General features: G+C 57.2%; 38 protein-coding genes (1 of these 38 running past the window's edge). 20 read left to right on the top strand and 18 right to left on the bottom strand.

Annotation, left to right across the window (positions count from 1 at the left end; genetic code table 11):
• The 18 genes from asnB (FJ398_01630) to FJ398_01545 form a co-directional block, all read left to right on the top strand.
• On the top strand, positions 1–905 hold the final stretch of the coding sequence (asnB, locus tag FJ398_01630; protein ID MBM3836656.1) for an asparagine synthase (glutamine-hydrolyzing). It extends 928 nt beyond the left edge of the window; 905 of the gene's 1,833 nt are visible here — the last part of the coding sequence; its start codon lies beyond the left edge, outside the window; its stop codon occupies positions 903–905.
• Positions 902–2,020 (top strand): N-acetyl sugar amidotransferase, encoded by a 1,119-nt coding sequence (locus FJ398_01625; GenBank protein MBM3836655.1) that lies wholly within the window; start codon positions 902–904, stop codon positions 2,018–2,020. The genes asnB (FJ398_01630) and FJ398_01625 overlap by 4 nt, the downstream gene beginning before the upstream one ends.
• Positions 2,017–2,364, top strand: coding sequence for a hypothetical protein (locus FJ398_01620; GenBank protein MBM3836654.1), 348 nt, complete (start codon positions 2,017–2,019; stop codon positions 2,362–2,364). Before FJ398_01625 ends, FJ398_01620 begins: the two co-directional genes overlap by 4 nt.
• 143 nt (positions 2,365–2,507) lie before the next feature.
• Positions 2,508–4,253 carry an asparagine synthase (glutamine-hydrolyzing) gene (asnB, locus tag FJ398_01615; protein MBM3836653.1) on the top strand — a complete coding sequence of 582 codons (1,746 nt, stop codon included), beginning with the start codon at positions 2,508–2,510 and terminating at the stop codon, positions 4,251–4,253.
• Between the two features lie 6 nt (positions 4,254–4,259).
• Entirely contained in the window at positions 4,260–6,107 is a 1,848-nt protein-coding gene (locus FJ398_01610; GenBank protein ID MBM3836652.1) for a hypothetical protein, read from the top strand.
• A complete protein-coding gene (locus tag FJ398_01605; protein MBM3836651.1) occupies positions 6,086–8,770 on the top strand; it encodes an AMP-binding protein in 2,685 nt (894 codons plus the stop codon). The genes FJ398_01610 and FJ398_01605 overlap by 22 nt, the downstream gene beginning before the upstream one ends.
• A complete protein-coding gene (locus FJ398_01600) occupies positions 8,767–9,471 on the top strand; it encodes an acyltransferase (GenBank protein MBM3836650.1) in 705 nt (234 codons plus the stop codon). Before FJ398_01605 ends, FJ398_01600 begins: the two co-directional genes overlap by 4 nt.
• A gap of 273 nt (positions 9,472–9,744) precedes the next feature.
• On the top strand, positions 9,745–10,851 hold the full coding sequence (locus FJ398_01595; GenBank protein ID MBM3836649.1) for a radical SAM protein: 1,107 nt from the start codon (positions 9,745–9,747) through the stop codon (positions 10,849–10,851).
• 797 nt (positions 10,852–11,648) lie between these two features.
• Positions 11,649–13,013, top strand: a complete 1,365-nt coding sequence (locus FJ398_01590) for a hypothetical protein (protein ID MBM3836648.1) — start codon at positions 11,649–11,651, stop codon at positions 13,011–13,013.
• Positions 12,979–14,232 carry a radical SAM protein gene (locus FJ398_01585; protein MBM3836647.1) on the top strand — a complete coding sequence of 418 codons (1,254 nt, stop codon included), beginning with the start codon at positions 12,979–12,981 and terminating at the stop codon, positions 14,230–14,232. Before FJ398_01590 ends, FJ398_01585 begins: the two co-directional genes overlap by 35 nt.
• A 12-nt stretch (positions 14,233–14,244) precedes the next feature.
• The gene (locus FJ398_01580; GenBank protein MBM3836646.1) at positions 14,245–15,336 is read left to right on the top strand and encodes a histidinol-phosphate aminotransferase family protein; all 1,092 of its coding nucleotides are present in this window, start codon (positions 14,245–14,247) and stop codon (positions 15,334–15,336) included.
• 6 nt (positions 15,337–15,342) lie between these two features.
• Positions 15,343–16,125, top strand: coding sequence for an FkbM family methyltransferase (locus tag FJ398_01575; GenBank protein MBM3836645.1), 783 nt, complete (start codon positions 15,343–15,345; stop codon positions 16,123–16,125).
• Between the two features lie 198 nt (positions 16,126–16,323).
• On the top strand, positions 16,324–17,997 hold the full coding sequence (locus tag FJ398_01570) for a B12-binding domain-containing radical SAM protein (protein MBM3836644.1): 1,674 nt from the start codon (positions 16,324–16,326) through the stop codon (positions 17,995–17,997).
• An 11-nt stretch (positions 17,998–18,008) separates the two neighbouring features.
• A complete protein-coding gene (locus FJ398_01565) occupies positions 18,009–19,580 on the top strand; it encodes a B12-binding domain-containing radical SAM protein (GenBank protein ID MBM3836643.1) in 1,572 nt (523 codons plus the stop codon).
• A gap of 21 nt (positions 19,581–19,601) precedes the next feature.
• On the top strand, positions 19,602–19,874 hold the full coding sequence (locus FJ398_01560) for a hypothetical protein (protein ID MBM3836642.1): 273 nt from the start codon (positions 19,602–19,604) through the stop codon (positions 19,872–19,874).
• A 26-nt stretch (positions 19,875–19,900) separates the two neighbouring features.
• A complete protein-coding gene (locus tag FJ398_01555; GenBank protein ID MBM3836641.1) occupies positions 19,901–20,668 on the top strand; it encodes a cytidylyltransferase in 768 nt (255 codons plus the stop codon).
• A gap of 119 nt (positions 20,669–20,787) precedes the next feature.
• The gene (locus tag FJ398_01550) at positions 20,788–34,080 is read left to right on the top strand and encodes a glycosyltransferase (GenBank protein MBM3836640.1); all 13,293 of its coding nucleotides are present in this window, start codon (positions 20,788–20,790) and stop codon (positions 34,078–34,080) included.
• 38 nt (positions 34,081–34,118) lie between these two features.
• Positions 34,119–37,610, top strand: coding sequence for a glycosyltransferase (locus tag FJ398_01545; protein MBM3836639.1), 3,492 nt, complete (start codon positions 34,119–34,121; stop codon positions 37,608–37,610).
• A 36-nt stretch (positions 37,611–37,646) separates the two neighbouring features.
• Here FJ398_01545 and FJ398_01540 read toward each other — a convergent pair whose 3' ends face one another.
• From FJ398_01540 to FJ398_01455, 18 genes are all read right to left on the bottom strand, one after another.
• On the bottom strand, positions 37,647–38,582 hold the full coding sequence (locus FJ398_01540) for a hypothetical protein (protein ID MBM3836638.1): 936 nt from the start codon (positions 38,580–38,582) through the stop codon (positions 37,647–37,649).
• A gap of 23 nt (positions 38,583–38,605) precedes the next feature.
• The gene (flgK, locus tag FJ398_01535) at positions 38,606–40,051 is read right to left on the bottom strand and encodes a flagellar hook-associated protein FlgK (GenBank protein ID MBM3836637.1); all 1,446 of its coding nucleotides are present in this window, start codon (positions 40,049–40,051) and stop codon (positions 38,606–38,608) included.
• A 19-nt stretch (positions 40,052–40,070) separates the two neighbouring features.
• Complete coding sequence (locus FJ398_01530) at positions 40,071–40,568, bottom strand: flagellar protein FlgN (GenBank protein MBM3836636.1); 498 nt, start codon at positions 40,566–40,568, stop codon at positions 40,071–40,073.
• On the bottom strand, positions 40,565–40,915 hold the full coding sequence (locus FJ398_01525; GenBank protein ID MBM3836635.1) for a hypothetical protein: 351 nt from the start codon (positions 40,913–40,915) through the stop codon (positions 40,565–40,567). The genes FJ398_01530 and FJ398_01525 overlap by 4 nt, the downstream gene beginning before the upstream one ends.
• A gap of 9 nt (positions 40,916–40,924) precedes the next feature.
• Positions 40,925–42,034, bottom strand: coding sequence for a flagellar basal body P-ring protein FlgI (locus FJ398_01520; protein ID MBM3836634.1), 1,110 nt, complete (start codon positions 42,032–42,034; stop codon positions 40,925–40,927).
• A gap of 5 nt (positions 42,035–42,039) precedes the next feature.
• Positions 42,040–42,669, bottom strand: coding sequence for a flagellar basal body L-ring protein FlgH (locus FJ398_01515; GenBank protein ID MBM3836633.1), 630 nt, complete (start codon positions 42,667–42,669; stop codon positions 42,040–42,042).
• The gene (flgA, locus tag FJ398_01510) at positions 42,666–43,505 is read right to left on the bottom strand and encodes a flagellar basal body P-ring formation protein FlgA (GenBank protein ID MBM3836632.1); all 840 of its coding nucleotides are present in this window, start codon (positions 43,503–43,505) and stop codon (positions 42,666–42,668) included. The genes FJ398_01515 and flgA overlap by 4 nt, the downstream gene beginning before the upstream one ends.
• Entirely contained in the window at positions 43,506–44,291 is a 786-nt protein-coding gene (gene flgG / locus FJ398_01505) for a flagellar basal-body rod protein FlgG (GenBank protein MBM3836631.1), read from the bottom strand.
• Between the two features lie 15 nt (positions 44,292–44,306).
• The gene (locus FJ398_01500; GenBank protein ID MBM3836630.1) at positions 44,307–45,065 is read right to left on the bottom strand and encodes a flagellar hook-basal body protein; all 759 of its coding nucleotides are present in this window, start codon (positions 45,063–45,065) and stop codon (positions 44,307–44,309) included.
• Between the two features lie 247 nt (positions 45,066–45,312).
• Positions 45,313–45,726: a flagellar protein FliT gene (locus FJ398_01495; GenBank protein ID MBM3836629.1), complete on the bottom strand. Its 414-nt coding sequence runs from the start codon at positions 45,724–45,726 to the stop codon at positions 45,313–45,315.
• A gap of 6 nt (positions 45,727–45,732) precedes the next feature.
• Complete coding sequence (fliS, locus tag FJ398_01490) at positions 45,733–46,182, bottom strand: flagellar export chaperone FliS (GenBank protein MBM3836628.1); 450 nt, start codon at positions 46,180–46,182, stop codon at positions 45,733–45,735.
• Positions 46,183–46,698: 516 nt separating this feature from the next.
• Positions 46,699–47,418 carry a hypothetical protein gene (locus tag FJ398_01485; protein MBM3836627.1) on the bottom strand — a complete coding sequence of 240 codons (720 nt, stop codon included), beginning with the start codon at positions 47,416–47,418 and terminating at the stop codon, positions 46,699–46,701.
• A 39-nt stretch (positions 47,419–47,457) separates the two neighbouring features.
• Positions 47,458–49,194, bottom strand: coding sequence for a hypothetical protein (locus FJ398_01480; GenBank protein ID MBM3836626.1), 1,737 nt, complete (start codon positions 49,192–49,194; stop codon positions 47,458–47,460).
• A 241-nt stretch (positions 49,195–49,435) separates the two neighbouring features.
• Positions 49,436–50,902, bottom strand: a complete 1,467-nt coding sequence (locus tag FJ398_01475) for a sigma-54-dependent Fis family transcriptional regulator (protein ID MBM3836625.1) — start codon at positions 50,900–50,902, stop codon at positions 49,436–49,438.
• Between the two features lie 15 nt (positions 50,903–50,917).
• The gene (locus FJ398_01470) at positions 50,918–51,355 is read right to left on the bottom strand and encodes a hypothetical protein (GenBank protein MBM3836624.1); all 438 of its coding nucleotides are present in this window, start codon (positions 51,353–51,355) and stop codon (positions 50,918–50,920) included.
• A gap of 24 nt (positions 51,356–51,379) precedes the next feature.
• Complete coding sequence (locus FJ398_01465; GenBank protein MBM3836623.1) at positions 51,380–52,729, bottom strand: hypothetical protein; 1,350 nt, start codon at positions 52,727–52,729, stop codon at positions 51,380–51,382.
• Between the two features lie 804 nt (positions 52,730–53,533).
• Entirely contained in the window at positions 53,534–54,934 is a 1,401-nt protein-coding gene (locus tag FJ398_01460; protein ID MBM3836622.1) for a TonB-dependent receptor, read from the bottom strand.
• A 243-nt stretch (positions 54,935–55,177) separates the two neighbouring features.
• Entirely contained in the window at positions 55,178–56,041 is an 864-nt protein-coding gene (locus FJ398_01455) for a hypothetical protein (GenBank protein ID MBM3836621.1), read from the bottom strand.
• Between the two features lie 117 nt (positions 56,042–56,158).
• On the opposite strand from FJ398_01455, the gene FJ398_01450 reads away from it, so the two are divergent.
• Together FJ398_01450 and FJ398_01445 are read left to right on the top strand one after the other, a co-directional pair.
• Positions 56,159–56,791, top strand: coding sequence for a ParA family protein (locus FJ398_01450; GenBank protein ID MBM3836620.1), 633 nt, complete (start codon positions 56,159–56,161; stop codon positions 56,789–56,791).
• Positions 56,788–57,534, top strand: coding sequence for a hypothetical protein (locus FJ398_01445; protein MBM3836619.1), 747 nt, complete (start codon positions 56,788–56,790; stop codon positions 57,532–57,534). The genes FJ398_01450 and FJ398_01445 overlap by 4 nt, the downstream gene beginning before the upstream one ends.
• The last annotated feature ends 137 nt before the right edge of the window (positions 57,535–57,671 follow it).

Below are 57,671 nucleotides of genomic sequence, written 5' to 3'. Positions count from 1 at the left end.
TCCGCGAACTCGGTATCCGACACACGTATGTCCCGATCAGCACGGCTGAATTTCTTCCCAAACTGCGGACGCTGGTGCGGCATCATGACGCGCCGGTTTACACGATCACTTACTTCGCTCACTGGCAGTTGATGGAGAATGTGGCCCGGCATGGTTACCACATTTCAATCAGTGGAACCGCCGCGGATGAGCTATTCTCCGGCTACTATGACCACCATCTGGCCTATCTCTACGAAGTCCGAAACGATACCGGGCTTTGCCGGGCCGCAAGGCAGGCCTGGTTAGAGCACGTGAAACCCGTCGTTCGGAATCCGTTTTTGGGAAACCCTGACTTGTTTGTCGAGAGGCCGGATTTCCGCGAGCACATCTTCCTTAATGCCGATGAGTTTGCGGAGTACCTGACGCGGGACTGGTCCGAACCGTTTTTCGAGGAAACGTTCACGGGGAGTCTGCTCCGGAATCGGATGCTCAACGAACTTTTTCACGAAGCCGTGCCTGTTATCCTGCACGAGGACGACCTGAATGCGATGTATTACTCCATCGAAAACCGATCGCCGTTTTTGGACCGCGAACTTTTCGAGTTTTGTCAGAGCGTTCCAACACGACATCTGGTTCGAGAGGGGCGGGCCAAGGCGGTGCTGCGGGATGCGATGAGAGGCATTGCCCCGGATGGGGTGTTGGACAACCGCCGAAAAGTCGGCTTCAACGCTCCGATTCTCTCCTGCTTGAACGTGCGGAGTTCAGACGTGCGTGAAAGTCTGCTCGACCGAAGCCCGGTCTTTGATTTGGTTAAGCGCGAGCGCATCGAGCAATTGCTCCGCAAAGAGCATCTCCCGAACAGCGAAAGCAAATTCCTTTTCTATTTTCTCAACAGTAAAATCTTTTTGGAGGAATTCGCCGCGTGAAATATTGCGTCAAATGCATCATCCCAGACACGCGTCCGAACATCGTCCTTGATGCCGACGGTGTCTGTAACGCCTGCCGTGCGCATGCCCGCAAGCGCGACATCGATTGTGCCGAGCGCGAACACGCGTTTCGCGGCGTCGTGGAATTCGCGAAGAGCCGCAGCAAGGGATATGACTGCCTCATCCCTGTAAGCGGAGGGAAAGACAGCACCTGGCAGGTCATCCGGTGTCTGGAGTGCGGACTGAATCCCCTGGCCGTGACTTGGAAGACGCCCGCCCGAACTAAGATCGGAGCGCAGAATCTGGCCAACCTCGTGAGCCTTGGCGTCGATCACGTGGACTATCAAGTCAATCCCAGGGTGGAACGCAAATTCATGCTGCGGACGTTCGAGCGGTACGGTTCGACGGCCATCCCGATGCACCTGGCGATCTTCAATATTCCCCTCAAGCTCGCCATTCGCCTGGAGATTCCCCTGGTGGTGTGGGGAGAGAACTCCGCCTTTGAATACGGCACCACAGACGAAGCGCTCACTGGCTTTCGCCTGGATCGGCGCTGGCTCCGCACCTATGGCGTCACGCATGGAACGACCGCTGCAGACTGGGCAGCCGTGGATTTGACCGTCAGGGAGCTCACACCTTATTTCGGTCCCGAAGATGAAGAAGTCGAACAAGCCGGAGTGCGAGCGGTTTTCCTAGGGTACTATTTTGCCTGGGATGCCGCCACCAGCCTGGCTGTTGCCCAGGCGCATGGTTTTCGGGCCAGCCCCAGCGGTCCAAAGACGGGCTTTTACGATTTCGCGGACATCGACGACGATTTCATCTCCATCCACCATCATTTGAAGTGGTACAAGTTTGGATTCACGCGTCTCTTCGACAACTTGTCGCTCGAGATTCGGAACGGCCGATTGACTCGCGAGCAGGCGGTTGAAATCGTGCTTGAGAAAGGGGACCAAACACCCGAAGCGGACATCGAGAAGTTTTGCGCCTTCGTCGGGATCACTCGGGAACGGTTCTTTGAAATCGCGGAGAGATTCCGCAATCCGGACATCTGGGTGAAGCGAAACGCCAAGTGGATCATCCCGGGTTTCCTGGTGGAGAATTGGAACTGGAAATGAAGATCGACCGCAAAGAGCCGCCGCGCCGCTATCAAGTGGGACGGGTTCAGATTTCAGACTGCGCGACCATTCGTCTCGAACCGGATGAACAGGTCACGTTTGTGACTTCTTCGGGCAAGGAGCACGATTTCACCGCTAAGAGCTGGGGTTTCTACGCGACGCCATCGGTCAATGCGCGCTTGGTGAAACAAGGTTTCAAGACTGCCCTCGTGAACAACCCTCAAGACAAGATGTTTGTGGTGATAGTCGATCCAGAGCGAATGGACGAGTTCGAGGCTTATCTCCGCCAGGAGCAAGGACAGGTGATCGAGTGGCTCGACCAGAGATTTCGCCTCCCAACCTAAAACCTGAAGAGCCGTGGCCGATACGCAAGAGCCGACCGCCGAGAGAATGACAATCGCAACTCAAATCGAAGCTGGTTGCATCGAATGCGTGCAAGACCGTTCGTGATCCTTCCACGATCTCTCGAATAAAAAGAACCTCCGATATGTGCGCCATTGTCTGTCGCTACCTGTTCAATCGCTCGGTGCCAAGCGATGACGGCGTACTGGCACGGGCGATGGCCTCGCTTCGGCATCGCGGTCCGGATGGCACGGGGACTTGGTCGAAAAACCGGATTGAGATCGGACACTGCCGTCTTGCCATTATCAGTCCGGAAGACGGACAAGAGCCAGTCGTGGACAAGTCGGCAGGCGTGGCGCTGACATTTAACGGCGAAATCTACAATTACAGAGAGATCCGCCAGCGGCTCATCGGGTGCGGCCACGTCTTCCGCACGAACTGCGATGCCGAGGCTTTGCTGCGCGGTTACATCGAATTTGGCATGGATGTGCTCCAGCACTTGAACGGGATTTTTGCTTTCGTCATCTACGACGAGAAAAGGCACCTCGTGTTTGGGGCGCGCGATCATCTCGGCGTCAAACCGCTCTATTACTATCGGGACGAGCAGCAGTTCATTTGCGCTTCTGAAATCAAGGGGCTGTTTTGCGATGCCCGCGTTCCGCGAAAGCTTCGTCAGGACACCCTGTTCGAGTATCTCGTTTTTGGGTTTGTGGCTGGCCCGAACACGCTTTACGAAGGGATCTATCAGCTTGAACCGGCCCATTGGTTCACAATCCTGGACCGCGAATTCACGATCGGCCGATTCTGGAAAGCAAAGGGACACGCCGATCTGATCCAAGAAACCGGCGAGGCATTGGACTGTCTGGAGGCCAAGATTCGGCGCGCGGTGCGCTATCAATTGATCTCGGATGTTCCACTGGCGGCGCTCCTGAGCGGCGGCGTAGACTCCAGTCTCATGACGTTATTCGCTAACCAGGAGCAACCCGGAATCCAGGCGTTCACGTTGCGCCATCCGAGCGAGGGTTATGATGAAACCCAATACGCGACGATGGTGTCGGAAGCAAATGGGATTCCGCTTCATACTATCGACATCGACAGTGCCGACGCGCTCGAACTGCTCCGCAAAGTGACGTGGTTCTACGATGAACCAATCATCCAGACCAACACCATCGGTCTCTACAAGCTGTGTCGTGAGATCTCACGGTTCGGCGTCAAGGTGCTTCTGTCAGGTGAAGGAGCGGACGAAACCTTTGGAGGCTACGATCGATATCGGGAATCGTTGCGCGCTTACCGGAGCGGCAAGGAAGACGTGGTCGTTTACGGGCGCAATGAGGTTGCGTTTCCCCGGATCGAACGCTTCTGGCCCAATCGTCAGCGGCGGTTCGACTTTCGAGAACGCCTCGCGACAGATCTCAAGGGAGAAGCTGACGGCAATCAGTTGCTCCTCTATGACCAATCCACTTACCTCCCGCATCTTTTGCAGCGGCAGGATCGAATGGGGATGGCTTGCGGGATCGAAGTGCGTGTCCCATTCCTGGATTGGCCGCTGGTCGAATATGCCAATCGGCTGGCGCCGGAGTTGAAGATTCACCCCACGGAAGGCAAATTCATTTTGAAGAGACTTGCCGAGCGTTATCTGCCTCACGAACTGGTTCACCGTCCCAAACAGGCTTTCGATACCCCGATTGCCGAGTCGCTCGCTCGCGGAGAGTTCAATACTTTCTTCAAGGACAGTGTAAGCCCGAACGCTCGGATTGCGACGCTGTTCGACCTCCGCGGAATCGAGGGACTGATGACACAATTCGAGCGAGGGAACACCGCGCTCTGGCGGATCCTTTGGCAGGTGCTTTGCGTTGAGGTTTGGATGTCCACCTTCGAAGTGGAGACATAATCGCGTATGGCTCGATTGTTCGGTTACCTGGCGTCACATGCGCGTCCCGACCTCGTGGTTCGGCACAAGCCCTGGCTGGAGCGACTCGAGGCCCTGAGCGCGAATTGCCTCGCTCTGGAACGAGGGAAATGGGAATCCAGTTCGGGGACTGCCGCGGTTCTTTACGTCGCCTCTGCAAGGAGCCCGTATCGAGCCTTCCAGAGGGACGATGGCCCGCTCTTCTTGGTCGAAGGAACGGTCCACTTTGGAGACAAACTCCTTGGCGCACTGGACGTGGCGGAATTGCACCGCGTTAGCGGCGACGATTTCGTGAATCAATTGCAGGGAGCGTTCTGCATCCTCGCGCTTGATGCGGCCAAGAACCTCGTGAAGATGTTCAGGGACCGTTGGGGGCTCAAGCCGATGTTCTATTTGCTACATGACGGCGTCTTTTATTTTTCGTCCTACGCCAGTTTGCTGGCAGACATACCGTCGGGCAAACGCGAGCCAAATCCCGAAATCATTGCGCTCTATGCCACGAGCCATTACTCGACGGTCTATGGGCGAAAGAACACCTTTTTTAGAAATGTGTCTCAGATCTTACCGGCAGCAGCTCTGAGTTGGCACGACGGCCAGCTCAGTGAGCGCGTCTATTGGCGGTTTGATGCGAGCCAGCCGTTTTTCGAGGACAAGTCCGAGCGGCAGCTTCATCAGGAAATGGCCGCGTTGTTAGAAAAGGCGATTACTCAGCGGGTCGCTCCCATGCCTTCGAAAAAGGGCTTTTCGCTCAGTGGCGGAATGGATTCGAACACGGTCCTGGGCTACGTTTGCAAGCTGACAGGAGAAAAACAGGTTGGCGTCTCCGTCACCTATCCGATGGATGACCGGGCGAACGAACTCGACCTGATCGAGCCGGTGGCAAGACGGTATCTCAGGGAATGGCACAACATTCAGCCTACGGTTGAAAAGTTCAAGAACGAGATCGCCAACCTCTACGCTCACTATGACCAACCGTGGACGACGGCCACCGTGTACGCGCAAGAGCGGCTCAATCGCGGGGCGGCTGAAGCAGGACTCCAGTGTCTGATCAGCGGATCGGGAGGAGACCACCACATGGCCGGAGCGTACCCGAATTTTCTCCACTTCTTTGCGTATCTGAAGAACTCCGGTCAGGAAGAGTTGCTTCGGCACGAAGTTCGAAAGTGGATTGAGCATCATTCCGTGCCGCGGTGGCCCAAGTCGTACCAGACCGTCGAGAATTTCTTCCGCAATTCCGTCGATATCCGACGGGCTGGCGTTCTTGTTCAGGGCGAAGCCAGGTTATGCCCGTCGCTGGAAATGCTATCCGATGAATATGCGGCAGCATACCGGCTTCCGCCGCCGGTCGAGTCGTATGGCGATTATGTGAGAAGCTACACCGTTCAGGAAATCACGAAGGATGCCTTGCCACCCGCGATTTGGGCCGAAGACATCATGGGATGGCGGTACGGGATCACCGGGTGCGATCCATTTTGGGATTTGGACCTGTTCGAGTACACCTGGTGCATTCCGCACCGCTACAAAATCCGCGACGGCGTCAACAAGTATCTGATCCGGAGAATTACAGACAGCATTGTCCCGGACCACATTCGGCTGCGGGTTGCCAAGACGGGTTTCAACCTGCCGTTTGATCAATGGCTCCGATCGGGCCTGGGCGACTTGGTCCAGGATACGGTTGGATCGCGGCGGTTTCGGGAGCGAGGTGTCCTTCGGGCGCAGGCAGCGGACAGAGTTCTGCGCGAGCACTTGGCTGGCGAGGTCCAGCATGGCATGCTCATTTGGCAAATCCTGAACCTCGAGCTGTGGTTTCAGCAATGGATCGAGACTGCTCCTTGAAGGCTGTTCCCGTGCGCATGGCTGCCCTGACTTTCTTCAAGTTTCTCAAGCGAGCGCCACTGCGTCTGAATTCGATGCGGTGGGGAATTTTTTTGCGGCTGCTGGGAGTGAAAGTTGGAAAGCGAGTGGTCTTTGGTGGGCGAGTTCGCTGGAAATTCAACGGCGATCCGAGACGAATCTGCATCGAAGATGAGGTCACCTTCACGGGGGATATTGATCTGCGTAACCGCGAGAACGGGTCGATCGTCATCGAGCGCGGCTGCTATTTCGACCAGGATCTGAGGCTCGTAGCGGCGCGGGAATCGACGATCCGGATTGGCCGCAAGACCCAGGTTGGCCTCGACCTGGTGATCAACGCCGGGGCCAATGTCACTCTCAGTGAGAATTGTCTGATCTCCAGCCATGTTCACATCAATGGCTCGGGACACCCGACATTTCGGGATCAACCGATTTGTGAACAGGGCTACGTGCAAGAGCCGGTCGTGATCGGGCGCGACGTCTGGCTGGCCAATAGCGTCAATGTCTTGATGGGTACGACGATTGAAGAGGGTGTGATTGTCGGGGCTAATTCAGTTATTTCCGGGCACTTTCCTGCGTATTCCATCGTGATGGGGAATCCGGGCCGGGTCGTCGGTCAAAGACTCTACAAGGATCCGAGGCGCAACCGGGCGCTCGCGCCGCAGAAAGCTGCACCCGCGAAATCGCCTGTTCAGAGGCGTCAATTTTCGAGCCTTCAAGCTGCCGTCGCCGAAATCCAGGCGCTACTGCTGGACCTGAAGATCGTCCGTGAAACGCCGACGCCGACGGCGCGGCTGCGGCGCGACGGATTGATCGACAGTTTGAATTGGGCTTTGCTTGCCGAAGAAATTTCCAGGCGCTTTGGTCCGGTCATTGCGGAGAGCGCTTTTCTTTCACCGGAGTTCGACAGCATCCTCGATATTGCCGGCCATCTGGTGGGCCACGACGAAGTTCACAAGACAGGTGGTGGAACTCCGCTGCGCATCGAAGAGGAGCCAGCCCATTTGTTCGAGAGGCTCCGCAGGAGAGGGAGCGCGGAACCCGACAAAGTAATCCTTCGCTTCAAACCTGAGCAGGGCGAGTTCTTGGCGCTGACCTATGGCGATCTCCTGCAGCGGGCTCAAAGATTCGCCGCCTATCTTCGAGCAAACCGGCTGGAAGCCGGTGACAGGCTCGGTCTGGTGCTTCCGCTCTCCGAAGACTTGTTTGTCGCCTTCGCGGGTTGTCTCCAGGCGGGAGTTGTTCCCTCCATTCTCTCTTATCCGAGCGCCAAAGTTCCCTTCGAGATTTATGCCCGCAACCACGCCGATATTTTCTCGCGTGTTGGATTCAAGGGAATCTTTTGCTCCAAGGATCTCGCGGTCCACCTCGGACCGATGGTGCCGCCGGCCACAAGCATTCTCAGCGGCGATGGATGGCGCAGCCAATCGCGGTTGGAGGAGTTTGTTCCGGTGTCATTGGATGAAACAGTGGTCGTCCAACATTCTTCCGGCACGACCGGCATTCAGAAGGGTGTAGCCATGAGCCATCGCGCGATCTGCCACCAGGTGAGCCAGTATGGCCGCGCGCTCGAATTGCGGACAGACGATTTGATTGTGAGCTGGTTGCCGCTCTATCATGACATGGGATTCATCGCGTGCTTTCTCATGCCGTTGCTGGTGGGTGTGCCGGTCGTGATGGTTTCTCCCTTCGAGTGGATCACGAATCCGAAACTCCTCTTCGAGTTGTGCAGCCGCTACCGGGGGACCCTCGCGTGGATGCCCAACTTCGCTTTCGAATTGCTCGCCGAGAGAGTCCGGCCAAGTCAGTTCACAGAGATAGACCTGACCTCGATTCGCGCCTTGGTCAGTTGTTCCGAGCCCGTCTCTGCCAGCACCTGGGAACGATTTCATCAAGCATTCCGGGAACTGGGTTTGACTCTGGACAAACTGTGGAGCTGTTACGCGATGGCGGAGAATGTGTTCGCTGCGACCCAGGCTGCCTACCATAGAGTCATCCACATTGATGCCGCTTTCCTCGCGCAGGAGGGCCGGGTCAAACTCGCGAAAGCCGGACGCGGAATCGTGTCCCAAGGCAAGCCGATCGCACAGACAAGAATTCGCATTATGGATGAGGCGGGCAGGGAACGGCCCGAAGGCGTTGTCGGCGAGATCAGCATCCAGAGCGATTGCCTGCTCAAGGAGTACTGTCGCAATCCGGAAGCAACGCGGACCGCCTTCAGGGACGGCTGGTACTTGACCGGCGATTTGGGTTTTTTGTGGGAAGAGGAATTGTACGTCACGGGGCGCAAGAAGGACCTGATCATCATCGCCGGGCGGAATTTCTATCCGCAGGACATCGAGGAAATCGTCGGCGCACTGGCAGAAGTAAAATCCGGACGGGTTGTGGCTTTCGGCAGTGAGAACTCCAGAACCGGGACTGAAGATCTGGTCGTCGTGGCCGAGCGCGATAGCGACGGTTCCGTGTTGTCCGAGGCCGTAGAGGCCGAGGTCAAACAGGCAGTTTTTCAGAAACTGGAATGCGTCGTGAACCATTTCGTCTTGAAAGAACCCGGCTGGGTGATGAAGACAAGCAGCGGGAAAATAAGCCGCAATGAATGCCGATCTAAATATCTCAGCGAGCATCCAGGCGCGGAGGCGGCATGAGCGTCTTGCTGCGCGTCTTCAATGGGGCTCGGAACGGACGCACGATTGCAAGGTCCATCTTTTGGTCCACCGTCCTGCGGTCATTCGGCGTTGACGTGGGACGGAATGTGCGGTTCGGCGGTCAGGTTCGGTGGAAGTTCCAGGGTGATCCGAAGCGAATACGAATCGGAAACAACGTGACCTTCGCGGGCCTGGTCGATCTCCGCAACCGCGAGAACGGAGCCATCCAGGTCGAGGATGATTGTCTTTTTGACAACGACGCACGGATCGTAGCCGCGCGCGAGGCCACGATCCGAGTTGGAACCCGAACCGCCGTGGGAAAGGATCTGGTGATCAACGCTGGTGCCGATGTTTTCATTGGCCCGAATTGCTTATTCTCCAGCTATATCCACATCAACGCCGGCACGCATCGAGTCGCACCGGGAAGAACCATTCTGGCGCAAGGTTACCATCATGAACCCGTGATCATCGGCGCGGATGTCTGGTTGGCCAGCAATGTGAATGTCTTGATGAGTTCAGTGCTGGGAGATGGCGTGGTCGTGGGTCCCAACTCGGTGGTCTGCGGCGAATTCCCCTACAACTCCATGCTTCTTGGCGTCCCGGCGACAATTGTGGGGAGACGGGGTGAGGACTGTTCCGAATTGCGACTTATGACCCAGACTCTGGAGCGCTTGCAGACAAGACAGTCCGGGCTAGTCTAGGTCGCCGCAGTAAAGTCTTCTCTAGAATCTGAGGAAGACATTGAACCTCAAAAATGCGGCTTTGATTTCGTAAAAGCCAAGAAAACGGTGTGATTGCGGCCAAAAATCGCTTAGCAGAGCTGGTGTCACAAAGTTCACAAGTTTTGCTGCTGAATTCCTTGGACACACGACCCGCGAGGCAGCCAACTGGTCTATTCAGGAACTGGTTACCGCACTTTGAAGTTATCAATCACCTAAGTATGGCCAACAGCCCGCCCCCATAGGAGGTTTCCAATGACCGATCCAATAGAGCGAGTCGAATCGTACCGCGCTAACGTAAGTGCTCACCTGGTCAAGCTGAGCGACGTTCTTCCACTCCGCACGCCCTTCAGTATTATGATTGATCCAGCTAATGCGTGCAATTTCCGTTGCAGTTTTTGCCCAACGGGGGACTTCGATTTGTTGCGTTCAGTGCAAAGACCGAAGGGCGTGATGAGTTGGGATCTCTTCTGCAAGATCATCGACGATGTTTCAGGTTTCGATGACAAGGTCAAGGTTTTGTGGCTTCACAAAGATGGCGAGCCATTTTTGAACAAATCACTCGGCAAAATGATTGCCTACGCGAAAGACAAAGGCATCGCCGAATCCATCCGCACCGTCACAAACGGATCATTACTTACTACGGATCGGGCGGTCGAAGTCATTGAAGCAGGCCTGGACTATATCAAGATCTCCATCGAACACGTGAGTGACACAGGGTACAAGGAAGTTACGCAAACTGCTACGAAGTATGAGTCGATTCTGCAAAACGTGAGATCTCTTTACTTGGAGAAGATTCGAAAGTCGGTGAAGCTACGAGTTTACGTTAAGATTCTGGACATTGGGTTGTCGCAGGAGGAAAAGCAGAAGTTTCTAAACGACTTTTCCGAGTATTGCGATGAAATCAACATCGAGGAGATGATGGGATGGAGCAAATCGAACGTCAAAGACTTTACGCTGGGTCAAGAGCCCAAAACCGGGATGTGTGGCGCAAGTCCGCTCAAGAAGAACCGGATTGCCTGTCCAGAACCGTTCAAAGGAATCGCCATCAATTTTGATGGGAGCGTTTCGGTCTGCTGCGTTGACTGGAGCCATGGCACGGTCGTCGGTAACGCCTCCAAGGAATCCGTTGTGGATATCTGGCAAGGAGAACACCTTCTCAATTTTCGCCTGAAACACCTCACTGGCAAACGACACGACATTGATGCGTGCCGCAACTGCCAGTTCATGCTCGGCCTTCCTGAGCAGTCAGACATTGATGACGCGTTGGACACTCTGAGGGCCCGGTACCAGCTTGCCGCTATTCAAGCCTCCAGTTCGCCAGCACGCTGCTCGAACCAAAGCAGCAAATCCTGCTGCTAGGCCACCGAGTGCTTCCCAAGTCGGCGTATGCTTCTTGTTGCATTAAGGAAATGCGCCACTAGAAACAACCTTGTTGAACCGGACTTGTTCTTTCAACCTGGGGTTGCTAAATTCTTCGCGAACAGACGCAGCGTTAAGCGGACGCCTGTGCATGCGCAAGACAGTTACACACCCATACGATGCACTTAGTCTTTTTTGAAGATCGCGAGCAGGTTCTCAATTGGATGGAGGATGACAAATCTTATGTATCGGCAAGGCTGATCGCGATTACGGCCGAGGCGCTCCAGGCTCTCGAGGAGCGGAACCTGCCGCACGAGCCAATATCAGCCTACGCTGAATTCAGACCGATTCTCCTGGCTGAGCGGCAGTTTTGCCACGAGGTCGTCGAACTTGGAAAGGAGATCGAGACATTTATCGGGGCACGTTGCGATCTAGCGCGGTTTGACGGGCCGGGCTTCGTAAGCGAAAACGCCTATTACTTGCGGTGCGCAATGTTGGTCGTGGCTGCGCGTTCGCATTTGATGCGTGAAGTTATTCGAGCGTGTTCACCTTCTCAGGTAACGATTCTTTCGGGGCAGTTGAATACGTGGTTCCAAGATGACGGATATACCCAGAACCCATGGTTGGACGTGCTCCAGGGAAGGCGCGCCAACCCTGGTTCGGGCCTCCCGTCCGGTTTCAAAGGCGCCTTTCAATGCTCCTCCAATCCTGCGAGCGTGCTCCCTTCCTTGGCTCGCAGAGACTCTGAGCTTCCGGGTAATTCAAAAAATCACTACAATCCCTCCAAACTGAGGCTTTTGCTGGCCCACAGTCGAGTCTATGATTGGGCCGCCGTTTTGCCCGATCTGCTCGCCGATGCAGAAGTCCAGTGTTTCGCCATCGAAGGGAGTTTCGCCGGCTTGCGGGACTGGCTGTATTACTACAAGCCGTTTCTCCACGATGTGGGGCAAGACGGCGGTCGCGACTTGGGGATTGGGCCTCCAAAAGTGACCGCAAAGGAATTAGCAGACTTGGCTGTGTTATTCGATGATTGGGAGCGCAGCCGGCCGGAGCCTCCGACGTTGAAGGTGTTGGGACTGGACCTTTATCCGGCCCTACGGAATTACCTGAAATCCATGGTCGTGCAGATGCCGACGCTGGTTCGGCATACAGACGCCGTGGCCCTGCGGGCGTTGGAGGTTTGCCAGCCAGATGCCGTGTGCTTTTTCGCAATGCCATGGCTTCCCACAAAACGCTTGGCCTTTCACGCACGCCAACGTGGAATCCCGTCGGTGTGCTATCAGCACGGAGCTTGCTATGGCACGCACGACGTTCCGTCTCATGCCCTTACTGAGATGGCCCATGCGGACTACTTCTTGAGTTACGGGGATGGTATCGTGCCCCCCCCCAATCCATGTTTGCCAACGCGCGCCAAATATGTGCCCGTTGGCTCGGCTCGATTGGAAGCGTTGCGGTTGCATTCGAGCTCGCGCGGTCCGCTGCCGTTTCTAACGGCGCTCTGGATTGGTGAAGTCTCCTTGAAGAACACGAACGGCCCGCTTGAAGACACGAAGCGTTACCTCATGCAGAGGAAATGCCTCGAGATCCTGGGCCAGGCCGCGAAACTCCGTGTGATTTACAGGCCTTTCCCCGGAGAGCTCGCAGCCCAAGCGACGCCGCGCTGGCTGGAGTTGGCCAGATTGCCTTCGATCAGCGTGGAACCGAATCAATCGCTGGCCAATTTGATGCTCGCAAGCGACCTCATCATCTGCGACTCGACAAGCTGCAACGCGTTCAACGAAGGCGTGGCTCTGAACAAGCCAACAATCCTCTATCTAGATCCCACGCAAATCCTGCTTTTGCCCCATTTCATCGAAGACTTGGAGCGCGCTTGCCTGTGGTGCAAGACGGACGACGCGCTGATCAACGCCGTGCGTCGCCTGGCAAAGGACCCGCATCCGTTTGTTGAGGAGTTGCGGCGGATCGACACGACGACTTTCATGAATAAATACATGCTCCATCGTGGTGGTGAGCCCTGTGCCCGGCGCGTGATTTCGTTCCTGAAAAACGTTTGTCGGGATGGACGCTCCCTCAAGCAAAGGGAACCTATGAACAGCGCGACTAGTCCAGGGGTCCACACACTTAGCGATGTCTTGTCGCGACTCAATCAGAGACTTCAGTAAGAAATCAAGCATCCGACAAATCACGCATGCACGTCGGCGTTGGAGCGGAGTACGCGACTGTGTTTCCAGGCAAACAAGAGTCATCATGGACAAACTTTATTTGAAGGCGGACAGCCTTCGCGAGCTGCGCCAGAGAGGCCACGATCCGCAGGCGATCCTTCAGCGCATCGCGGCGATTGATCGGAGCGAACTGAAGCTTCCTGACTACCGTCGCACCATTGTCCAGAAGGCTTGTAGTGATCTGCTCTCCGAGGAGAGTTCTCCAGATCGTTTTTCTTTGCGACCTCACGTCGTGGAGGAACTGAGTCGAGTTTCCCAGGCTGACCTTCCCCGGTATCTGTTCTATCGTTACCGGTACGACGTCTTTCCGAAAAGCCGGACCGTGGATGATTTTCCTCCCTGCCTGCAAATCGAACCGACTTCGATCTGCAATTATCGCTGCGTATTTTGCTACCAAACTGACTCGCACTTGACGGACGCCCGAGGCGGACACATGGGGATGATGAGCTATGATTTGTTTCGGAAGATTATCGACGAAGCCGAAGGCAAATGCGAGGCCATCACGCTGGCCTCGCGGGGAGAACCTCTGGTCTGCCGGGACATCGTCAAAATGCTGGCTTACGTCCGCGGGAAATTCCTCGGCCTGAAAATCAACACGAACGCCTCACTCCTGGACGAGGAAAAGGCGCACGCCATTCTGCAATCGGGCGCGAACACCCTGGTGTTTTCGGCGGATGCGGCGGCCGAGCCTCTGTACAGCCAATTGCGGGTCAATGGAAAGCTGGAGCGGGTTCAGGCCAACGTCGAACGGTTCCTCGAGATACGGCGGCGTGACTACTCTGCTTCGAACTTGATCACGCGTGTTTCAGGGGTCCGATACAACTCCGCGCAGAACCTCGATCAAATGGAGAAATTTTGGGGCGAACTGGTCGATCAGGTCGCTTTTGTGGATTACAATCCCTGGGAGAACACCTATCAACGCCCCGTCAACAATGTTTCGACTCCGTGCTCCGATCTTTGGCGGCGTATGTTCGTGTGGTTCGACGGAACGGTGAATCCATGTGACGTGGACTACCTCTCCACACTAAAGGTAGGGAACGCCCGGAACGAAGGTTTGTCCGCACTCTGGACCGGGCCAAAATACAGCGCCTATCGCGAAGCTCACCTGGCGCATCGACGAAACAGTCTTTCTCCTTGCCAGAGGTGTACCGTCATTTAACCCGTGCAGCGCATGCATGCTTTTGATCTATCCGCCCGGCCCCCTATCGCAGGATTGCGCCGAGTTCGCGATCCGGGCAGCGACCACCATCGGTACGTTTGCTTGGACCGAAATGAGCGGCTTTCGCCATTGCCGGGCTGGTTCATCGAAAAGATACGATCGATGGTTTCAAGCGAGTTGCTCACGCGTTACCCGTTTCAGGACGAATTGCTTCCGCAGTTGGCCCGCCAGACGGGCCTGCCGGAAGAGATGCTGTTGTTAACGGCCGGATCAGATGCGGCGATCAAGGCGTTGTTCCAGGCGTACGTCAGCCCGGGTGACCGAGTGCTCATGCTTGATCCAAGCTACGCGATGTATCCCATTTATGCCCGAATGTTCGAGGCTTTACCGATTCAGATTGGTTTCAATCTGGATCTCAGCCTGGACGAGCAGGCGCTCATGGACGCGGCAGGTTCGGGCGTTCGACTGGTGGTGCTCGCCAATCCAAATCAGCCTACCGGCACAATTCTCAAGCCGGACACCGTTCTCGGCGTGCTCGACCGAGCGATTCGCGCGGGGGCTCTGGTGGCGGTTGACGAGGCCTATTACCCATTTTCCGATGTGACCAATCTTCCGTCTGTCCGCGAGCACCCACATCTGCTCATCCTTCGAACGTTTTCGAAGGCGTGCGGGTTAGCCGGGCTGAGGATTGGTTGGGTGGCGGCGGCATCCGAAATCACCGAAAGCCTGTTCAAGGTGCGATCAGCCCACGACGTGAACAGTATGGCGATGCTTTGTGCAAGACTGATTCTGGATCATCCGGAAATAGTCGAAGCCTATAAGAATGAAGTTCACTCCGCGGCGCGTCTATTGGCGAAGCGCCTGACTGAGATGGGGTTGATTCCTCTCCCGACCAGCACGAACTTCATGTTGATCCGTGTGGCCCACCTCGTAAGCCCGAAGCAACTGGTCCTTCGTCTGAAGGAGCAAGGTTACCTGGTGAAAGGACCTTTCGATTCAGCCTGTATCTCCGGTTGCATTCGGGTCACCCTGGGTCCGCCCGGCTTGATGATCGAGTTCGCCGAGTGTCTTCAGCACCTGCTGTGCGAGCTGGAAGCCAGCTAAATTGCTATGATCAAAACCTGTATTGTCAAAGGCCACTCCATCCGGCTTTGTGTCGATTCACCGATCGAGGATTTTCGAGCCAACACGTTCGGGACGAAGGAACCGGAAACTCTGGAGTGGATTGAACGCCTTTTTCGGCCCGGCGACACGATGTACGACGTCGGGGCGAACATTGGTCAATATTCCCTTTACGCGGCTCGAGTCCTGAACGGGAACTGCTCGATTTACGCGTTTGAACCTGAGGCGCTGAATTACGCGCAGTTAAGCAAGAACATCTACCTGAACGGGCTCTCGAACTGCATCCTCCCCTGCAACGTGGCGATCGCAGACAGGCTCTGTTTTGACCGACTGAACATCCATCCCCAGCAGTTCAGTTTTACAGAAGGAAAGGGCGCGCAACTGCTCAGCGGCGCCGCGCTGCACAGCTTTGGGACTACGCAGGATTGCTGCGGTCATGAATTCCAGCCGGTCCATTGCCAGGGCACTGTGGGCGTCGATTTGGATTTTCTCTGGAAGCAATGGGGGTTCAAATTCCCGAATCATCTCAAAGTGGATGTGGACGGCCTGGAGGAAAAGGTATTCCAGGGCGCGCTTTCCACTCTGTTCGACCCGCGCCTCCGCTCTGTCCTGGTCGAAGTCTCCAAGAAGAAGGGAGACTCGGATCCGATCGCGAATCTGCTGCTGCGCCTCGGATTTGTAAGAATCACGGACTTCACCGACCATTCGAGCCGGCAACTAGCGGGGAGTCCGTATGAGGACAGCCTGAACACGGTATTTGTGAGGCGCTAACTTTTCAGCAGGCCGGCTTCCCATCCGACTGGCCCCGGGACAATTTCGTCCGCAGGGCGGAATATTATTCCCAGGGCGGGCGACCCAAGACGCCCAACATGGTGCATTCTTGGGTTTCGGAAGTAGAAATGGGGCTTCAATTCCGTGGCGCGCAACTTGCTCGGCTGAAGAGGATTTGATGCGAAAGCCATCAGCGCGATGAAGATTCTCCTGGTCTATCCGAATCTTTTCGGGATGAACATGCTGCCTCCGGCAATTGGCATTCTGAATAGCTGCTTGCTGCGGGAAGGGCATCAGACTGCCTTGTTCGACACCACCACTTACTCCGACTGGGGGAGCCTCGACAGCGATAAGCTCAAAGAAGAGCGACTGAACGCGCGACCTTTTGACGACCGGTTGCTGCGGCAGAACGAGAAACATGGTTCGCCGACAGAAGATTTCCGGTGGAAGATCAGGGAATTCTCTCCCGATCTTCTCGCTTTCTCGGTCACAGAAGACATGTACCCGAATGCCCTGGAGTTGCTCCGGGCGTTGGACAAACGGGACCGGCCCAAAGTCGTGGCGGGCGGGGTCTTCCCGACTTTCGCCCCGGAGCTGGCCTTGCGGAAGGCCGACGGCATGATCGATTACCTCCTGACCGGAGAGGGGGAAACGACTCTGCCGGAGCTTTGCCGGCGTTTGGAGTCGGGCCGCGAAGTGGCCAGCATACCCAGCATCTGTTTTCTGAAGAAGGACGGGTCATTTCATCGAAACCCGCTTCCGGTGGTGCTGGATCCCAATGATGTGCCGCTCCCGAATTACAATTTCTTCGAGGAAAGCCGGTTTTATCGGCCGATGCAGGGAAAAGTTTGGCGCATGTTTCCGGTCGAGACGATCCGAGGCTGCCCCTATACGTGCGCCTACTGCAACTCGCCTTCGCAAATCATCATTCACCAGGAGGCCAAACAGAAATTCTTCCGGAAGACGAGGGTGCAGAGAATCAAAGACCAACTCGTCTATCTGCGGGAGCGCTACAAACCGGATTCCTTTTATTTCTGGGCCGACACATTCCTGGCCGTCACGGATGCGGAGTTTGAGGAGTTCTGCGACATGTACTCCGAATTCAAGCTGCCGTTCTGGATCCAAACGCGGCCGGAGACCGTGACGCGGCATAAATTCAAACGATTGAAAGAGGCGGGGATCCTGCGCGTCGCTTTCGGTGTCGAGCACGGGAACGAACGGTTTCGCGAGAAAGTGCTGTTGCGCCGGATCGACAACGAAACCATCGTCAACAATTTGAATATCCTCCACGAGCTGGGAGTGCCCTTCAGCGTGAACAACATCATGGGCTTCCCTCGGGAGAACAGAGAACTGGCCTTCGACACGATCGATCTCAACCGGCGCATCCGATCGGACGGCATGAATGCCTATTCCTTCACGCCTTTCCACGGCACCCCTTTGAGGACCATGGCGGAACTGCTCGGCTACGTGAAACCGGGCGAGATCACTCGCTCCATCATGAAGCCCACGATGCTCCGCATGCCGCATTGGTCAAAAGAAGAGATCGAAGGGCTGCGGCGATGTTTCGTGATTTACGTGAAACTTCCGAAATCCAGATGGTCAGAAGTTCGGAAGGCTGAGGAATTGACTCCGGAAGGAGACCGCGTTTGGGACGAGTTGCGGCAGGAAGTCCTCGAAAACTTCATGCACTGGGGCGACCGAAACGAGAATGACGATGCCGGCAAGATCGAGTTGGAGAAAGATGATTTCAAGATCAACGACGCCGCCGAAGCTTCGATTCTCGGGATGGTTGATTCGCGTTACAAGGCCATGCTTGGGACAGGGCCCGGTCGCGAGTCGGTTGCAGAACCTTCCATGGCGACGAGCAACTAAAGAGCGCTCACATGACAAGATTTCCATCGAAACAATTTCGGGGCCGGATTCTTTTCTTGTACCCCAACTTTCAGATGGCACACCTGCTCCTTCCCGCGGGCATATCGATTCTATCCGCCGTCTTGAAACGCGCAGGGTTTGAGACCCGCTTGTTCGACACCACGCTGTATCGGCCTCAGGATAAAAGCTTCGATGACATTCGCCTCGAGTTGCTGCAACTCAAACGATTCAAACTGGAGGACAGCGGGGTACTCTATAAAGAGTCCGACATCGTGGAGGACTTCCGCCAACTCCTCGACGAGTACGATCCAGATCTCCTAGGAGTGTCTTTGCTGGAAGATACGTTTCCCATTGGAATCCCGTTGATGCGTGAAGCTCATCGTCGAGGGATTCCGGTGGTTGCCGGCGGCATTATGGCGACTTTTGCGCCGGAAGTTGTCGCGCAGGAAGAATCCGTTGACCTCGTTTGTGTGGGAGAGGGAGAGAACGCGCTTTTAGAGCTGGTGCGCCGAATGGCCGAGGGCAAGAGTCTGGATACCATCCCGAACCTTTGGATCAAAAAGCCGGACGGCACGATCATTAAGAATGAGATCGGACCGACGGTGAATGTCGATAGCTTGCCGTTCTCCGACTACGACATCTTTGAGCCGGCGCGCTTTTACCGTTCCATGCAGGGGCGCGTGATGCGGATACTTCCGGTCGAAATGCACCGAGGGTGCCCTTACCAGTGCGCGTTTTGTGAAGATCCCATGCTGAATGTCCTCTACAAACGGGTCAACCAGCGTTACCACCGCGCCAAGAGCCCAGGACGTTTGATCGACGAAATCAAGTCCCTCGTCGAGCGACACGGCGCCGAATTCATTTATTTCAACGCCGAAACGTTCTTCGCCATGCCCAATGACGATTTTGTTGCGATGGGCGAGTCCTACGCGAAAGAAATACGGCTGCCATTCTGGCTGCAGACCCGGCCCGAGACGATTACTCAGCCTCGCATTGACCTGCTGAAAGAGATGGGGGTGGCCCACATCAACATTGGCCTGGAACACGGCAATGAAACGTTTCGACGCGAAGTGCTGAAGCGTTCGATGAGGAATGAACTCATCATCAATGGGCTTCAACTCCTGCACAATGCCGGAATCCCCACGACGGTTAATAACATCATGGGGTTCCCGGATGAAACCCGGGAGTTGGTTTTCGACACCATCGCACTCAATCGGCACATCCAGTCCGCGACGATCAACGCTTATCTGTTCAATCCGTACAAAGGGACTGAACTCTACAAGGTCTGCGAGCGAAAGGGGTATCTGCCAAAAGCTGAGGACGACCAGGTCATCGATATCTCGTTGAGCGGTGATTATCCGTATTTCAAAACCATTCTCAACATGCCGACCATCTCAAAGACCGAGTTGCTTGGGCTGCAAAGGACATTCGTTCTGTACGCCAAGCTGCCCCGGTCTGAGTTTTCGAGGATTCGCATCGCCGAGCGGTTTGATGGCGAAGGAAACCGCATGTTCGCTCAATTAAGGAAAGAGTATCTGGATGGCGTTTACGACGCCAAACGCACGGCTTTGGAGTGTTATTAGAAGTGGAAACCGGGTGCGAGTATGTCTCTGCAAAATCTCTGGGATATCGTGAACAAGGCCGTGGAAAATGAGCCCTTCAGGTTGCTGCTCTTAGACGATCCGGAGGCCGCCACGCGAAGCGTTGATCTGGGGGATTCAGAGCGCGACATGCTGAAGCATCTTGCCGGCGGTCCTTACGCTTCGTCCCGACGCGGACTCATGGATGTCAGAAAGATGATAGAAGCCTCGATCGAATTCGGAACCCAGGCTGAACAATCCCTCTCTGTGGCACGGGCGGAGATATCACTGCAGTAAAAAGGTTGCGAACAGATTAAACAATTATGGCTATTCCTGCGCTTTTACTGGGTCGCGGCGGCAGCGTGACCATGCCGAACAAGAATCTGTATCCTCTGTTGGGCCGGCCCATGATGGCTTACCCCATTCTGGCGGCGCGGGGCTGCAAATTTGTCAACGAAGTTTTTGTTTCCACCGATTCTCCAGAAATCATGGCGGTCGGACGGCAACACGGCGCGAGAATCATCGTCCGCCCCCCGGAGCTTTGCACGGCCACGGCCCTGGGCGAGGATGCTTTTGCGCATGGGTATCGGCACATCCGCGAGCTCTGGCGGCAGGAGGGTAAAGAAATCGAGTTGATGGTGCTGCTGTTCGCGAATTCCCCAACCGTGACCAGTCGCTTGATTGAAGAGGGGGTCAAGACCTTGCGGAGAAACGGAGCGCTGGACAGCGCCGTCACGGTCTCCTGTTACAACATGTGGAGTCCGTTGCGCGCCCGGCGTGCGGATGAAGACGGGTGCTTGCAGCCGTTCGTGCCTTTCGACGCTTTTGGCGACCCATCGAAATTGTCCTGCGACCGCGACTCCCAAGGCAATGTTTATTACGCGGACATGGGGGTGTCGGTGGTCCGGCCTCGCTGTTTAGAGAACCTGCATGAGGGGCTCCTGCCTCAGCGCTGGATGGGAAAGAAGATCTTTCCGGTTCACAATTGGGGCGGGCTGGACGTGGACTACGAATGGCAAATTCCCCAGGCAGAATTCTGGCTCAAACGGCACGGCTATACCGACGACGTTGAATCGACGCCACCCTTGTAGACAGGTCGGATTCTTCTTCTCGCTTCTTTCATTCTCTCCGCCAATTCTTCCTCCTGGTTTCGAGGCCTTGACGGATCAAAACTCTCGGCTGCCACTTTTGAAACTGGCCTTAAGCGGTCATGGGCATAAATCCGATGAAAAAGAAGACCGTGGTGTTCAGTCAAGCCAGCGAATTGGCGCGGGCATTGGAGCGGTTCCGCTCCTCCGGACAATTCAGTTGGACCTATTTGGGGAATCAGGCGGCTTTTTTTTATTCCATACAGGAGGGGCTAAATCGATTCGCGACTTACGTCTGCAGCGGCCAGTATATCAATGCCACGGCTTCCAGAATCTGGCGCGAGTTCCTGAATTTAGATCAAGTGGTGGAAGTGGATGTCGCAGACCTGCGCTGGGCGACAACCTCGGTGGCCGAACGAAGCCCGCTCTCTTCCATGCTCTTTTACCATCTCTGCGCCGCTCTTTCTCTGCCGCGCATCCTCGAAGACATCGACGGTGAGTTGTTGATCGTGGTGGACGACGCATACCTGGCAGCTTTCTTGTCTAGAGTCGCGTCCAGGACTGGAAAGTGCGAGGTCCAGCTTTGGGGTTCCTTCAATCAGGAAGAGGCAGGCGCTCTGTTCAAAACCCTCAGACAGCATCGCAGGAATCAAAAATCCAAATTTGCGGCCCACGCATCGCATTTCATTGGCCGACTCCGATCTCGGAAGGAACTGGTCGCGAACCTTCGCCAAAAAGCTGGACGCCCCTTAGGCGCGCTGCCGAAACAGATTGATCACCTCCTCGTGTCCTGGATTCAACCTGAGAGTTTCGCCAGGCACGCCCGCGCTGGCCGAGACGACTTTTTCGGGCCTCTGCCTTTTTGGCTGGAGGAGGCCGGCGGGAGCGTCGTCTTCCTGGTCAATCCACTCGATTGGGTTTATCCGATCGAAAAGATTTACGAAGGTGTCTTTCGCGGCACGGGTCCCTGTCTCTTTATTGAAGATTGTGTTGATCTGGATGCTTTTGAAAGCACGGCTCAACGTCTTCTCGAGTTCACGCTCAAACTCAGAGGCCGGTGGATTCTGGAGGGAGTCGATGTGACTCCGCTTCTCTTCGAGGCGTTTCATCACGACCAGAGCATCGCGCGCCCGCTTTTTGCCCAGCAGTTCTATCACGTCGGCAGATTCCTGGCCGGCCAGGGCAGCACCGTCGGGAACTTGATTTATCCGTATGAAAACCAGCCCTGGGAGAAAGGACTGAGGTTAGGAGTTCGCGAATTCCTGCCGGCAACGAAACTGACCGCTTATCAACATTGCCCGGTGCCGCCGTTTTGGTTCAGCTATTTCCCTTCCCGAAGCGACTTCACGGCCAATCAGATTCCGGACTGCCTGGCCACTCACGGAGAGTATTGGCAGCGGATGTTCCGCGAATACGGTTTCTCTGAAAGCAGAACGTCGGTCTGGCCAGCTTTTCGTTTTGAAGCCTTAACCCAACCGGCGGGCGCGAAGGCGGCCGCGCTTCCTCAATCTTCCGGCCCGCATTTGCGCGTCTTGTTGTGCCTCGTGATTGAAGCGGGGCCGTCTCTGGAAATGCTCACGCGGACGATCGAAGCGCTCCATGCCATCCGCAATGTCCGCCTGGAAATTCGGTTTCATCCCCGGATGGGGCGCGAATCGGAACTTCTCCAGACGGCGCTCCGGATTGCGCAGCTTTCGTCTCTGCCGGAGGAGATGATCGTGGGGCAACGGTCCGCGAGCGAAGCGCTCGTCGATAGCGAAGTTGTCATCTGCAACGGATCCTCGGTCGAGTTTGAGGCGGCTCATGCGGGCCGGACCACGATTGGGTTGCTCTCAGAATTTTTTGTCGATCAAAATGTCATGCCCTTTGCAGAGTATGACTTCACATGTCGAACCGCTTCGGAGTTGAGAGCCGTCGTTCAGAAGCTCGCGGCGAACCGTCAATCCATCCAACCGAGGCCTTGGTCAGAGCAGAAGTCGCGCGAGTTTTTTGAGCCGGTCTGCGGCGCAACGAAACACGCTGTAGTGACGTGGTTGACCGGCGGGGGTAGCGATCCGCAAAGCCTGCACAAAGCCGATGCGCCTTCGATGGATGAAGCCCGCTCCGATCTGTTCCAGACGCAAGAGTCTCGAATGCCCCGCCGGCCTGAAGCTGACGCGGAAAGTATCCCGCCCCCGAAGGTCAGCGTCGTCATCCCCTGCTACAACTACGCGCACTTTCTGCCGGAGGCAGTCGAAAGCGTTGCTCGGCAAACATGCCGCGATTTCGAGATCATCATTGTCGATGACGGCAGCACGGACAATACGGCCAGCGTAGCCCGGCAGCTTATCGACACCTATCAGGACCTTCCCATCACGTTGATCCGGCAAAGCAACTCCGGCCAGCCCGCGAGCGCGCGGAACTCCGGCATCGACGCGGCCCGAGGCGAATATGTCCTTCCCCTGGATCCCGACGACAAAATTGCGCCCACCTTCCTGGAAAAGGCCGTAAACCTCATCGAATCCGACGGCAAGGTCGGCGTGGTCTATTCTCAATTGCAGCATTTCGGCGATCGCCAGGACATTTGGCGGTGCGGCGAGTTCACGCTCCAAAATCTGCTCCAGGACAATTGCGTCCCTTATTGCGCGCTCTATCGAAAGCGGCTCTGGGCCGAGGTTGGCGGATATAAACTCAATGTCAAAGGCTACGAAGACTGGGACTTTTGGATCAGCCTCGCGGAGAAAGGCTGGGAGGGGCGGCTCATCCCTGAGCCGCTCTTTTTCTATCGGAAACACGGCTCGGGCTTGCTCGATCGAGCGAATCGCAATCGCGAACTTCTCAAGGCCCAAATCACGGTCAACCATTTCAGGCTCTACGATTGGCCGCGCGTGCAAAGCGCTTCGAGCCGGATTGTCGAGGCTCGAAAAACGGCGAACCGGACTTCTCGTCCGCGCGTTCTCCTGGCTTGTCCCCATTTCTACCCTTCGGTCGGCGGAGTCGAGAGCATCGTCGAAAACCTGGGCCGGCGTTTGTCCTTCCTGGATTTCGATGTGGAAGTTGCCGCCTACTCCAATGAGGCGCGGCAAACGGACGACCATCTGGGAATGCGCGTGATCTCATTGGATCGTGAAAAGATTTCGGGAACGACCCTTCCGCGCGCCACGGTGCAATTGGGCGAACTCGTTTGTTCCGGGCGCTACGACGCGTGCATTGCGATTTCCGATCCTTCCAACCTTTTGTTTTGGGCGTTTCATGGGCTGACTCTTCCGCGCCGTTTTCGGCTGATCCTCCAGCCGGTGATCAACGATGCGGCCTTCCACAACTGGCGAGGCGATCGCGAGTTTCGTGAATCGCTCCGCTCTGTTCTCCAATCAGCGCACGCGGTCGTGTCCATCACACGGCATGGGGCGGGGGATCGCTACTTCCAGGAAGAGAAGATCGATCCCGCTTACATCCCCAATGCGGTTGACGTCGTTGCGCCAGCGGGAGATTTCCGGCGCGAACACGGCATCCCTAAGGACATGCCCTTGCTGCTGCACGTGGCGAACCTGTTCCGCGTGAAGAATCACCTGGGGTTGTTCGAGACGCTGCAGAATCTTCCGGGAGAATGGCGCCTGGCCATCATCGGCGGCACAACGATGGAACAGAATTACGGCAAGGCTGTTCGCGAGGCAGTCGAACGCGATCCCAAAGTCATCTGGATTCCGGGTTTGCCGCCGGAGAAGGTTTCGGCAGCGATGGAAGCGGCGGATTTGATCCTGCTCCCCTCGCGCGCCGAAGCGTCGCCCGTCGTCATTCTGGAAGCGATGAGCCACGCGAAGGCATGGGTGGCGACACCGAACTGCGGCGCGGTCCACGACAATGCCGGCGGCGTCATCGTGCCGCTGGCGGAGTTTCCAAATGCTATTGCGACGTTGCTGCGAGAGACGGAGTTGAGAAAGGCGCTGGGCCAGTGCGGCTACGATCACTGGGGGGCGTGCTTCAGTTGGAACGTCGTTATTCGAGCGTGGACGTCAGTGATCCAAGGCGAACCCATCAAGGCGAATTTCGAGATGCCTGCCGGTGTGTCCGCGCGAATGGCGGAGCTTCGCGGTGAATTTCAACGCCAAGCGAACCAGGCGCGAGCGACAAGGTCCATTGCTTTGCCGAGCGCCGTATCGGGCGAAGCGGCGGTGCAACCCATGAAATCGCCGCCCCGAGTGTCCGTGGTCATCCCTTGCTACAATTACGAGCGCTACCTGCCGGAGGCGGTCGATAGCGTCATCAAGCAGACCTATCAGGATTTTGAGATTATCATCGTTAACGACGGGAGCACTGATGACAGCGCGCAGGTCGCGGAAAGCCTTCGCGCCCGGTATTCCACGCACCGAATCAAGCTCATCAACCAGCCGAACTCCGGCCAGCCGGCGATCTCCCGCAACCGAGGAATTGCCGAAGCACAAGGCGAATTCATCCTGCCATTGGACGCTGACGACCGCATCGCGCCGACCCTCCTGGCGGAGTGCGTGCAAATTCTAGAGTCCAACCCGGACGTAGCGATTGCTTACACGGATGCCATCTTTTTCAACCGGGAGCGTTCGTGGATTCAACCGACCGCCGAGTACGACTTCAAAGTTCTGATCCACGCGAACCATCTTTGTTATTGTTCCCTCTTTCGCCGCCAGGCGTGGGAAACGGTGGGCGGATACAAGACCAATGTCAAAGGATACGAAGATTGGGATTTCTGGATTGGCTGCGGAGAAAAAGGATTCGTGGGCAAGCGAATTGCCAAACCCTTATTCCACTACCGCGAGAAAGCGGATGGGCTTTTTCAGGATGCGCTGAAACGCGACACGATCCTCCGCATCAACATTATCGCCAATCATCCTGACCTCTATCCGAAGGACATTGTGGAGATTGCCCGGAGGTTCTTGCGCGGAGAAGGGAACCCGAAGGCCCAGAGCCAGGGGCCGGCCATTTCCGTCATCGTGCCGACCTATAACCGGCCAGAGATGCTCGCGGAAACGCTCCAGAGCATCTTGAGCCAGACGTTCCAGGATTTTGAAATCCTGGTCGTCAACGACGCCGGGCAGGATGTCTCCAAGCAGATCGAAGGCCTTAACGCTTCGCGAAAGATCCGTTACTTCCAACACTTCCAGAACCGCGGCCTGGCCGCGGCCAGAAATACGGGCGTCAACCAGGCGCGCGGCAAATACATCACGTATCTGGACGACGACGACCTTTTTCTTCCCGACCATCTCCAAACGCTGCACGAGTTTCTGCAAAAAAGCGGAGCGAAAGTCGCCTACACAGATGCCTGGCGCGCCCACCAAATGAAGAAGGGCGGCAGTTATGAAATCGTTCGCCGGGATGTTCCGTATTCACGCGACTTTGATCGGGATGAAATCCTGGTGGGCAATTTCGTGCCCGTGCTGTGCTTCATGCACGAAAAGGCGTGCTGGGAAACCGCCGGGGGATTCGACGAATCGCTGACCAGCCATGAGGATTGGGATTTGTGGATCCGCATGTCGCGCCATTTCCAGTTCTTCCATATTCCCAAAGTCACGTGCGAGTTTCGCTGGCGATTCGACGGCACGAGCATGAACAGCGGCAAACGGGCGGATATGCTGCGAACCGCCACGCGCGTCTATGAGAAGTCGGAACATCTGGTGTCGGGGCGGCCGGAACTGCAAGCGGCTCGAAAAGCGTACCTGGAAGGAATGAAACGAGAAGTGCTGGCAAGCCGTCAGGCCGCCGAGGCTCAAGCTGCTTCACAAGAATCTGCTTCGTTGCCGAACAGTGAACCCACGGCTTCACCCCTCCCCGGAGGGGAACCGGCAACCATTGCGGAATGCGGAGTGCGGAGTGCGGAGACCGTAGGTCTTCCTCCTCTCCCCGCGAAGCATGAGTGGGGAGAGGATCGAGGAGAGTGGAAAAGTCAGCACGATAGTCCTCCTCTCCTCAGCCCGCTCCTCTCTTCGAGTGGAAGAGAGGGAGCCATCCAATCCTTGCCGCTCGTCTCCATCATCGTCCTGACTTTCGACAATCTCGAATTGAACCGCGAGTGCCTCGCTTCCCTTTACGAAACGATCGATCCCGCCAAGGGCGAGATTATCGTGGTGGACAACGCGTCAACGGACGGAACGGCTGATTATTTGCGCCGCGAGCAACAGGCCGGACGGCTGCGCGCGTTCCTGAATTCACAAAACGTGGGCTTCGCCCGCGGCTGCAATCAAGGCGCGCTGGAGGCTCGCGGACATTTGTTGCTGTTCCTGAACAACGACACGCGGGTCACGCCCGGTTGGTGCGACTCGATGATCTGGGCGGCGCGCTTGCCGCGAGTCGGAGTGGTCGGCGTGAAACTGCTGTATCCGGATGGACGGGTGCAGCACGCGGGGTTTGGGTTGGTCGGGCAGATGCTGGATCACGTGCATCGTTTCGCCCCGGCTTCCGCGCCCGAAGTCAACGTGTTTCGCGAGCTGGACATCGTCACCGGCGCTTGCCTGATGATTCCGCGAACGCTGTTCTTCGAGTTGAACGGGTTTGACGAAAGCTTCAAGAATGGCGGCGAGGATGTCGATTTGTGCCTGCGGGTTCGCGCGGCGGGCTGGAAGGTCGTTTATGAGCCGCGCACGGTCGTGTACCACCACGAGGCCAAAAGCGCCGGGCGCTTGCAGCATGTGCCTGAAAACGTGCAGTTGTTCGGCCAGCGCTGGAGCATGCAGTTCGATGCCAAGGCTCGCTTCCATCCGCCCACGCCGCCGCGCACGCAGAAGGCAGAGAAGAGCCTCTTGGACGAACCGGACGCGGCGCAAAAGCTGGCCGACGCTTCGTCCGTGAACGTCCAACGAGTCGATTCGTCAGCGCCTCAGTGCGCCAAACAACGCGCGCCGGGTTTTAGTTTCTGCATCATCACGAACGGCAAGCGCCCCGCCAAGCTGCGCGAGGAAATTCAAAGCATACGGGCGCTCAAGATTCCTCAATGCGAAATCCTCGTGGGCGGCGATGTGCCAGCCGGTTTCGACGATGTCATCGCGGTGCCGATGGCCGAGGTGGCTCATGCCGGACGGCTTGGGGAAATGCGGAATCAACTTTGCCGGCGAGCCCAGTACGACCGCCTCGTCGTCGCGGACGACGACATGATTTTCCATGCGGATTTCTACGAAGGGCTGCTCAATTTTGGGGAGAATTACGACGTGCTCTGTGTTCGACTTCTGAATACGGACGGCACGCGGTTCTGGGACTGGGCCAAGGCGGGCTCGGCAGCGGAGCAACGCTTGTTGGAATACACGGAATACGATTCACGCGTTTACGTCACCGGCGGCCTCTGTATTATGAAGGCTGCCGTTTCCGATCTCGTGCAGTGGGATGGTCAACGCGGATTCTACCAACTGGAGGATGTCGATTTTTCCGAGCGCCTGAAGACGGCAGGCTTTTCCATTCGGTGCTGCCCATTCAGTACCGTGACCCATAATGACCGGCGTTACACCCAGGTGGGAAGGGTGATCTTGGCTCGCAAGGCCGAATTCAAGTTCCCCTGGGAAGACCCGGAATTGCAGAATGCGCCTCCGAACGCGTTGCTCGCGAAAGCGGTCGAGACCGCGCGAGTTCAGCGCTACGCGGAATGCGCGGATTACGTCCGGATGTGCCTGAGGCTCGATCCCATGCATCCAGCCGCGAGGGAGTTGTGGAGCAAGATGCTGCTGGCGTTTGGCGGGGACACGAAGCAGAGTTCACTTTACGCCTCGCCTCCCTTCGAGCCCCTCGTGCGGCCCGTCGATTCGCCGGCGCGCGGAAGTGGCGCAGGAGAAAACCTGACTTCGTCCGCCGCTTCGGCGATGCCTGTTCTGTGGCACGGCCTGTTTTACAGCTTCAGTGGCTATGCTGAGGAAGCCCGGCACTTTGTCCTGAATCTGGAGAGCAACAATATCAATCTGGCGATTCGTTCCTTCGCCCCGGCTTCCGAAGGTTGCCGTGCCAAGATCGATTCGGCGGATCGCGACAAACTCGATGCCCTGCTGCAGAAGAACATCCCTTCTCCGTTTGCCGCGGTGGTTCACGTTTCAGGCCGTTGCCTGGATCGGCTGCCGGGCGCTGCCTATTGCATTGGCAGAACCATGTTCGAGACCGATCGGCTGCCGCAGGAGTGGGTCGAAAAGTGCAATCGGATGGATGAAATCTGGGTGCCGACGGAGCACTCGCTGGAGTCCTTCAGGAACTCCGGCGTGACGGCACGATTGGTCAAGATTCCGGGGGGAGTCGATACCGACCGCTTTCGACCCGGTTTGAATCCTCTGCCAATTCCTGGAAGACGAAAGACCGTCTTTCTATCGATCTTCGAATGGAGCTATCGCAAAGGTTGGGACGTGCTCCTTCATTCGTGGGCCCGCGCTTTCAAACCTCAGGACGACGTTTGCCTGGTGCTGCGCGCTTATCCATTGAATGCCTCCGAGGCGCCGGATGTTTCGCGCGAGATCAATTTGTTCATTGATGCCTTTCTGAGCCGCATCTTGAAGTTGAATCGCTCTCAGGTGGCTCCGATTATTGTTTTGGGTTGTCCCATCTCCGAAGCAGACTTGCCGCATCTCTACGCCGCCGCCACCGCTTACGTCGCGCCGTCGCGGGGCGAAGGCTGGGGCAGGCCGCAGATGGACGCCATGGCATGCGGATTGCCCGTGATTGCGACCGGATGGAGTGGCACGCGCGAGTTCATGACCGAGCGGAACAGCATCTTGCTGGATTACAAGATGGCCGACGTGGGCCCGGAATCCGAAATCGAGTATTTCCGAGGGCATCGCTGGGCTGAACCTTCGAGAGACCATCTGGCTCAACTGTTGCCCCGCGTGGTTGAACAGCCGGAGGAAATGGCCCGGATTGGCTCGCGCGCACGGCAGGACATGGTCGAGAAATGGCAATGGGATCGCGTGGCGGAGCTTGCGGCCGGGCGCTTGGCGGAGATCGCGGAGGAGTTGCGAGGCAAAACCAGTAATCAGTTATCAGTAGTCAGTGATCAGTTGTCAGAATCCGTTCGCCCTCAGACGCCTGACGCCCCTCGCCTCTCGCCTGAATCAGTGGTCAGTGATCCGTTGTCAGTTGCCAGTTGCCAGTTGCCAGGGGGGAGTAATCAGTTGTCAGAATCCGCACTCCGCACTCCGCACTCCGCACCCGAAGGCTCCGCAATTGGCCAAGAACTGGCTCGACAGGGCCGCATTCCCAGCTATAAACGAGAATCGGTGCATTCGATGAACGACGCGCACGACTCCAACCCGAAACCGGACTTAGAGATAGGTCCTGTATCGCCCGAGGCCAATCGGCTACTGGAACGAGCCGATGCCGAATACCGCAAAGGCAACCTCGCCAATGCCCGCTCCGTCTTGCTGGAGGCGCTGCAACACCTGCCCAACTCTCCGCGAATCCACGCCACGCTGGGGGCGATTTTGTTCAGCTTGAATGAGTTCGCCACAGCCAGAGAGCATTTTGCAAAGGCCGCAGAGTTGGCTCCAAACGATCCTGGCGTTCGCGTCCAGTTGGCCCTGGCGAACCTTGAACTCGACCAGATCGAGGATTTCGAAGCGGCACTGGGCCGCGCCCTGGAACTCGACCCGAACTACCGCGACGCACTCAAACTCCTGGCGGATTTGAACTTGAAGCAGGGAAGTTACAAGGACGCCGGCCAGACCTACGTGAAGATCATCTCGCGCAATCCGGAGGACCTGGACTCATTGCTCGGATTGGGCGCCTGCTTCTTTAAGGCGAATGAATGGGAAACGGCCCGGGAAGTCTATCAGCGCATTCTGCAAATCTCCCCGAATCATTCGCTCGCAGCCAACAATTTGGCGGCGATCAAGAAGAAGATAGAGGAAAGGGCTTCGGGGGTGGTCAGTGATCAGTTATCAGTAATCAGTAATCAGTCGCCTGGATCCGCACTCCGCACTCCGCACTCCGCACTGAATCAGGCCAACGTAGGGCAGGCTTCCAGCCTGCCTGAATCAACGATCTCTGAAGACAGTAAGAAAGGCAGGCAGGAGGCCTGCCCTACTCTTCAGCCGAACTCTGAAATCGAACGCTTGTTGGCGAGCGCAGAACGGGAGAGCCAGAATGGGAATCACTCGTCCGCGCGACAAATCCTGGAGCAAGCGCTGCAGCAAGCGCCGAACAACATTCGAGTCATCGAACAACTCGGAATGGCTGCGTTCGCTCTGAACGATTTCATCACGGCGCAGCGTCACTTCGGCCGGCTGACGGAAATCATGCCTTCGGATCCCTCCGCGTTCGTTCAACTCGCCTTGACTCATCTCCGGCTGGAGCGCATCGATCAATTCGAGCAGGCGTTGGGACGCGCCCTGGACCTCGATCCGTACCACCGCGACGCGCTGAAGTTGCTGGCCGATTTGAATCTTCGAAACGACCAGTTCAAGGACGCCGCCCAGGCTTACACAAAAATCCTCAGCCGCCATCCGGACGATCTGGATGCGTTGTTGCCCCTGGGAGTCTGCTTCTTCAAGGTGAACGATTTTGAGACGGCGAAGCTGGTGTTCGAGCGCGTGCTGGAGAAGCATCCCGGAAATCCCGTGGCGAAGGAGAATCTCGATGTGATCCGGCAGAGGATGGCCGTGGGGCAGTTATCAGTGGTCAGTGATCCGTTGTCAGTGAGCGGTGATCAGTCGCCCGAATCCGCAATCCGCAATCCACAATCCGCGATGGAGAACGTAGGGCAGGCTTCCAGCCTGCCCGAATCAACGGTCTTGGAAGAGGGCAAGACAGGCAGGCAGGATGCCTGCCCTGCTCTTCAACCGCACTCCGCAATCGATGGTCTCCTGGAAAAGGCGCAGACCGAACACCAGCGGGGGAACCTCGCCAGAGCGAAAGAACTGTTGGTCGAGGCGTTGCGGTTGGAGCGTGATGAGCCGAGGGCGCTCGCCGCGGCCGGGGCGATTTGTTTCGCTTTGAATGAATTCGAGCAGGCCTATCAGTATCTACAGCGGGCCACCGAAGTGAACCGGCGCGATCCGGCGGTCTTCGTGCAGCTTGCGCTGGCTAACTTGAAGCTCGATCAGATCGAGGAGTTTGAAGTCGCGCTGGGCCGGGCGCTGGAGATTGATCCCCACCATCGCGATGCGCTGAAGCTTTTGGGCGATTTGAATGTTCAGAACGGTCGCCTCAAGGATGCTGCTCAGGCCTACACGAAAATCTTGAGCCGGCACCCGGACGACCTGGACGCGCTGTTGCCGCTCGGCGTCTGCTTTTTCAAGGATGGCGACCTGGAGACGGCCAGACTGGTCTTTGAGCGCGCTTTGGAACGGCACCCGGACGATCCGGTCGCGAAGGAGAACCTGGTGGCCATTCGTCAGAAGCTGTCGGAAGGCAGGGAGAGTAATCAGTTGTCAGTTGTCAGTGATCAGTCGTCTCAATCCGCAATCGAGAACGTAGGGCAGGCTTCCAGCCTGCCTCAATCAACGGTCTCTGATGACGGAAAGAAAGGCAGGCAGGATGCCTGCCCTACTCCTCCACCGCAAGTGGCAACCGACCAGTCGGCTTTGGCGAAACTGATGGACCAGGCGAATTTCTTCTGCGAGGTCAGCAATCGGCAGGCCGCGCTGGAGACTCTCGAACAGGCGGTCGAATTGGCGCCGCGCGACCCGCAGATTCGCTCGGCGCTGGGCAGCCTGCACTTCACCCAGGGAAACTACGAAGCGGCCCGGGAGCAATTCCGCCGATTGATCGAAATCAAGCCTCGCGACGTCGATGCCTATACGCGGCTGGCCATGGCCTGTCTGAAGGTGAATCGCATCGAGGAAATGGAGGCCGCGCTCGGACTCGCGCTGGAGATCGATCCGCACCATCGCGAAGCGCTCAAGTTTCTCGCCAAAACCAACCTGGAGAACAACCGGGTGCGCGACGCGGGCCGCGCCTACGCCAAGTTGCTGGAACGCCAGCCGGATGACCTGGAGACCTTGCTGAGCCTGGGGCTTTGCTTTTATCGCGGCGCGGATTTCGAGTCCGCTCGCATGGTCTATAACCGGGTTCTCGAAATGGACCCCAACAATGTCACGGCGCGGGAGAATCTTTATCAGCTCGACCAGAAGAGCGAGAACAGTGGCCAGTTGTCAGTTGCCAGTGGTCAGTTGTCGGTTGCCGAGGCTCAGCAGTCCGAGAAATCTGAAATTGCCCAGTTGAACCAGTGGTTGACCAAGGCCGATGCGGCGGTGGGGTCGCAAAACCTCGCCGAAGCGCGCGACGCGCTCAAGGCGGCGCTGGCGTTCGCGCCAGATTCTCCGGAGATTCTATCCGCGATCGGCACAGTTTGTTTCCAACTGGGCGACTTGCGGCAGGCGCGCATTCATTTGGAACGGTTGGTGCAGATTGCTCCGTCCGATCCCGGCAAATGGGTGCAACTCGCGTTGTGCCACTATCAGTTGGGCGAATTGGCTGAATTTGAATCCGCGTTGGCCAAGGCGATGGAATTGGACTCGAACTGCCTCGACGCCCTTCGACTCCGCGCGCAGGTCGATTTCAACCAAGGCAAGATCCAGAGCGCCGCCCAGGCTTTCGGGAAGATGCTCAAGCAGACTCCGAACGATCTGGAGGTTCTGATGCCCCTGGCAGTTTGCTTCTACAAGACAGGCGATTACGAGACCGCCAAAATGATTTTTGAGCGGATTCTGGAATTGGAACCCGAACACACATTGGCCAGGGAGAATCTGAAGGTGCTCCTGGACAACCTTCGCGTGGCGAAGGGGAGTGGACAGTTATCAGTGGCCAGTGATCAGTTGTCAGAGGTCAGTGGGCAGTCTGACCATTCCGCACTCCGCGCTCCGCATTCCGCGATCGAGAAGGCCGGCACGCGCGCTTTGGATGAGCAACTTTCCCGGGCAAATGCATTGTGGTCTGCGGGAGACCTGGCCGGGGTTGCGGCGGCGCTCCAAGAAGCGCTGAAGGCGAGCCCCGACAGTCACGAGATTTGCGCGGCCCTCGGCAGTGTCCTTTACCAGAAGGGCGACTTGAGCGCGAGTTGCCAGGAACTGCAGCGGGCAACCCAGATGCTCCCCAATTCCTCGGACTACCAGACTCGCCTGGCCCTGGCGTTGCTGGGTTTGGAACGGATTCCCGAATTTGAAGCCGTGCTTGGGCGCGTGCTCGAAAATGATCCGACCTACCGCCCGGCGCTGCGGTTGTTGGCCGACCTGAATTTTCGAGAGAACCGTTTCAAGGACGCCGCCCAGACCTACCACAAGATCCTTCTCCAGGCTCCGGACGACACCGAAGTGATGCTGCCGCTGGCGGTTTGCTTCTACAAAACCGGCGACGCGGAATCGGCGAAAATGGTTTTCGAGCGAGTTCTCCAGATCGATCCGCAGAATGCGGTCGCCCGCGAGAATCTTGATTTGCTCACTAAACCGCCGTCTTCTCCTCCGCCTTCCTCCAGCAAGCCTGCCCGGCGAAAAAAAAAACGGTAGCGCCTGAGGACGGCCCCGAACTTGCGCGTAGCGCAGATTTGCAATCTGCCGTATCGCAGGATTGCAGCCTGCAAAGCGCCGGCAAACTCGAATCCGTTCCGAACAGTCCACGCGCCTCCGATTCCAAATCGGCGATACAGCAGAGTGCAACTCTGCGCCACCCCGAACGCAAGCTGTCGATCATCTGGGAGGGGTCGCAGTTCGTTCACCATTCGCTGGCGTTGATCAATCGCGAGTTGTGCCTCCAGTTGATCGAGGGGGGCCACGACCTCTCCATTCTTCCGTTCGAGCCCGACCAATTCGGCCCGGAGGCTGATCCCCGCTTCGGCCAGATCGCCGGTCGCGTTCGCGCGCCTCTCGCCCGGCCGGCGCACGTTCACTTGCGCCATCAATGGCCGTTCAACCCAACGCCGCCCCAGGACGGTCACTGGGTGATCATTCAACCCTGGGAATTTGGCTGCATTCCGAAGGATTGGGTCGCGGTGTTGCGAGATCGCGTCGATGAAATCTGGGTGCCAAGTGCGTTCGTCCGAGATTGCTACATTCAAAGCGGCATCCCTTCTGAGAAGGTTTATGTGGTGCCCAACGGGACAAATCCCGATCGTTTCCATCCGAACGCGCCGCCGCTTTTGCTGCCAAAGGCAGGGCAGGCTTCCAGCTTGCCTGGTTCAATCTCTCGAGACGGAATGAAGGGCAGGCAGGATGCCTGCTCTACGGCACGGAAATTCAGGTTCCTGTTCGTGGGCGGCACGATTCGACGCAAGGGACCGGACCTGGCGCTGAATGCTTATCTGAAATCCTTCACGGCCGCGGATAACGTTTGCCTGGTGGTGAAGGATTTTGGCGCCAACACGTTTTACCAAGGCCAAACGCTGGAAGCGCAGATCCGGCAGCTTCAGAGTCATCCGAACGCGCCGGAAATCGTTTACTTGAACCAGGACCTGGCGCCCGAACAGATGCCCGGACTCTACACGGCTTGCGATTGCCTGGTTCATCCGTACCGCGGGGAGGGGTTTGGGCTGCCGATTCTGGAGGCGATGGCGTGCGGTTTGCCCGTGATCGTCACGGCAGGAGGCGCGGCGGACGATTTCGCGACGGAAGAGTTCGCGTACCGGATCCCCGCCCGGCGCCAATCCATCGGCACCAAGGTCGGAGATTTGGAATTGGCGGGCCAAGGCTGGCTGCTGGAACCTGACCTGGAGGCTCTGAGCAACCGGATGAAATTTGTCGCCTCCCATCCTGCGGAGGCTCGCTTGTTGGGGCAACGCGCCAGTGTCCATGTCCGCAGCAAATGGACCTGGACCCATGCGGCCGCAGCGGCCGAGAAACGCTTGCAGGCCCTCGCGGCTCGGACGGAGAATCCCACTAGGCTTCGTCCAATCACTTTGCCGGATTCAGGTCGCGCAGCCGTGAATCCAAATCGCGGCGAGCAATCGGTGGCACGATTCCCCTCACCCTGCCCCTCTCCCCAAGGAGAGGGAAGGCTGATCCCTGCTGCGGAAAAGTCTGGCAGGGGAGAGGGCCGGGGTGAGGGGGAAGGCGATGCTGGGTTAACTCAACGCCCGAAAACTGAGACTGCGACGCCGCAACCGGCCATCGAAGTACCCGCCGCCGGCTTGATCGGTTCGTTGAAGAAGGCCCAAGATTTCGCGGCTCAGAAGAAGTATTTGAAAGCGTGGAAAGCGGCGTTGGAAGCCATCAAACTCCGTCCTTTCCATCCCGACGCCTACTTGCAGATGATCGAGATTGCGCTGTCGGCAGACGACGAACGGCAGGCGTTCCTTTGCGCGGAACGTTTGATTCGGATGACACCGAACTGGGAAATGGCCCGGCGCGTGTTTGCTTCGCTCAAAACCGCTGCCGAGGGCAAGCGGTCCCAGATCAATTGGACGCCGCTCCCCAAGTGGCCCGACAGACCTCGCCTCAGCGTCTGCCTCATCGCCAAAGACGAAGAGGACAACATCGGACGGTGCCTGGCGTCGGTGGAACCCATCGCCAGCCAGATCGTCGTCGTGGACACCGGATCCAAAGATCGCACCGTGGAGATTGCCCGGCAGCACGGGGCGGAGATTTATCGTTTTGACTGGAACGACAATTTTGCCGACGCGCGGAACGCCGGGCACGAGCACGCGCGCGGCGATTGGGTTTTGATTCTGGATGCGGACGAAGAATTGCCGAAGGAAAGCCATGAAAAGCTGTCCCGAGACATGGCGGCGACGAACGTGCTCGGTTACCGCATCCCGATCTGCAACATTCATGAAGCGGCGGATTCCGTGACGTACGTGCCGCGGTTGTTCCGAAACGCGCCTGCCCTGTTTTTCGTCGGCCGGGTTCACGAGCAGATTTACGCCAGCGTGATTGCGCGCAAAGCCGAATGGGGCATGGACGCGACCATGGGCACGGCGACTATCATGCACTATGGCTACGATCCCGGCCTGGTGAAACGAAAGCAGAAAATCCAGCGGAACCTCAGACTGATGGAACGAGCCGTCCAGGAACTGCCCAATGAAGCGGCGCTGCTCATGAATTACGGACTCGACCTGGTCAACGACGGGCGGCTGGAAGAAGGCCTGGAAAAATACCGGCACGCGTTCCGCATCATGGCGCCGCACCCGGCCGGGTCCATTTTGCCTGAGGTCCGCGAGCGCTTGCTCACGATTTACGGAGTGCACGCGCTCAAGGCGGAATTATTCGGCGAGGTGCTGGATGTCATGACCTCGCGTCTGGCCGGCGACGCAGGGCCGACCGCGTCGATGCACTTCCTGGCCGCGGTCGCGCTGATGCGGATGAAACGCGCCGCTGAGGCGATTCCGCATCTGGAAGCGTGTCTGGCCAAGCGCGACGCGCCGACGCTGACGCCTCCGTGTCATCAAGTGTTCAAAGCGGGACCGCACCATCTGCTCGCCCAGTGCTGCGCGGTCATTGGAGAAAACGAACGGGCCGAGGCTCATTTCAAGCAGGCGCTCGTCATTGAACCCGAAACGCCGGGCGTCCTGCACGATTACGCCCATTTTCTGCACCGCACAGACCGCTCACTCGAAGCGCTGCAGACCTTGCATGGCATCATGGCCAAAGGCATCAACGATGAGCATCTCTGGCACCTGGGGAGTTTCATCTCGGCCAGCAAACCCGAGTTCGCCGAGTTCTCGGTGGATTGGACGGAGGAAGCCTTGAAGCATTTCCCGCAACACGCGGGGATCCGGGCGTTGCGGGGCGAAGCGTTGCTGAAGGGGGGCCGGTTCAGCGAAGCCCTGCCGTTCTTTCAGAATTCAGCCCACGCTCAGGAACCCTCCGCGCGGGCCGCGGTCTTGATCTGCCAGTTTGCGGAAGGCCAAACTCCGTCCCTCGCGCCCTCGGAAAACGAAGCGCAGCTCAGCGTGGAATTCGTCAATTGGTATCGGCGGCTCTTGGCCGCGCGCTCGCTGGAGGGATTGAAGAAGATCAATTCTCAAATTGCCGCGCTGCGCAAAGTGCTGCCGAGAGCAGCGGCAATGCTCGATCAGGCGCTTCAAGAAGCGGACCCGTCGTAGCTGCGGCTTTCTGGAGAACCCAATAAAAGCCTGGGTTTAGTTGATGTAGTCCAGGAGGGATTGGCTGAGGATGGTGCCGCCGGTTTTCAGCGCGGCCACGTAAGCGTTCTGGATTTCGCTCAAGGAGACGAGCGTTTTGGCCAAGTCTGCATCCGATTCCTTCGAAACCAGGCTGTCGAGGGAAATTTTGCGCGTGTTGGCGATTGAAGAGGTCATATCCAGGCGAATCTGTTCCGTGCCGACGCTGCCGAAATGATAGAGGATGTTTTCCTCGTCCTTAAGCAGGTTCGGGAGATCCCCCGTTCGAATGGCCGCGGTTTTGTTACTCAGGAGATTGTCGCGCAGCGAAATCAAGTGCGCAAAGAGATCGGCCCCAACGGAAGTGTCCTGGAGCAAGCCGCGCTCCCCGGAGCCAGACGTGTTTGCGCCAGGCACGGTCACTGAAATATTGATATTCTCGGCAATTTCGCTGGACGAGACGGTCTCGGAACCGTTGTAGGCCACGCTCGTGATCTGATTCTGGGCGTTCCGTGTCGGGTCGAATGGCAAGGATGTATTCTTGGTCCCTCCGAAAAGGTAGTTCCCCTGGTGGCGCGTGTTGGACAACTGGAGGGCGCGCTCGATCAGTTGGTCCACCTCGATGGAGAGGGCCTGAAGTTCCTGGGGGGTGCGAAGGTTGTCCGCCCGGGTCGCGATTTCACCCGCGCGATCCGACACTTTCTTCAAATCGTCGATGGCCGCGAAGGAGGCGGTCAGTGCGTCTTTCAACGCCCCGATATTCTTCTCATATTGCGTGATCGCTTTGATCTCGTTTTGGAGGTCGAGCACCTTGCGCATGGCGCGCGGATCTTCGCTCGCCATTTGGAACCGCTGGCCGGTGCCGGCTTGAATATGGAGCCGCGCTTGCTGCGTCGCGAGGCGTTCCAGTTGGGCCCGGATCACGTTCGGGAAAGTACTGGCGGTGACTCGCATATCGGTCTGGGAGGTGGATTGTTTTACGGAGCCAGGTTAATGACGGTTTGCAGCAGTTCGTCCAGGGTCGAGATCATGCGGGCCGAGGCTTGGAAGGCGCGTTGAAAGACGATCATGTTGGCCATCTCCTCATCGACGGACACGCCGCCGATGGAGTCGCGCTGGCGAGTCAGCATGCGGTTCACCGCATCCTGGTCTTGCATCTGGTTGTTCGTATTATTCAGCGCCTGGCCGAGGTTAGCGACCGTCTGGTTGTAGTGTTCGGAAAACGTGAGGTTGCCCAGGGCTGCCTGAGGCTTGTTCGCCATCCTGGCCAGAGTCAGCGCCACGCCGTTGTCGCCTGGATCGCCCGTGGAACTGGCTTGAATTCGGCTTGGGTCGGCTCTCAAACCCGTGTTCAACGCGATGTCGGAGGCATTCGAACCGGAAAAGAAAACCTCTCCCGTGCTCACCCCATCCAGCGCGATGCCTGCCGAATGGGTCGTATTGACCTGCGTGATTAACTCGCCGGCCAGCGTGTCGAGATCGTCGGAAACCGTTTTGATCTCAGTATCTCGGGCGTCGATGCTGCCCTTGATGCCGCCCTTGGTCAACGTGACGGCGGCGCCGCCGGCGGTTTGAACCTGCGTGCGTTCAACCCCGGTGCTCGAATCCGCCACTGCTTGCAAAGTATCCACGACGCGGTCGATCTCGATGACGCTGGCGCCGCCGATGGAGAGGTTCAATTGTCGAGTGAAAGAGTCTTCGGAGTAGGTCACGTTCGCCAGCTTGGAAAGGGCTTCGAGCTTCTCCTGGCGGCGATCCCGCAAGTCATTGGATTTGCCGAGGTCGCCGATCTCCGACGCGCTGATGCTGACGCTGAGGTTGCTGATGTCGGCCAGGAGTTGGTTCGCCAGAGTCACATCGTCCTGAACGCGGAGGTTCAAGTCGGTGCGCAGATTTGAAAGCCGCGTGGTGACGCTGTTGAACTTTTCGGTGAGGCTTTCGCCCTTCAGTAGAACAATCTGGCGGTCCGCCGTCGAGCTCGGGCTGGTGCTGAGTGCTTGCCAGGCATTGAAAAAGTCCGAGATCCCTTCGATGATGCCGAACTGGCCGCCGACTCCGAGGCTGGCCGTGGCTCCTTCGGGCGTAGAAGCCTGCAGGGGGTGGAGCTGCTGGCCCAAATTCACTTCCGCAAATTCCAAAGCTTTCTGCCGAGATTCGAGGTAACCGGATACGCTGGTCTCCCTCACGATCTCGCTGTCGAGCAGGCGGTCCCGGATTTGTTCGATCGCCGAGACTTTCGCCCCGGTTCCTACCGGTCCGGTGGAGCTGGGCAGCGCATCGGCGGTTTGAATCCGGAGGCGCTGACGCGCGTAAGCCGGATTGCTGACATTGGAAAGGTTGTGGCCGATCAGTTCGATCCCTTGCCGGTTGGCGTCCAGCCCGCGCTTGGCGACTTCCATGGTTCCCATGAGGCCGAGTGGCATAGAGCGACGGGTTTCGGTTTTAGATGATCATCTCGCAGAGCGAGCTTTGAGGCAGCGCGCCAGTCTTGACCGTTCCGGCCGGCGTGTACGTCTGGCCGCCGCTCGAGGGGAAGAGGCTGAAGATCATCTGTTGCATCAGATCGAGCGAACGGCTCAGCAGCAGATGGTTCTGGCGCAGCCGCTGTTGGGAGCGCATCAGCAAATCGTTGATTTCCTCGACCAGCGCTTCCAGGAGCGGCTGGTATTCCTTGGGGACAAGCGCGACGAGCTGTCGGAAAGAGAGGGTAGTGGGCTGGCCCAGCGCGGTGGCGAGTTCTTTTCGAAGTTGGTCTCGGCGCTGGCGAGCCGCTGCGACGATGGGCACCTGGGCATTGATGGCGCCGAGGTTTTCCAACAACCCTTCAGCAGACCGGCTCACGATCAGATCCTGTTGCTGCTCTAAAAGGGCCAGAAGCTCACCGTACTGGGTGAGCTCGTCCCGCAAGGTCTCGATCAGTTTTTCCAGTTCGGCCTTCATGGCTTCGGAGCGTCTGGATCCGCCGGCTGGCCATCGTTCTTGTGCGGGTGAGTCATCTGGGCCTGGAAAGAGTTGGCCAGGCCAAACGTCCCGGTTTTGCTGATGGCTTCAGCGAGTTGGTTCACGATCATGTCCTGATAAATGTCATGGCTGGCGCTCAGCATGGCGCTTTGGGGCTTCAAAAGCGGCTTCTGCGCTTCCGTCAAGAACTGGCGCAGCAAAATGGCTTCAAAATGATGGCTGATCCCGGAGAGCTTTTCGTCTTCCGATAACTGCTTGTTGGACGCCAAGCGCTCCAGCGGCAAATCGGCCGGCTTGAGCTTTCGGGCGACCGGACTGCTTTCCATAGTCACGAATTACTGGATCACCAATTCCGCCTGCAACGCGCCCGCGGCCTTCATCGCTTCAAAAATCGACATCATATCTCTGGGAGTCGCGCCCAACTCGTTCAAGGAAGCGGCGATTTTCTCGACGGTAGGCATTTCCGGGAAGGCTTTCATTTTGGCGGCTTGTTCGATCGCCTGCGTGTCGGTGCGCGGCGTGACCGCGGTCTGCCCCACCTGGGCGAAGGGACTCGGCTGGGAGACGTCCAGCGTCTCGGCGACTTTCACGATGATGTTGCCGTGGGAAACGGCGCAGCTCGAAATCTTTGTCCGGGCCGTGACGACGACCGTTCCGGTGCGCTCATTGATAATCACTCGAGCCGGCGTATCCGGGATCACGTCGATGGCCTGGACGCGGGCGATGAAATCCACTGGGACGATCTGAAACTGATAGGGGATTTTGACACGCACCGCCGCGCCGTTCATGGCGTGGCTGGAACTGGGAAATATGGCATTGATGGCCTCGGCCATGCGCGCGGCGGTTGTGAAATCGGGTTCCCGCAATACAAACTGAACTGCGTCGCCTTCCACCAGGGTCACCGTGATTTCCTTTTCAACCAGGGCGCCATTGGGGATTTTAGCGGTGGTGGGATGATTCTTCTGGACGGTTCCGCCGCCGGCACCGCCCTGGCCCAGGGCGAAACCGCCCACGGCGAGCTGGCCTTGGGCAACGGCATAGACTTCGCCATTTGCGCCCCACAGAGCTGTCTGAGCGAGAATGCCGCCTTGGAGTGATTTGGCATCACCCATGGCTGCGATCGTCACGTCGATTGTGTTGCCCGACTTGGCGTAGGGCGGGAGTTCGGCCGTTACCATGACGGCGGCGACGTTTTTGGAGGTCAGCGCGTCGGGAGGCAAAGTGATTCCAAACCGCCGCAGAGTATTCGCGAGCGACGCCTTTGTGTAAGCGGGATCTTTGTCACCATCATTGGCCAGGCCGTAAACCAAGCCGACGCCGCTCAGTTGATTGGGCCGCGCGCCATGAACGAAGGTCAAGTCCCGCACGCGCACGGTCACGGCATGAGAAGGAATGGCCGAGGCCGCGATCAAGGCCAGGAGAATGGCCGGGTAAAGGCGTTTCATAAAGGTTAGAACGGGGTCAGGACATCCCAGGCGCGGCTGAACCAGCCCTTCTTCTGCGCGTTGCTGATCGCGCCTGAATCCTCGAACCGGATCGAAACATCCGCCAGGTTGTAGCTGAAAACGGTGTTGTCGGAGTTGATGTCGTATTTCCGAACCGTGCCACGCAGGACGACGATCTGGGATTCCCCGGAAAAGGTGGTATGGCGAAGTCCCTCGACCATGAAGTTTCCATTGGGGAGCACGTCGATCACGCGCACGCCAAACCGATGCGTGATCGTTTCGGAATTGGCGATGGCGCCTTTGCCGTCAAATCCGCTCTTGGAAGTCATTCCCATCGCGGGAAGTTTTCCATTGTGAGTCATGAATTTGCTGGCGGCAGGGCTGAAAAGGAACGATTGAAGGCTCGCGTCCAGCGAAGAGGTCTTGTCGCTCTTAGTGCTGGTGTCTTTCTTGGTGGTATTGCTCTCCTGAACGATCACCGTGATGATGTCGCCCACGGCCCGGGCCGTTTTGTCTGAGACAAGCGAAAGCGCAGAATCTTTGGTCCAGATCGAGTCGGCGGACGCTGAACCCGCGAAACACAAAGCGCCCAGGGCAAACAGGACGCCGGAATAGATGCTGGTCTGTTTTCTCATTGGTCGCCTTTCCTCGAAACTTTGATGGTGTTCGAGTCGATCACTTTTCCTTGAATTTCCTTCTTAGTGCGGAGGTTGCGCGCTTTGACAAGCTGGCCGGGGGCGCCGTCCGACAACACGACCACCATGGTGCTCACGGACATCATGTCATCTTCGATCACGGCCTGGACATGGTCGTTTCGGAACATGACCGGACGCAGTTGAACTTGGCGTGCCAGCACGATCCCGCCGGCATTCACGCTTTCCGCCAGGTGCAGGTCGGAAAGATCGAACTTGTCTTGAGAAAAGGTCGCGTCGCGGAGATGGATTACATCCCGGCGTTCCTTTATCAGACCGGACTGATCGAGCGTGGTGCCTCGTTTCAAAGTCGCCGGAGCCACCCAGACCTCGCGAAAGAGACGCGCTTTGACGTTCGCGAAATAAGCGCCAAGAGATTTGTTGCCGCAGATCACCTCGAACTGGACGCCGAACTGTGAAGTCAGACTCGGTCGATATAGAATCTGGACATCGATGGATCCATTGGAAGTCGGAATGGGCTTCCACGGCGGGGCCACTCGCTGAACTTCTATTTCCAGTTCACCCAACTCCGGTTTGGGCTGGAGTCTGGCTGAAAGCAAAAAGAGAAGATCCTTTTCCGTGTATTTGTCATTTTGCCGGCGCAAGGAATCATCGACCCCACTCACGCTGTTGGTCACGACGGGAGGGACGATGCGAGCCAAAAACCGGGTTTCCGGCTGGGCCGGTGCCGCCGCGGTGGTCTGCGCCTGGACGGACCAGGCCGTCCAGGAGGCCACGGCGAGCGCTCCGAGATTCAGGGCCAGTTGAGCAGTCATCACTTAGCGACGGAGGTTGTTGCTCTGTTGCATCATTTCGTCCGCGGCCTGGATCGCTCTGGAGTTCACTTCATAAGCGCGCTGCGCCATGATGAGTTTGACCATTTCCTCGACGACCTTGACGTTCGACAATTCGAGGTACCCTTGCTGCAATTGACCGAAGCCGTTTTCGCCGGGATTCCCAGTTTCCGGGGGGCCGGAAGCCGGGCTCTCTTTGAACAAGTTTTTCCCCATCGCTTCCAGACCGGCCGGATTGGCAAATCGGGTCAAAGTCACGCGACCGGCCGGCGTCGTGCCAGTCGAATCCGTGAGGGAGATCTCACCGCTTAGAGCAATGGTGACTGCGGTGGTTGTGGCCGGGATCGGTGGGAAGCCGCCGATGACCTGCAACCCGTCACTGGTCACGATGGCGCCATTGGACGAGATTTTGAATGCGCCGTCCCGGGTGTAAGCCTGGCTGCCATCGGGCATTTGAACTTGAAAGAAACCGTCCCCGGAAACCGCGATATCGAGTTTCTCGCCCGTCTGAGTCAACTCGCCGGTGGTGAAGATTCGAGAGGTAGCCACCGCGCGCGAGCCGTGGCCGACTTGCATACCGGTCGGCAACTGGTTGCCCGCGCCTTGTTCGGAACCCGCCGTCCGCGTTGTCTGGTAGAGCAAATCTTGGAACTCGATCTTGCTCTTCTTGTAGCCGGTGGTGTTGACGTTCGCGAGGTTGTTCGCGATGACGTCCAGGTTCATTTGCTGCGACTCCATGCCGGTCGCGGAGGAGAAGAGTGCTCGAATCATAAGGCAGCGCTTGAATTACGTGGTCGTTGAGAGTTCCTGGACCGCCCGGCCCATGCGTTCGTCGTGCATCTGGATGACGCGTTGGTTGGCCTCATAATGGCGAAGCGCGAGCAACAAATTGCTGACTTCGGCCATCGGGAGGGTATTGGAAGCTTCCAGTTGCGATTGGTGGACGGTGGTCTCTGTGGCCGGGACGGGTGGAGGCGTGCCGGGTTTAGGCAAGTAATAGCCACTGCCGATTGGAGTGAGATGAGAGACGTCCGCAAACTCGTAGAGGCTAAGTTTGCCTCGGATGAGTCCGCCTTCGCTGACATCGCCCTCGGGGGAAACGGAAATGAATTCCTTGTTCCGCGGGTTGACAATGATCGGAACGCCCGCCTCCGAATCGAATTCGTATCCATCCTTGTTTCGGATTTCTCCCTGGAGGTTGACGCGGAACGTGCCGTCGCGCGTGTAGTAAAATCTTTCGCCGGGCAGACGCACTCTAAGGAATCCTTTGCCATCAAGCGCCAGATCCGCTGGGGAACCGGTGCCCTCGAGGGAACCTTGGTGGAAGTTTGTCGCGAACGCCGGCTTGGGCAGGACGGTCGGGTTGCGCTCCGCGGAAGCGGTGTCAGAGCCAGCGCCCAAAATCCCTGATACGACGGTGGAAAACGAGATTTCGCTCTTCTTGAACGCCGGAGTGGATCCCGCCGCCAGGTTCTCCGCGATCATCTGCTGCCACTTGATATTGCCGTCCAAGGCAGCAGCGGCTCCGTACAAACTGCTATTCATTCGGGGCCATCCGAGCAGACGGCATGCCACTGGATTGCGGCGCCCGATCCTGGCCTCTAGCGACGGTTTCCTGGCGCTTTAAGCTTTGGGGATTCTGCTGGATCGGCCGTCCTCGAATGGACCCGGCAAGATTGTGCCCTCAGGCGGTGAAAAAAATGCCATCCGAAATGGGGGAAGATGGGGGAAGTCTCCGCGATGTGAATATCTTGCAACGCGCGTGATTGGCCCCAGAAAAAGCTCAGTCTTATTACGAGTAAGCTTGCCAGAAGAACGACTTGCCGCTGCCGTAGGCTTTTTGGACGTGGCGGAGGCTTTGGATGGTCTTGTTGGAGCTTTTAAGCTCGCGATCAGCCTCCGCGATCCTCTCCGAAAGAATAGCCTCGTTGTTCCTTTCCAGGGCGAGCAACTCGGTTGCGACTTGCTTGAGGTGTTTTCTTTCCTGGCGCTTCCTCTCCTCCGGTATCAAGGGGCTTTGGGAAAACTGTTCCTCGAGTTTTTCGATGGATTGCTGGAGCGAAGCTTTCTTTGATTGGAGCTGCTCCAAGGCGCTCCAATCGTTCGCCCGGATTAGCTCATTCTCGGCGAGGGTGAGCTTTTTCCACTGCGCGAGCAGCGCGTGCAGTTCATGGCACAAGCCGCCAGGTTCCCGACTCGAATCCATGGAGCATTAGCCCGTCGCCGACCATTCGCCCACGCGTTCAGGTTGGGGGGCGGTTGCTGGTTGAGAGAGGTTTTGTTTGTCGATCATCTCCCGCCAGGCCTCCCGCAACACCTGGAGATGGCGGCTGACTTCTTCCAGCGGTTCGCGCTGTTTCTTCAGGTTGCCCTGCTGGAGGCGGCGGTCGAAATAATCGTAAAGGGCAGACATTTTCTCCGAGAACTCCGGACCTTTTTCGGGGTCCAGACACGCTTTGAGTTCCCGGATGATCGCCTGCGCCTTTTGCGTGTTTTGGTGGATGGAGAGGTTGAAGTCCAGCGGATCGGTATGTTTGAAGCCGTCCAGCGCGATGTGCAAGAATTTGATCGCCCCGTCGAAGAGCATCAGAACCAGTTGCGCAGGCGAAGCCGTGAAGACGGCATTGGCCTGGTAGGTTTGGTACTTGTTTGGCCGGTACATCTAAGAGATCAACCAACAGAAGTTCTCAGACTTTATGCTGACTTCCCTGGATCGGGAGCGACGTCAAGGGCCAGCATCGCGGAAAGCTTATCGATCGTTTCCAAGGGCGGGTATAACTCGGAATCCGCCGCCGCTTGAAGCCGTGACCGCTGGCTTTCAAACTCTTTTTCAACGGCGCTCTCGATTGCCGAAAAGTCGGGAAGCTGAGAAAACTCAGCCGAATCGTCCCCGGAAGTTCGTGTCACGCTTCCGCTCTTGTGGCTGGGCCCGGCATTGAGGGACCTCCCGATGCCCGTAGAACCACTCGCGCCATTCAAATTGATCTCACTCATGGCTGCCTCCCAAAGCGCAGGTTACACGCGAATCCAAGTTGACCCCGGCACGGGCCGTCCAGCCCTTTGAAGCGCGCATTTGCGCGTTGTAGCTTGAGGTCAATGGTTTCATGACAATCCGACATTATCTTTTATCATCTAAAATCGGCGGTTCCAACCAAAACTTTAGGCAAAACATCGACCATTACTTGGGCGGCGTGAGCGTTTCGATGGCCGCGCTGGCCGCGTATTTCGCGAAGTGCCGGGGCGAGTTGATCCACTCAAGCCCGCTCACTCGCGTCGGAAATGCCGCTCCGTGTTTGGTCCCGGCGAGCCGGGTGAATTCAGCCTGCGTCCGTTCGTTCTCGACGGCATAGCGCCGGGCGCTATTCCAAACGCGGGGCTCTCCCGCATCGAACACTTCGTCGATTTTCCAGATGGTCCGCCCATCTTCCGCGTTGACGAGCAGCATATGCCAGCCGATCGCTAAGGGCGGGTAGGGTCGATAATTGGATAATCGGCTGAAAAGGATCGCGTCGCACGCCGTCGCCTCGCGAATCCTCACCAGGAAATCCGCCGGCAGTTGGTCGTCCGAATTCCAGGCTGGTTTTCCCGTCAATTGTTCCAGCTTTTCCGGCGGAACCAGCGCGACTTCAAAGAGGCGCGCCTTGATCAGTTCACCATACAGAATGGTTTGCAAAGACTCGCGTCCCGCCCGGGCCGCCTGGTCTTCTTCCGATGAGGTCAATGGCAGCATCGCGACCCGCCTCACCCCTTCTGGGAGTTTGCGGTCTGTGAGGTGGTAATTGAAGGGACCGGTCAAGCCAGGGTGCAGGGGCGTCTGCGTGGCGCAGCCAGCGAGAAAGAAAAGGCCCGCGGCGAACGACCAATGCGTCCAGGCGCTTGATCGGGTTTGGGATTTCATCGTAGGTTTCATTCTTGAAGCAGGACAATTGGACTTAGCCTATTTGAACCGTTGCGCGAGGAACTGCATCTGCTGGTTAATCTGGGATTGGGCTTTTTCCATCGCCAGGAAGCCAGCGATCATGCGCTGACGATAGGACTGGACCTGCTTTTCCATTTCAGCAATTTGCGTGTCGATCTGGGTCGATCGTTTGGCGTAGGTATCCCGGTGCGCGACCAGCGAACCATCCACTCCGCTGACGGTTTCCAGATAGCTTTTGACGCGAGTGCCGATGCCATCGGTGGTGTCCGAAAACATCGTCTTGATGTCGCTTCTGCTTTCGCCCAGCGCCTTGTCCAGCGCGGCTGAATCCGAAAGCGAGATCTTGTTGGAATTGCCGTCGCTCTTGAAGCCGATTGACTCCAGGCGCTTGATCGTGCCGGAGAGCGCGCTGACATCCCCGACCATTTTGGCGCGCAGCTTACTGGCGACTTCCACCACCGTTGGATCCGCCGCCAGGATTCCGGCTGTGACCTTGCCTTCCGAGTCCGTGGAACTGGCGGTCTGAGTGTCGATGACGGATTGGACCTTGTTGTACTGATCCACAAAGTCCGTCAACCCCTTCTTGATCGCGCTGTTGTCTTTCCCCACGGAGATCGTGACAGAAGAATCCGCGCCGCTTGATTCGGATTTTTTCAAGGCCGTTACGGACAGCCCTGTGATCCCGTGGCCAACCTCGGTCACCGTATTGCTCAGGCTTTCGAGTTCTGCGCCGCCATTGACGGTGAACTTCGCGTTGAGTCCCGCCGTGGTCGAGCCGGTCGATAACCGGGTTGCTGCCAGGAAATTGCCGGTCTCGTCCTCGAGCGCGATGCCGATATCTCCGGTGGTCTTATTCGTCAGCGTGAACTGGTCGTTCGCAGAATCATATCCCGCCGTGACGCGGGCGGCGGAATCGGAGATTTTCTGAAGGATTTGCCCGATGGTATCCGTTGCCGAATAGCTGATTGAAACTCCGTTGATCTTGAAGCTGCCTGAAGTCTGAGTGAGCGCGGTGGAAAAATTGACCGTCTCAATGGCGCTGCCGAGATTTACGCCTCCAATTCCCGTGCTGCTGACGATGGTGCTGGAACCGCCTTGCGCGTTGCTCAGGCGCGCCGCCTGGAGGAAGTTACTCGTGTCGCTCGACGCGCCCAGAGTGATATTGCTCCCGCTCGTTAACGTGATCTTGTCCGTGGCGGAGTCGTAGGTTGCGGTGACTCCGGCTCCTGAGTTGTTGATTTTGTAAATGATGGTGTCTGCGTCGGTCGAACCATCTGTTCCGAGCTTGGTGTTGGCATCGACTGTGATTTGCTTCCCGTTGATCGTGAAGGCGCCGGTGGTGACGGACACGGCGAATCCAGCGCTCCCGGAACTGCTGAACGCTGCGCTCGTATCGACGGCCCCTCCGGCGTTGGTGGTTCCCTTCCGGATTGCAGCGGTCGCCAGTTGATTGAAGACGAATGTGTAGCTGCCGATTGGAGTCGAAGTCGTGGCGCTGGCTGTCGCATACTTATCGTTTGTCGATGCGGCAGTTCCGGCACCGGTAAAAAAGTCCGCCTTGGTCAGCGCTTCCGCCTTTGATTTGAGGTTCTCGATCTCACCGACGAGCGTTGAAATGGCGTCTTTCCTCTGGTTAAGAGTAGCTTGCTCGTTCCGCAAGCGCCGTTGTGGCGCCCGCTCAAGGTTGGTCAATTGATCGACAACGGGTTTCCAGTCGAATCCCGATGCCAGACCGGATAGTGAAAGATCTGCCATGCTTTACAGTGACGTCACAACTTTGACAGCAAATGTGTGAGGCGGAGCAAATTGTAAGCCAGAAAGGCGGGAGAGGGGGAGGACACCTGGATACACACGATCCTTTGGAGAGTCCGGGGGCAGGGGAGTAGAGGAGTATTGGAGTAACGGAGAAAAGGAGGGAAGTGGAGGTTGCCAAGCCTGAACCCAATACTCCATTACTCTCCAGCGCCCAATTTATCCCCGTTTTCGGTCCGTTTGACTAACGTTCCGCTTGGAATGACGGACCGTCCGTTGGTGCAGCTTCTCGGCCTGGAGGTCTGGTGCGGGCGGATGGCTCGGGTGACGCCAGCTTGTATTCGTTGAGCTTGTTTCGGAGGGTCCGGATATTGATGTCGAGGAGCTTTGCTGCTTGAGTGCGGTTCTGCTGGCAAAGATCCAGCGCATTCAGAATGTGCTTCTTTTCGATCTCGTAAAGCGACAGAAAGGGCTGATCCTCCTGGGCAATCTCGGCTGGCCGCCCGTTGGATGCCTCGCGAACCTCTTGATGCTTGGCGGCGCCCGAGTCCAGGTTCAAATGCTCGGAGCCGATGCAGCTTTCGGGTTCGCAGAGAATCACGGCGCGCTCAATTACGTTCTGCAGTTCCCGGACGTTGCCCGGCCATTTGTGGCCCAGCAGGATTTGATGAGCCCCAGGGGTTAATCCCCGCACGTTGACCCCGTGTTTGCGCACAAAGCGGTGCGCAAAATTCTCCGCGAGGAAAAGGACGTCTTCGGGTCGCTCACGCAAAGAGGCGACATGAATCGGCACGACGTTCAGGCGGAAATAAAGGTCCTGCCTGAACTCGCCTTTCTCAACGCTTTCCTCCAGCTTTCGATTAGTGGTAGCAAGCACGCGGACGTCCACCTTGATCGTGCGGGTTCCGCCGACGCGCTCGAATTCTCTTTCCTGAAGGACGCGAAGCAGTTTCGCCTGCATCGCGAGCGAAATCTCGCTGATCTCATCCAGCAGGATCGTGCCACCGTGCGCGAGTTCAAATCGGCCTTCCCTCTTGTTGAGCGCGCCTGTGAACGCGCCCTTCTCATGCCCAAAGAGTTCGCTTTCAACCAGGTTTTCCGGCAACGCGGCGCAATTCACCTTGATGAACGGCGCCCCTGACCGAGGGCTGAGCCGGTGCAAGGCTCTGGCGACCAGCTCCTTTCCCGTTCCACTCTCCCCTTGGATGAGGACCGTCGCCTGAGTCTGGGCGATCTTTCTGATGAGTTGCCGGAGTTGATCCATGGCTTTGCTCTTGCCCAGCAACTCATTCTGACTTTCCTGGTCCTCGTTGAGGCTGAAGTACTGGTTAACCTTGAGGATGTGGGTGAATTTCTCGGCCTTCTTGAGCGCAACATCAATCTGGTCGTTCGAGAACGGCTTGATCAAGTAGTCGAACGCGCCGCATCGCATACATTCGACCGCAGATTCCACGGAACCAAATCCGGTCATTATGACGATCAGCGGTTTGCTCGGACGGAGATTGAGTTCCTTCAAAAACTCCGTCCCGTCCCCATCCGGCAAACGGAGATCCAGGAACATCAAATCGAAATTGTCCCTGGCAAGATAGCTTTGCGCGTCCTCAATCGTCTCGACGGCAGCGACATCAATCCGCCGACCCCGCAGGTAATGCGCGAGATTCTTCCGAAGAAACTCCTCGTCTTCCACCAGGATGACTTTCTCGATAGGCATCGGATACAGTCTCTGTCAAGAAGCTCTCTTGCCCGTGTAAAGCCGGGCCACGAAATGCGGGTTTTGTCGGTTCGCCGAAGGGAGGCGATTGGGCGGGACCATCTGGTGCCGCAGGAGTAGTTGTTCATTCTCCCGATCCAGCACGATGGTCTTCATTATCAGGTCGAGGGTTTGCCGGATCAGGTGGCCGACCTCAGGCCGTTTGGCGCGAGCCCCTGGCGGGACGCGCAACCAGGAGGTCTTGTGAATCGACAGCCGCATCTGGGCGTCACTCAACCGCTCCAGAATGTCTTTTCGGGTCTGCTGAAACTGGTGGATTCCTTGAGGTTCCTTGGAATTGAGATACTGATTCTCGCGCCGAACGACCGAATGAATCTCCTCGCAGATCCTGAAGTAATGCCGCAATTCATCTACGAAAGTCTCTAAAGGCTCGGTCGTCGCTGCCTGACTCATGGTCGTTCCGGTTGAACTCAACCGTCAGTTTTGTTTCTGAGCGACTTTCGTCTCTGCCGTCGCGCGCGGCACTGCTCCAAGCGACAGCCCCCAAGAGAGGATTTCGATGCGAACGCGCGCCATGCTCACCAGAAACTGAAGGTTCTCGGAGAGTTGGGCGGGGTCTTTCTGGGCGAGCGCCACGATTTCGCTATAGGCTTTCAGGGCTTCCGCAGGCTGCTCAAGTTTCTCACAGCAAAGTCCCACCTGGTAGTAGAGCGGAAGCTGCCAGCTTGGCGAAGTATCCAGACCGACCAACCCCCGATACACCTGGACGGCATTGGGGAAATCTCCTTCGAGGTAGAGCTGGTTCCCAATTTCGTTTCCAGCCTTCATTTTCCAGCCCTTCCACTTGCTGGCCAAGTTCTCCGGAGCAACTTCGACGGCTTCCAAGAGTCGCATCAGTTCGCGCAAGGCCTCCTGCTTTTGACCGGAAATCTGGTAGGCCGAGGCAAGGAGATAGCGAACTTCTGCTTGATACTCAGAGGCACCGTACTGTTCCAAGAAATCCAATCCCTGCTTGATAGTGGCGTTGTGGTCTTTGGCATCTGCCAGGGCTCGAATGAGCTTGGTCTTGATGACAACGCGATTCAGTTCATCGCTTTGATCCTGGAGCAAGACTTCGTAAAACTTCGCTGCCTCCTTGTATTTGCCTTGTGAGTAAGTGGTATCGGCAATCTCCGACTTCGCAGTGAGCGTCACACGTTGACTATAGAGAAGGTCTTCGACGGGCAGCCGCGTCGCTGCGGTTCCAACCAGATAGAATTTCGAGATGGCCAGGTCACTGGCGCCCATCTTGCGCAGAATGTATCCTTGGCGAAGCAGAACCTCCGGGACAATCGTGTCGGTCGGGAAGATTTCGATATATTCGGCAAGCAGTTGCAGCGCGTTCTCGTAATCGACTTTCGCCTCGGCGATTTCTGCCAGTTGCAGCCGGGCCAAACGCTTGATATCGATCTTGATATCCTTGCTGGCGCCGCTGTTCAGGATTTCCCGAAGCATCTTTGTGACTTCGAACAACTCATTCGATTCGCCCCGCAATTCCCGAACGCGCTGGAGTTTCTCCACAGCCTCCGCGCTTTGCCTCAATTGATACTCTGGCATCGCTTTGAAAGAGAGATTGTCGTTCGTGCTCTTTCCGATGGTGAGATCGCTCGGCAATTCCAGTGGCTTTGCAGGTTTGGTGGCTGGAGGAGCATGCGCAGAGGGAGGCGTGGCCGCGGGTTCGCTGTGGCCTGAGGCGGAGTGTTCGGCAGAATTCAGTTGCCAGGCAAACGACAGGATTCCACAGGCCACGCACCAAAGATACCTGAGGTCAGTTTTCGCTGTGTTCATGGGTGGTTCCCAGGTCTTACTTAACCTCGTAACTCGCAGAGCTTGAAGGTTTATCCTCTCGGACGGGCACCCGGAAGCTCACTGCGTTGGTCAGAACCAATTCCACCTCATTCGGCTTCCCGGTTGAAAAGAATCGGACGAGCATTTGGGGACTCACTGACCCCAAATCTACCGGCGCCGCAGGAATCTGGCCCTGGATACGATTCGTGGAGAAATTACTGATGAGCGAAGTCACTGATGGACCTACCACGGTCGGGGGTGGCGCTGATGGTGCCCCTTTCCCAAGGGGCAAATCCGTCGTCGGAGGGGCAAAGTCGGAGCTAAACACAGGCTGCGGGTCGTACGTGATCGGCAATGGTGGCAAGTACGCAACGGGCGGCTTGGGCGGCGGGGCAAACCTCAATCCGGACGGTGCGGCCTTGCTCAGGTAGCCTTGGTTTGAGGTTGGCTTAGGACTGGCGGGAGCAGGCGAGGCCGGTGATTTCTTAGATGCCTGAGTCTTGCTTGCCTGAGAATAGACTTGGCAACGGCTGGAGACGAGAATGAATGCCGCCACGACGACGGTGATCGAAAGCTTTGGAATCCAGGTCGCGGGTGATGTGAAAGTCTTTTGGCTCATAGCACAGTGTCGCAGCCCAAAGAGGGCCTTAGACTCGTTAGCACTTGCAACGCGCATGCGCGCGGCACAAGGAATTACGTGCGCCGGACAAAAAATACCCAGGCACCTGGGTGTTTTGCCACGGTGCCTGTCATTTTTTTCCGGCTAAAAGTGTCGCGTGCGCTAAAAGCACTGTCAATGCCAAATCAGCCCTTGTATCCGAGAAGCTTGCGCTCCTTGATCGTCTTCGCAACCTGCGGGGGAACCATTTCTTCCCAGGCGGCATCGCCAGACCGAATCTTGGCCAGCGCGTCCCGGGAGAAATAGGAGAGGTAACTTTCTTCGTAGTCGCGCAACCCCAGGATGTACTGGTTTTCGATAAGATAGGCGTAAAGATGCCTTAAGTGCGAAGCCACGCGCAGATTCCCTGCGGTCAGCACGCTCCCGGAAGTCGGATCCTTGTAAGGATAGACATAGAGCCGCAGTCCGTTTCGAAAGAGCCGGCCAAAGGATTCGAGGATGCCCCCATCCAGATCCGTGTAATATTTCTCTTCAAAAAGCTCCCGCAGCGTGGGAACTCCCAACGCCACTCCAATCAACTGCTTCGTGTTACGGAAGAAGTAAGTCGCCAGCCGATGATACTCCAGATAGTTCGATATCAAGACGGTTTTGCCGACCGAGCTCAGGATATCCACTCGATCGAGGAAATCTTTGTAGTCGATGACCCCGCCATCAGTGAGGTTTTTCAGCGTCATTTCCAGGAGCACGACCACTTGGTCTCCCTGGATTTGCGGCTCTTGAACAAGCTGGGCGAGCGAGCATTGAAGCATGTGCAGCGTGGTTTTAGTGACCGGGCGAAAACTGCCGCGCTCGACCAAGATCGGTTTTTTGTAAAGGACCTCAGCCGCCTGCACAACTTCGCCGTCGGCGTTGAACATCGCCGCCAGCGCCAACCCCTTTTGGACCAATTGCAGGCTCATCAAACGGTTATCGACTTTCTCGAAAGCCGGCCCGGAGAACTTGATCATGTCCACCTCGACGCGCTCAGGTGTCAATCCGTCCATTAGCGACGAGATCAATTCTTCCGGATCTTGATGCAGGAATATCGCCCCATAAATCAGATTGACCCCCATAGTGCCGAGCGTTTCCTGCTGCTGGACGTTTTCCTTGTCCAGCATCCGCACGTGGATGATGATGTCCGACGGAGGTCCACCGGGCTGAACTTGCATGCGGATTCCCATCCAGCCTTGGCCTTCGTCCGGCCGTGTAAAGCTGCGTGCAGTCACGGTGTCGGCAAACACAAAAAACTTGGTATTGCTGCCTCGCTTCTCCTTCAAACGCTCGTAAAGCAACTCGTACTCGTGCTCCAGCATCTTTTGCAGCCGCTCACGGCTCACGTACCGTTTGCTCGGCCCATAGATGGCGTCGCTGATAGTCATGTCGTATGCGGACATGGTTTTCGCGATGGTGCCGGCAGCTCCGCCGACGCGGAAGAACCACCGCGCCACTTCCTGTCCAGCCCCGATTTCAGCAAAAACTCCGTACTTGGTTGGGTCCAAATTGACGCGCAACGCTTTCTGGTGGGTATCTAGTCGATCACTTTTCATATGAGTTGGTGTGCTGGAGGAGCCGCGCGCGAGCTTCGAACGGATTCGTGTGAATTGCAGGCGGGAGTGACGGCTTCACGTGTCTCGGATTACAACTGGACAACGCTGATATTGGGCGGAACTTCGCGACTCTGGGTTTATTGACTGTGTCTCTACGCGGAGATTACTTGCCGCAACCAGGGATTAAATCAAGTGCAAAGAACCTGGGGCGAAATACGGGGCCAACAGGGCTGGCCAAGGCGTCTATTCTCCCGGCTTCTTTTTCTGCAGCCGACCCAGAGTGCGCTTCAGAAAATTGTCGATCTCAACTTGTTGCTTTGGGGAAAAGCCCTGGAACGTTTCATCGTCGCGAAGATGCTCTGGCGGCCTTTCCTGCGGCGTGACATTGCGGGTTTCTTCCGGTTCCGGCGCGTCTGCGGGCGCGTCAGCAACTTCCTTCTCAAATGGCGGCGGGGAAGCCTCAGGTTGATCGGCAACCGCGGGCACATTCGCCGGAGGAAAGACAATGTTCGCGGGCGGGGCGGTGACGGGCGCGCCATTGCTCTGCCGCCAGCGGCCTGATTCCAGGTTGGCCAGCTTGTTGTGCAGCACGATCAACTCGCGCGTTTCCCGATAATGCTGTTCCTCGATCTTTTGTTTGAAATCCTGGAGTTTCTCCGAAATCGGCTGGAGCAGCAGGTTGAGGTTGGTCTTGTTGAGATCGCTCAAAGTCTGCGACTTTTCCTCGAGAACTTGCTGAACGACGTTTTTGAACTCCTGGCTGAGCCGGTTTTGAAACTGGGAAAGGTCCGTCTTCTGGTGTTCGAGCTTTTGCTCGAGGTGACTTCGGCTGGCGCGCTCCCTGGAAAGCTCCGCGTGCAAGGAGATATTGAATTGCCGCTCTTGCGCCAACTCACCCTGAAGCGTCTGGCGCTGGTCGTCAAGAATTCGGTTTCGCTCGGCAAACTTGGCGAGTTCGATCTGGATCGCATTCTGGTTTGCCTCCAGGGCGCGTTTTTCCTCTTCCGCAAGCCGCAGGAGCGAAGCTTGCCGGCCCCGATGAGCCAGCCAGCCGGTCCCGAAACCCACGCCGAGTCCCAAAAGCAAACAGAGTATATCAACACCCATAGGGCAACCGGGAGATGGCCGTCGAGGGCACGGCTGTTTCGCGCAAAGCCGGTTCGAGCGTGGCCGTGGAGGATAGCGGAGTCATAAATGAAGCCGGCTCAGTGAGTCGGCAAGTTTGTGTTGGATTATTTACCAGAGTTTGGTAGTTCATCAAGGGTTGTTATGCCGTTGAAGATAACATTTTTGAACCAGAAGGGAGGGGTTGGGAAATCCACCTCGACCGTTCTGATCGGCGCCGCTCTGAGCGCTGCGGGATACCAGGTGGCCTTTGAAGATACCGACAGCCAGGGCTCCCTCACGATGTGGACAAATAAGATCGGCAAGCTGCCGATGATTCATGAATGCCCCACGGCGGAGGTGATTATCTGCGACACTCCGGGGCGGATCGATCTGAACCAGGAGGAGCACGAGGGCTTCTTTCGGACCATCATTCAATCCAGCGATCGCTTGGTCATTGTTTCGGAAAAGAGCCTGTTTAGCACTCAGGCGTCGATCCCCATGATTGAACTGGTCAAAAAGTACATGCGGCCCGAAGCCAAAGCCATGATCCTCTTCAACAAAGTCCGGAACCGCACCTTGGTAGGGCGCCAGGATGAGCTGGAGATGGCGCAAGATCTCGGTTTGCCAGTCCTGAAGAACTCTCTACCCCTGGCGGCGTCGTATGAGAACGTGCAGATCGAGGGGTTTACCGCCGTCTTAGGAAAGAATCGGGAGAAAATATTTTCGCTGGCGCTCGAAATCCTTAAATGAGCAGCAAAGCCTCCAGCTCTCTCAAAGAACTCAAAGGATTACGAGAGGCTGTCCTCGCCGAGGAGAAGGCCCGGACCCAGGCGTTGCTGCAAAACCTCCCCGAGCCGCCGTCCATGTTCCGAACTCCGGAGCCTGTGCCTGAGCCCGTTGCTGATCCAGCCGTCGAGCAGATCGAAGAGAACGAACCGGCGCTCGCCGAACCTTTGCCACCGCCTCCCCAGGCCCCGCCGCCCAGCCCGAAACCTCCGGCTCCGCGACCGTCGCCGCCCCCTGTCAATCGCGCCACAGCCAACAAGGAGCCGGCTCTTATCATCCCGTTGACTCCTCGAATTCAGGAGCGCTTGACGCGGCACGTTGACGGCGCCCGCTGGGGGCCGGCCGAACTTGTTATGGAGGTTCTCCGCGTCGCTCTCCATCACGGGTATCCCGAGGTGCAATGCGGCGATGAACTCATCGCCAAGCTGGGAACATATCGCACGTACGAGCGCAATCCGCTGGAAGCCGTGCTTAGAATCGTCAGCGGCCAGGGTGTGTTCAACATCACGGTTAGACCGCAGAATCCCGATTACCAGCATTGGCTGTCCTATTTTGTGGAACAGAAAGCACCCAACGCCGAGCAATCCGCGCAACAGGTTTGCCTTTTTTCTCTTCAGTCGTACCTGGAGAGCGTGGAGGATTTCAAACCACAAGACTGGGTCAAAAGCATCTCGCCGGATTCCTTCTCCGTGGCCCTCTCGCCTTGATTCGCATCAAAACAAAAAAGGCGGCGCCCGAAGGCGCCGCCCTTGTTTTTTGGGCCGGTTGATCCGGTCCGAGAGGAGGATTAACCCAACAATCTCAGCGCCGATTGCGGGAGCAGGTTCGCCTGCGCCAACATCGC

It is taken from the genome of Verrucomicrobiota bacterium, from assembly GCA_016871535.1.
GTDB lineage: Bacteria > Verrucomicrobiota > Verrucomicrobiia > Limisphaerales > SIBE01 > VHCZ01.
Note: the sequence above shows the minus strand (reverse complement) of the source record. Positions and strands in the feature narration are given on the sequence as shown.

Coding starts and splice junctions, on each gene's coding strand:
- asnB (MBM3836653.1), top strand. CDS start 2,508: ATGTGCGCCATTGTCTGTCGCTACCTGTTCAATCGCTCGGTGCCAAGC.
- FJ398_01620 (MBM3836654.1), top strand. CDS start 2,017: ATGAAGATCGACCGCAAAGAGCCGCCGCGCCGCTATCAAGTGGGACGG.
- FJ398_01445 (MBM3836619.1), top strand. CDS start 56,788: ATGAGCAGCAAAGCCTCCAGCTCTCTCAAAGAACTCAAAGGATTACGA.
- FJ398_01610 (MBM3836652.1), top strand. CDS start 4,260: ATGGCTCGATTGTTCGGTTACCTGGCGTCACATGCGCGTCCCGACCTC.
- FJ398_01485 (MBM3836627.1), bottom strand. CDS start 47,418: ATGAAATCCCAAACCCGATCAAGCGCCTGGACGCATTGGTCGTTCGCC.
- FJ398_01455 (MBM3836621.1), bottom strand. CDS start 56,041: ATGGGTGTTGATATACTCTGTTTGCTTTTGGGACTCGGCGTGGGTTTC.
- flgG (MBM3836631.1), bottom strand. CDS start 44,291: ATGATTCGAGCACTCTTCTCCTCCGCGACCGGCATGGAGTCGCAGCAA.
- flgK (MBM3836637.1), bottom strand. CDS start 40,051: ATGCCACTCGGCCTCATGGGAACCATGGAAGTCGCCAAGCGCGGGCTG.
- FJ398_01530 (MBM3836636.1), bottom strand. CDS start 40,568: ATGAAGGCCGAACTGGAAAAACTGATCGAGACCTTGCGGGACGAGCTC.
- FJ398_01575 (MBM3836645.1), top strand. CDS start 15,343: ATGATCAAAACCTGTATTGTCAAAGGCCACTCCATCCGGCTTTGTGTC.
- FJ398_01555 (MBM3836641.1), top strand. CDS start 19,901: ATGGCTATTCCTGCGCTTTTACTGGGTCGCGGCGGCAGCGTGACCATG.
- FJ398_01475 (MBM3836625.1), bottom strand. CDS start 50,902: ATGCCTATCGAGAAAGTCATCCTGGTGGAAGACGAGGAGTTTCTTCGG.
- FJ398_01500 (MBM3836630.1), bottom strand. CDS start 45,065: ATGAATAGCAGTTTGTACGGAGCCGCTGCTGCCTTGGACGGCAATATC.
- FJ398_01585 (MBM3836647.1), top strand. CDS start 12,979: ATGTCTTGTCGCGACTCAATCAGAGACTTCAGTAAGAAATCAAGCATC.
- FJ398_01480 (MBM3836626.1), bottom strand. CDS start 49,194: ATGGCAGATCTTTCACTATCCGGTCTGGCATCGGGATTCGACTGGAAA.
- FJ398_01565 (MBM3836643.1), top strand. CDS start 18,009: ATGACAAGATTTCCATCGAAACAATTTCGGGGCCGGATTCTTTTCTTG.
- FJ398_01570 (MBM3836644.1), top strand. CDS start 16,324: ATGAAGATTCTCCTGGTCTATCCGAATCTTTTCGGGATGAACATGCTG.
- FJ398_01520 (MBM3836634.1), bottom strand. CDS start 42,034: ATGAAACGCCTTTACCCGGCCATTCTCCTGGCCTTGATCGCGGCCTCG.
- FJ398_01495 (MBM3836629.1), bottom strand. CDS start 45,726: ATGGATTCGAGTCGGGAACCTGGCGGCTTGTGCCATGAACTGCACGCG.
- FJ398_01515 (MBM3836633.1), bottom strand. CDS start 42,669: ATGAGAAAACAGACCAGCATCTATTCCGGCGTCCTGTTTGCCCTGGGC.
- FJ398_01605 (MBM3836651.1), top strand. CDS start 6,086: ATGGATCGAGACTGCTCCTTGAAGGCTGTTCCCGTGCGCATGGCTGCC.
- FJ398_01580 (MBM3836646.1), top strand. CDS start 14,245: ATGCATGCTTTTGATCTATCCGCCCGGCCCCCTATCGCAGGATTGCGC.
- FJ398_01465 (MBM3836623.1), bottom strand. CDS start 52,729: ATGAACACAGCGAAAACTGACCTCAGGTATCTTTGGTGCGTGGCCTGT.
- FJ398_01525 (MBM3836635.1), bottom strand. CDS start 40,915: ATGGAAAGCAGTCCGGTCGCCCGAAAGCTCAAGCCGGCCGATTTGCCG.
- FJ398_01600 (MBM3836650.1), top strand. CDS start 8,767: ATGAGCGTCTTGCTGCGCGTCTTCAATGGGGCTCGGAACGGACGCACG.
- FJ398_01560 (MBM3836642.1), top strand. CDS start 19,602: ATGTCTCTGCAAAATCTCTGGGATATCGTGAACAAGGCCGTGGAAAAT.
- FJ398_01550 (MBM3836640.1), top strand. CDS start 20,788: ATGGGCATAAATCCGATGAAAAAGAAGACCGTGGTGTTCAGTCAAGCC.
- FJ398_01595 (MBM3836649.1), top strand. CDS start 9,745: ATGACCGATCCAATAGAGCGAGTCGAATCGTACCGCGCTAACGTAAGT.
- fliS (MBM3836628.1), bottom strand. CDS start 46,182: ATGTACCGGCCAAACAAGTACCAAACCTACCAGGCCAATGCCGTCTTC.
- FJ398_01470 (MBM3836624.1), bottom strand. CDS start 51,355: ATGAGTCAGGCAGCGACGACCGAGCCTTTAGAGACTTTCGTAGATGAA.
- FJ398_01460 (MBM3836622.1), bottom strand. CDS start 54,934: ATGAAAAGTGATCGACTAGATACCCACCAGAAAGCGTTGCGCGTCAAT.
- FJ398_01540 (MBM3836638.1), bottom strand. CDS start 38,582: ATGCGAGTCACCGCCAGTACTTTCCCGAACGTGATCCGGGCCCAACTG.